Annotated in this window: 37 protein-coding genes and 5 tRNA genes; 6 read left to right on the forward strand and 36 right to left on the reverse strand. The window is 59.7% G+C overall.

The annotated features are described in order from the left end of the window. Positions 1 to 79 (forward strand): IS3 family transposase (locus tag I4W07_RS09280; RefSeq protein ID WP_196026061.1); only part of this gene is annotated, 79 nt, incomplete at its 5' end. 120 nt (positions 80 to 199) lie between these two features. Here the strand turns inward: I4W07_RS09280 and I4W07_RS07340 are convergent. From I4W07_RS07340 to I4W07_RS07395, 12 genes are all read right to left on the reverse strand, one after another. After that, complete coding sequence (locus tag I4W07_RS07340) at positions 200 to 823, reverse strand: cytidylate kinase-like family protein (RefSeq protein ID WP_196026140.1); 624 nt, start codon at positions 821 to 823, stop codon at positions 200 to 202. 48 nt (positions 824 to 871) lie between these two features. After that, positions 872 to 1510 carry an amino acid ABC transporter permease gene (locus I4W07_RS07345; protein WP_006235796.1) on the reverse strand — a complete coding sequence of 213 codons (639 nt, stop codon included), beginning with the start codon at positions 1508 to 1510 and terminating at the stop codon, positions 872 to 874. Between the two features lie 3 nt (positions 1511 to 1513). Continuing rightward, a complete protein-coding gene (locus tag I4W07_RS07350; protein WP_035136546.1) occupies positions 1514 to 2260 on the reverse strand; it encodes an amino acid ABC transporter permease in 747 nt (248 codons plus the stop codon). Positions 2261 to 2285: 25 nt separating this feature from the next. Further along, positions 2286 to 3161 carry a transporter substrate-binding domain-containing protein gene (locus I4W07_RS07355; RefSeq protein ID WP_196026142.1) on the reverse strand — a complete coding sequence of 292 codons (876 nt, stop codon included), beginning with the start codon at positions 3159 to 3161 and terminating at the stop codon, positions 2286 to 2288. 8 nt (positions 3162 to 3169) lie between these two features. Next, positions 3170 to 3901 (reverse strand): amino acid ABC transporter ATP-binding protein, encoded by a 732-nt coding sequence (locus I4W07_RS07360; RefSeq protein ID WP_022094215.1) that lies wholly within the window; start codon positions 3899 to 3901, stop codon positions 3170 to 3172. Positions 3902 to 4148: 247 nt separating this feature from the next. After that, positions 4149 to 4592: a GatB/YqeY domain-containing protein gene (locus tag I4W07_RS07365; protein ID WP_196026143.1), complete on the reverse strand. Its 444-nt coding sequence runs from the start codon at positions 4590 to 4592 to the stop codon at positions 4149 to 4151. Positions 4593 to 4646: 54 nt separating this feature from the next. Further along, the gene (locus tag I4W07_RS07370; protein WP_196026145.1) at positions 4647 to 5867 is read right to left on the reverse strand and encodes a peptidylprolyl isomerase; all 1221 of its coding nucleotides are present in this window, start codon (positions 5865 to 5867) and stop codon (positions 4647 to 4649) included. A 222-nt stretch (positions 5868 to 6089) separates the two neighbouring features. Further along, positions 6090 to 6557 (reverse strand): PTS sugar transporter subunit IIA, encoded by a 468-nt coding sequence (locus I4W07_RS07375; protein WP_195246382.1) that lies wholly within the window; start codon positions 6555 to 6557, stop codon positions 6090 to 6092. Between the two features lie 30 nt (positions 6558 to 6587). After that, positions 6588 to 8054 (reverse strand): ATP-binding protein, encoded by a 1467-nt coding sequence (locus I4W07_RS07380; protein WP_196026147.1) that lies wholly within the window; start codon positions 8052 to 8054, stop codon positions 6588 to 6590. Positions 8055 to 8329: 275 nt separating this feature from the next. Then, the gene (purN, locus tag I4W07_RS07385) at positions 8330 to 9028 is read right to left on the reverse strand and encodes a phosphoribosylglycinamide formyltransferase (protein ID WP_195544076.1); all 699 of its coding nucleotides are present in this window, start codon (positions 9026 to 9028) and stop codon (positions 8330 to 8332) included. Next, positions 9018 to 10121 carry a phosphoribosylformylglycinamidine cyclo-ligase gene (purM, locus tag I4W07_RS07390; RefSeq protein ID WP_117655823.1) on the reverse strand — a complete coding sequence of 368 codons (1104 nt, stop codon included), beginning with the start codon at positions 10119 to 10121 and terminating at the stop codon, positions 9018 to 9020. Before purM ends, purN begins: the two co-directional genes overlap by 11 nt. A 156-nt stretch (positions 10122 to 10277) precedes the next feature. After that, the gene (locus I4W07_RS07395) at positions 10278 to 11948 is read right to left on the reverse strand and encodes an amidophosphoribosyltransferase (RefSeq protein ID WP_148331751.1); all 1671 of its coding nucleotides are present in this window, start codon (positions 11946 to 11948) and stop codon (positions 10278 to 10280) included. Positions 11949 to 12244: 296 nt separating this feature from the next. Here I4W07_RS07395 and I4W07_RS07400 point away from each other — a divergent pair, with 296 nt between their 5' ends. After that, positions 12245 to 13474, forward strand: coding sequence for a putative ABC transporter permease (locus tag I4W07_RS07400; RefSeq protein WP_196026149.1), 1230 nt, complete (start codon positions 12245 to 12247; stop codon positions 13472 to 13474). Between the two features lie 106 nt (positions 13475 to 13580). On the opposite strand, the gene I4W07_RS07405 is transcribed toward I4W07_RS07400, so the two are convergent. From I4W07_RS07405 to rpsF, 16 genes are all read right to left on the reverse strand, one after another. Next, positions 13581 to 13997 carry a molybdenum cofactor biosynthesis protein MoaE gene (locus I4W07_RS07405; protein WP_196026151.1) on the reverse strand — a complete coding sequence of 139 codons (417 nt, stop codon included), beginning with the start codon at positions 13995 to 13997 and terminating at the stop codon, positions 13581 to 13583. 68 nt (positions 13998 to 14065) lie between these two features. Next, positions 14066 to 15064: a class B sortase gene (locus I4W07_RS07410; RefSeq protein WP_196026153.1), complete on the reverse strand. Its 999-nt coding sequence runs from the start codon at positions 15062 to 15064 to the stop codon at positions 14066 to 14068. A gap of 36 nt (positions 15065 to 15100) precedes the next feature. After that, entirely contained in the window at positions 15101 to 15565 is a 465-nt protein-coding gene (purE, locus tag I4W07_RS07415) for a 5-(carboxyamino)imidazole ribonucleotide mutase (RefSeq protein WP_006235810.1), read from the reverse strand. A 289-nt stretch (positions 15566 to 15854) separates the two neighbouring features. Further along, positions 15855 to 22232 carry a discoidin domain-containing protein gene (locus tag I4W07_RS07420; protein ID WP_195644883.1) on the reverse strand — a complete coding sequence of 2126 codons (6378 nt, stop codon included), beginning with the start codon at positions 22230 to 22232 and terminating at the stop codon, positions 15855 to 15857. A gap of 974 nt (positions 22233 to 23206) precedes the next feature. Continuing rightward, positions 23207 to 26521 (reverse strand): carbamoyl-phosphate synthase large subunit, encoded by a 3315-nt coding sequence (carB, locus tag I4W07_RS07425; protein ID WP_196026155.1) that lies wholly within the window; start codon positions 26519 to 26521, stop codon positions 23207 to 23209. Between the two features lies 1 nt (position 26522). Further along, positions 26523 to 27968 (reverse strand): glutamine-hydrolyzing carbamoyl-phosphate synthase small subunit, encoded by a 1446-nt coding sequence (carA, locus tag I4W07_RS07430; protein WP_196026157.1) that lies wholly within the window; start codon positions 27966 to 27968, stop codon positions 26523 to 26525. A 206-nt stretch (positions 27969 to 28174) separates the two neighbouring features. After that, positions 28175 to 29140 carry a hypothetical protein gene (locus tag I4W07_RS07435; protein WP_196026158.1) on the reverse strand — a complete coding sequence of 322 codons (966 nt, stop codon included), beginning with the start codon at positions 29138 to 29140 and terminating at the stop codon, positions 28175 to 28177. Positions 29141 to 29159: 19 nt separating this feature from the next. Further along, positions 29160 to 30932 carry an ABC transporter ATP-binding protein gene (locus I4W07_RS07440; protein ID WP_196026160.1) on the reverse strand — a complete coding sequence of 591 codons (1773 nt, stop codon included), beginning with the start codon at positions 30930 to 30932 and terminating at the stop codon, positions 29160 to 29162. Positions 30933 to 31116: 184 nt separating this feature from the next. After that, positions 31117 to 31812, reverse strand: coding sequence for an NUDIX domain-containing protein (locus I4W07_RS07445; protein ID WP_175406092.1), 696 nt, complete (start codon positions 31810 to 31812; stop codon positions 31117 to 31119). Positions 31813 to 31833: 21 nt separating this feature from the next. Continuing rightward, a complete protein-coding gene (gene purD, locus I4W07_RS07450; RefSeq protein ID WP_196026162.1) occupies positions 31834 to 33138 on the reverse strand; it encodes a phosphoribosylamine--glycine ligase in 1305 nt (434 codons plus the stop codon). Positions 33139 to 33256: 118 nt separating this feature from the next. Beyond that, positions 33257 to 34543: an adenylosuccinate synthase gene (locus I4W07_RS07455; protein WP_148345680.1), complete on the reverse strand. Its 1287-nt coding sequence runs from the start codon at positions 34541 to 34543 to the stop codon at positions 33257 to 33259. 93 nt (positions 34544 to 34636) lie between these two features. Continuing rightward, positions 34637 to 36034 (reverse strand): replicative DNA helicase, encoded by a 1398-nt coding sequence (gene dnaB / locus I4W07_RS07460; RefSeq protein WP_196026177.1) that lies wholly within the window; start codon positions 36032 to 36034, stop codon positions 34637 to 34639. Positions 36035 to 36252: 218 nt separating this feature from the next. Next, positions 36253 to 36792, reverse strand: coding sequence for a 50S ribosomal protein L9 (gene rplI / locus I4W07_RS07465; protein ID WP_022094073.1), 540 nt, complete (start codon positions 36790 to 36792; stop codon positions 36253 to 36255). 15 nt (positions 36793 to 36807) lie between these two features. Continuing rightward, on the reverse strand, positions 36808 to 37074 hold the full coding sequence (gene rpsR / locus I4W07_RS07470) for a 30S ribosomal protein S18 (RefSeq protein WP_006235829.1): 267 nt from the start codon (positions 37072 to 37074) through the stop codon (positions 36808 to 36810). A gap of 72 nt (positions 37075 to 37146) precedes the next feature. Then, the gene (locus tag I4W07_RS07475; protein ID WP_196026164.1) at positions 37147 to 37599 is read right to left on the reverse strand and encodes a single-stranded DNA-binding protein; all 453 of its coding nucleotides are present in this window, start codon (positions 37597 to 37599) and stop codon (positions 37147 to 37149) included. Between the two features lie 48 nt (positions 37600 to 37647). Continuing rightward, entirely contained in the window at positions 37648 to 37941 is a 294-nt protein-coding gene (rpsF, locus tag I4W07_RS07480; protein WP_006235831.1) for a 30S ribosomal protein S6, read from the reverse strand. Between the two features lie 504 nt (positions 37942 to 38445). Between rpsF and I4W07_RS07485 the strand changes: the two genes are divergently transcribed. Together I4W07_RS07485 and I4W07_RS07490 are read left to right on the forward strand one after the other, a co-directional pair. After that, positions 38446 to 38536, forward strand: a tRNA-Ser gene (locus I4W07_RS07485). 48 nt (positions 38537 to 38584) lie between these two features. After that, positions 38585 to 38675: transfer RNA gene (locus I4W07_RS07490), tRNA-Ser, on the forward strand. Positions 38676 to 38835: 160 nt separating this feature from the next. Here I4W07_RS07490 and I4W07_RS07495 read toward each other — a convergent pair. Continuing rightward, positions 38836 to 39843, reverse strand: a complete 1008-nt coding sequence (locus I4W07_RS07495) for a PDDEXK family nuclease (RefSeq protein WP_196026166.1) — start codon at positions 39841 to 39843, stop codon at positions 38836 to 38838. A 304-nt stretch (positions 39844 to 40147) separates the two neighbouring features. On the opposite strand from I4W07_RS07495, the gene I4W07_RS07500 reads away from it, so the two are divergent. Further along, a complete protein-coding gene (locus I4W07_RS07500; protein WP_230317549.1) occupies positions 40148 to 40837 on the forward strand; it encodes a trimeric intracellular cation channel family protein in 690 nt (229 codons plus the stop codon). Positions 40838 to 40944: 107 nt separating this feature from the next. Further along, the gene (locus I4W07_RS07505) at positions 40945 to 42090 is read left to right on the forward strand and encodes a bactofilin family protein (RefSeq protein WP_196026167.1); all 1146 of its coding nucleotides are present in this window, start codon (positions 40945 to 40947) and stop codon (positions 42088 to 42090) included. Positions 42091 to 42225: 135 nt separating this feature from the next. Here I4W07_RS07505 and typA read toward each other — a convergent pair whose 3' ends face one another. The 7 genes from typA to I4W07_RS07540 form a co-directional block, all read right to left on the reverse strand. Further along, positions 42226 to 44064: a translational GTPase TypA gene (gene typA, locus I4W07_RS07510; protein ID WP_196026169.1), complete on the reverse strand. Its 1839-nt coding sequence runs from the start codon at positions 44062 to 44064 to the stop codon at positions 42226 to 42228. A 117-nt stretch (positions 44065 to 44181) separates the two neighbouring features. Further along, positions 44182 to 44631 (reverse strand): hypothetical protein, encoded by a 450-nt coding sequence (locus tag I4W07_RS07515; RefSeq protein ID WP_196026172.1) that lies wholly within the window; start codon positions 44629 to 44631, stop codon positions 44182 to 44184. A gap of 30 nt (positions 44632 to 44661) precedes the next feature. Continuing rightward, positions 44662 to 45018 (reverse strand): hypothetical protein, encoded by a 357-nt coding sequence (locus I4W07_RS07520; protein WP_196026174.1) that lies wholly within the window; start codon positions 45016 to 45018, stop codon positions 44662 to 44664. Positions 45019 to 45048: 30 nt separating this feature from the next. Beyond that, the gene (locus I4W07_RS07525; RefSeq protein ID WP_196026176.1) at positions 45049 to 45549 is read right to left on the reverse strand and encodes a bifunctional nuclease family protein; all 501 of its coding nucleotides are present in this window, start codon (positions 45547 to 45549) and stop codon (positions 45049 to 45051) included. 160 nt (positions 45550 to 45709) lie between these two features. Next, a tRNA-Ile gene (locus I4W07_RS07530) sits at positions 45710 to 45786 on the reverse strand. A gap of 4 nt (positions 45787 to 45790) precedes the next feature. Next, positions 45791 to 45866, reverse strand: a tRNA-Ala gene (locus tag I4W07_RS07535). A gap of 67 nt (positions 45867 to 45933) precedes the next feature. After that, positions 45934 to 46010 (reverse strand) — tRNA-Ile (locus I4W07_RS07540).

The raw sequence follows: 46010 nt of genomic DNA on the forward strand, positions 1-46010 counted from the left end.
TTGGAACACGAGGAGGCGCCAGGTTAAACTGAAGGGACTGACCCCGGAGGAGTTCCGGAGCCAGTCCCTTGCGGCGTAGCTTTTATTTAAGCCGTCCAAGTTTTGGGGTGCAGTTCAACACGCCCGGCGGGGACTTTTTCTATGCCGACCGCCCGACCACCACAAAGGTGCCTGTCCCCTTTATGGTGGTTTTGGTCGGTTAGCCTTCGAGCTGTGCCACCTTGTAGCGGTAGGCAGCGGCGATAACGTCTTTACAACCCTCGCGTCCCAACTTGGCGCGGTTGACGACGATATCCTTGCCGCTCGTCATCTTCCACTTTCCGGCGCTATAGCGCTTATAGAACGCCTCGCGCGCCTTCTGCTGCTGCTTGACCAGCTTGGCGCCTTTCTTTTTATTAAGGCCACGCTTCTTGCGCACGATCTCGACGCGGTCCTCAAAGGGTGCGGTCACCAACACGGCAATGTGGTTGGGGTTGTTACGCAGCAGGTAATCGGACAGACGGCCTTCGATAATGCAGCTCTCAGTCTCGCCCAGATCCAAAATCACCTGGCTCATCTTTTGGAACAGCTTATCCGAGTACGAACGCGCATCGTAGCGGTCGGGCAGAAACGCCATGTTCTCCACGGCCAGGCGCTCGTCGTAGGCAGCCATCTTGTCGAGCGACTCGCCCACGCGCAGCGACGCACGCACCAGCAGCTCGTTATCGTACAGCGGAATCCCCAACTCGTCGGCAAGCATGCGACCAATCTCGTGGCCCTCGGCGCCAAAGTCGCGCGCGATGGTAATGACCACAGGATTCTTCTTGTTCTCCAGATCGCTCATCGCGATTCCTTTCTCTATGTGACAAAGGGGCTGTCCCTTTGCCACATTCTACGCTGCCACCATTCGCCTCTGATATGCGCGAACCAGCAACGAGATACCAAAGTTGAGCACAAAGTACATCGCAAATACCAGGCCGTAGAGCATAAGCACCTGCGACAGGTCGATCGCGTGGGCCATCACGACGTTTGCCGTGTACATGAGCTCGGCCACGTTAATACCCGAAAGATACGAACTGTCCTTGATGACGGTCGTGCACTGGCTAAACAGCGCCGGAATGATCGTCTTAAACGTCTGCGGCAGAATGATGTAGCGCATGGTGGCAAAGAAGCCGAAGCCTTGGCTCTGCGCCGCCTCAAACTGGCCACGCGGAATCGAGTTGAGGCCGCCGCGCACAATCTCGGCCATAACAGCGCTGGTAAACAGCGTAAAGGCGATGGTCGAAATCACAATGTCCAAACCCTGCACCGTAAAGTAGATAAACAGGATCCACAGCAGGTTCGGCGTGCAGCGGAACAGCTCGATATAGGCGCTCACCAAAATACGGAACGGGCGGGGCGCATAGCTCTTAACAAGCGCCAGCACCGTGCCAAAGATGAGCGAGAAAAAAATCGACAGCGCCGAGATCTCGATCGTCTTAACAAAGCCGCCCCAAATGTAGAGCAGGTTGGTCGCGTTGAAGATTTCCATGCGCTAGGCCTCCTCTACGTTGTCGAGCCCCAGCTCGGCCAGGCTCACGCCGCGCGGGCGCTCCTTGGAGCGGCGCTCGAGCCACTGCACCAGCATGGCGAGCGGAAAGCAGATGATGAAGTACATAAGGCAGCAGACGATGTATCCCTGCAGGTAACCGTACAGACTCACAAAGTTGTCGGAACGGTACATAAGGTCGCCGCCGGCCACAAGCGCCAGCACCGACGTGTTCTTGACCAGGTTGAGCGCCTGGTTACACAGCGGCGGCAGAATGATCTTGAATGTCTGAGGCAGCACGATGTACCAGTACGCCTGCGCACGGGTGAAGCCCTGGCTCTGGGCCGCCTCCATCTGACCGCGCGGAACCGCCTCGATACCGGTGCGGATGACCTCCGAAATGTAGGCCGCGTGATACAGGCCCACGCCCAAGAAGCCCAGCACGAACGGCGCGATGCGCACCGGCTGGTCGGCACCGGTTATGGCCTGCAAAAACTGCGGACCGGCCATGTACATAAAGAGCACCTGTACGGGCAACGGGGTGTTCTGGTAAAACTCCACGTACACGCGGCTTATGGCGCGCAGCACGCGCGAGCGAGTGGTAGAGAACACGCCCAGCAGCGTGCCCAGCACCAGCGACAGCAGCAGACCGGCAACGACCACCTGCAGCGTCACGCCAAAGCCCTCCCAGAAGGGCCCCATGTTTTGAAATGTCGTCGACCAGCGGTCGGCGTCAAACAATCCTTCGAGCATTTGATTCCTTCCTTGGACGATGCGCCTATACAAGACCCCAGGTCTTGACCTCTTGGTCGAGCCAGCCATCGGCCAGGCGATCGCAAATCACCTGATCGACCACGGCCGAAAGGTCGCAGCCCTTCTTGGTCGCCACGCCGTAGCCCTGCTCGCCAAACTTGACCTCGGGCTGCAGCAGCTCAACGGTCTCGTTCATGTAACCGGCCAGCGTGGAGCGGTCCATGGCAAAGACGTCGATATTGCCGGCGTCGAGCGAGCTCTTGATGATGGGGTAGCCGCTAAAGGCCCTAAACTCGGGCTTGCAGCTAAAGCCGTTGTCCTTGATCATCTGCTCGATCAGGCCCTGCGTGGTGGCACCTTGGCTCACGCCAATGACCTTGCCATCCAGATCCTCAATCGAGGTAAAGCCCGAACGCTTCTTGACCATGAGTCCCACGTAGTCGGTGCGATACGGCGTCGAGAAATCCCAGCTCTTCTTGCGCTCGTCGGTGATGGTGTAGGTCGCCGCGACCACGTCGAGTTGGCCGTTATCGATCAGCGGGCCGCGTGTCTTGGGCGTTACGTCGGTAAACTCGACAAGCTCCCGGGCGCGGGCCTCCTTGTAGCTCACGCCAAAGACGGCAGCGGCGATCTGGTAGCACAAATCGACTTCCATGCCCTCAAAGCGGCCCTTGGCGGTGTCGTAATAACCGTAGCCGGGAACGTCCTTCTTAACGCCGGCATTCAGATGGCCACGCGACTTGATGGCCGCAAGCTTGGACCCCTTGTCGGAGCCCTCGCCGCTGGTGGAGTTGCCGCAACCGATAAGCGCGGTCCCCGTCAGCGCGAGCATGCCGGCGCCCGCCAGCTGCAAAAAGTGACGGCGCGACACGGCCGCCCTCGTCATATCCGTCATGTCCATCACCGCGCCTAGTGCAGAATCTTGGACAGGAACTCGCGGCAGCGCGGGTTCTCGGGGTTATCGAAGAAGTGCTCGGGTGTGCCCTCCTCCAGGATACGGCCGTCCTCCATAAAGATGACGCGGTCGGCCACCTGGCGCGCAAAGCCCATCTCGTGCGTCACGCAGATCATGGTGATGTCCTCCTGCGCGAGCTCAATCATAACGTCCAGGACTTCCTGGACCATCTCGGGGTCGAGCGCCGAGGTCGGTTCGTCAAACAGGATGATGGGCTGCTTGGTGCACAGGGCACGGGCGATGGCGATGCGCTGCTGCTGACCTCCCGAGAGGTTCTGCGGATACTCGCCGGCCTTATGCGCCATGCCGACGCGCTTGAGCGCGGCGATGGCGATCTCGGTCGCCTCCTCTTTGCTCTTCTTTTGCAGCTTGATGGGCGCCAGCGTCAAGTTGCCCAGTACCGTCATGTTGGGATACAGGTTGAACTGCTGAAACACCATGGAACTATACTTGCGAGCCATTTCCAGGTGATTCTTTTTGGTGAGCGGCGTACCGTCGATGACGACCTCGCCCGATGTGGGCTCCTCAAGATAATCGACACAACGGATGAGCGTCGACTTACCCGAGCCGGAAGGCCCAATCATTACGAGCTTCTCGCCGCGCTTGACGGTGAGGTTGATATCTTTGAGCACATGCAGGTCGCCAAAGTACTTGTTGAGATGCTTAATCTCGATCATGTCTGCCATGAATGTCCCTTCCCTGCGTTTACATGAGTTGAACTATTGTACGGAAAGAACCACGTTTCCGCAGCCCACACTACATTCCCGTAAAGAACCCGCAACCTTCCACCTAGTCATTGGGGACAGACTTAAATGAGTACCTGCTCATTGGGCACTCATTTAAGCCCGTCCCCAATGATTGCCCAGCCCAGCAAAAAGGGGCGCGACCGCAATGGTCACGTCCCCTTAACATCAACTATGTACCGCTCGGCCCTTAAGCCAGCTTTGCTCCGACGATCTTTGCCGCGGCAGGCTTATCGAAGTTGCCGCCGGTGGCCTTGCCGAGTGCTCCCATGACCTGGCCCATCTGCTTCTTGGAAGTAGCGCCCAGCTCGGCGATGACCTGCTCGATCAGGGCCTCGAGCTCCTCGCCCGAAACCTGCGCGGGCAGCAGGCTCTCCAGAATCTCGACCTGCTCGGTCAGGTTGTCGGTACGCTCCTGGTCGGTGCCGGCCTTGATGGACATCTCCAGCGTCTCGCTCGTCTGCTTGATCAGACGCTTGATCATGCTGTTGACGTCTTCCTCGGTCACATCGCGGCGCTCATTGACCTCGATATTCTTCACCTCGGCCTTAACCTGGCGAATGATGGACAGGCGAACCTTGTCCTTGGCCTTCATGGCCGCAATCATTTCCTTCTGCAGCTCTTCGTTGGTCATCTGCGAATCCTCTCTAATAGCGTGGGCGGCACTCACGCGAGCACCGCCCCATGGTTACTCAGTCTTCGACGAATCGTCGGTCGAACTCTTGGTGACGCCCTTCAGACTCACGTTATAGGGTACGTCCTTGGGCATGGGGTTGACGGTGATGTCGGCATCCTTCTTGTACTGCTCCAGCCACTCGCTGTACGCGGTGCTGGCCGCTTGCGTCTTCACCACGTTGGAGACGTACTTTTTGATGTCCTTGGGCACCTGGTTGATGTCATCAACCTGATTATCGACATGGAAGTAGTCGGTGCACTTGATGATGTGGTAGCCATAGGTCGACTCGACGACTTCGCTCACGTCGCCCTTGTTGAGTCCCTCGAGCGCCGTCTGGTAGCTGTCGACGAAAGTGGTGAGCTTATCCCAGCCCACATCGCCCTTCTTCTCCTTGGAACCGGTGTCCTCGGAGTACTGCTCAACGGCGTCCTCAAAGCTCAGCTCACCGGAGTTGATCTTGTCCAGGCACTCCTGCGCCTTGGCCTTGGCGGCAGCCTTGTCCTCGTCGGAAGCGTCGGAATCAACCTTGATCAGGATGTTCGACGAGCGGCGGGCGTCGTTGTAGCTGGACAGATTTTCGTTGATGTAATCGACAATCTCGCTGTCCTTGGGCTTGCTCGTGGGCGCGACGGCATCCTTGAGTTTCTGTTGCGCCAGACTCTCCTTGAGCGAGTCCTTGTAGGTGTCCTCGGTATAGCCGTAGGTCTTGAGGGTCTTCTTAAAGGCCTTGGCTCCGCCCGCGCTCTTGCACGCGTCCTCCCAAGCCTTCTCGACCTCCTCGTCCGACACCGTCACGCCGTTCTCCTTCTGTGCCTGTTGAAGCAGAATCTGCTGCGTGTAGGAGTCGATGAGTTGCTTGCGGTACTTCTTGGGCGTGAGGTCGTTGTCAACCAGATACTGCGCCCAATCCTCATCCTTGGTGTAGCCGTAGGACGTGCGCATGCTCATGATCTGCTTGGTCACGGTGTCCTCGGTAAGGTTGGTGCCGTTGATAGTGGCAGCAACACCGCCGGTCAGCTTGTAGCCCGAGGTGTCCTCAGCCTGCGACATAAGGCCGGAGCACGCCATCGCCGAGACGGAAAGCAGCATCGCCAGCACGCCGATGACCACCAGAACGATCTTGACGGTCTTAGACACGTACGTCTTGCGCTGCTTCTTGCGAGAGCTGGAGGCAGCGCGGGCCTGCTGCTCGGGCGTCGGCGCGGCCTCGGAGTTCTTTTTCTTATTTGCCATAGTTGGCCTTTCGCATAACGAATCGAACAAACGCCATTGTGTCACAACGCAGCCCCCGCGGCACGCTTGGTGCATTGGGGACAGATTAATCTGCACCATTTTGGTGCAAAGGGGACAGATGTGGCACTTGGCAGTTGGACGTTCTTTATGTGCCGACACTTGGGAACTGTCCCTAACTGCCGGCAGAAAAGGAACGTCCCCAAGTGCCGACTCAGCCCCACCTTAGAAGTGGCGGCGGATGGCGTCGACCATGCCCTGGGGCGTGGTCTGGCCGAGCACGTCGGCTGCGGCATCGGCGCCCATAAAGATGTTCATGAGTGCCTGCAGGGCCTCGACCTGGCCGCCCGGCTCGGCGATGCCCAGATTGATGACGATCTGCGCCGGCACCGGAGCGCCCATGCCAGCCATAGCGTTAAATGTCACGGGCGCGGCGGGCTTCACCACCGCGATATAGGGCTTGGCCACAAACCCCGGATCGGTATGCGGAATGGCAATGTTTGCCGCCGGCATAGCGAGACCCGTGGGATAGGCATCCTCGCGCGTGCGGACGGCATCGAGCCAACCGGATGCAATGTAGCCATGTGGTGCAAGCTCGCCCTCAAGCCGCGCGAACACCTCATCCGGCGTCGCACACTCCCAATCAAAAAACACCAACTCAGGCGTAAACAGCGCTTCGTTATTACCAGACATAAGCCGCCTCCTTCTTTTCATTCCCTGTCTTTAGGCCCAATACGGAATATACCTTTTGTATTTGGAACCCGCGTCCTCGTCCTCTTCCTTTATCAATGCCTCTTCCAGGCACTCTTTGATTAGACGAGACATCGCCACCGTGTTTTTCTTTTCATCGGAAAGTCCAAAACGCTCTCGCAGCGACTGATTGCTCATCGACTCACCTTGGGCATACAAAAGACAGGCATGCCAGTACACGGCGTTTTTTCGCTCACTTTTTTTCATTCGAGTATACGGACAGTCGCAATAGAGCGTCACGAGCGTTCCCAGCCCGCCCTCACTCTTGATAACCGGTGAAGGCATGCCGGCTTTTTCGAGCGAATCTACGATTAAATCCCAGCCTGTACCGCCTTCTTCGCAAAGATCCATTTGGCGCATGAGGGACGCTATCATCGAATTTCGCGTTTTCGGCTGGGCGTTGAGCACTCGTTCTGCCGGAATAAGCGTTGTCCCGGGATTAGAGAACTCAATGCGATTGTCGTAAATCGCAACAAGAGGCCCCGCCGTATTGTCAGCAATGTCTTGATGAATCACGGCGTTTGATAGTAACTCGCGAATCGCCCTTTGAGGATAAGCCGTCTGAATACGTCGAAATGCGCCATCCAGTGCCTCAACAGCCGGAATCATCGACATGACCAGCTGTTCAGCCTGTGGAAGCGCCAAAGCGTAGCCCTTGTCGATTTCAGTATCCCCGACAATGTCAAAACTGCCTTTTCCCGCATATCGCACGATTCGCAGCATGCGTTTCCTGAGCTCCGGGTAGCGAGAGAGCTTTTTTCCCACCAGAAGCATTCCCAAGCGCGTCACACTATATCGGCCGTTATCTTGACGACGAATCAGCTCTTGTTCACAAAGAGCAAGCATCACTCCGTCCAAATCGACAGGTCTTCTCAATCTGCACAACTCAAAATACGCATCAACATCTAGTATTTCGGCGACCTCTCGAGATGTCAGATCTCTCTCAACTACAGCGAGCTCCGCGTTCCCTGACTGTAAGCGACGCCACAGCTCCGCCTCTCGTGCACTACCGGGAACCAGTTCTGCCGTCGAAGAGCCCTCTCGAATGTAGGCTGTCTTATCAAAATAGACCGGCTGAGCGCTCGCGGCGTGCACTTTCAACACCACAAAGTGCTTTGTCTCATGATCAATAACCGCAAACTCGTAATTCGCATTGTTTGAGAGCGCAAGCTTGAGCCACATCAAAAGCTCTTGGTTTCCCTTACCCTTTGCGTGATATGGGTTGAACTGGGTGCCCACAAGCTCATGCGTACCGTCGCTCACGCCCCAGATCTTATAGGCATATGCGCGGCCGCAGTAAGCGGCAGCATTGGCAAGCGCCGAGATGTCACGCCCCGTTCTAACGGGATCGCTATTGCCTTCTTTAAATTCAAGCCACTCGGTTTCATCAGGATAACCGACGAGTGAATAAATCAGCTCCATGCCATCTGCTTCACCCATTGAGCCAGCCTCCTTGCGCTCATTTTTGATAACAAAATGTTAAATAGATGATAAATAGAATTATGCGCAATTTAAAGCCGAATGCCAAGTTTTCTGGTCGTTTTCCCAGATAATCTCATGCCGGAAGCTCGGCATTCCACATGAGAGTCGACTACTGTAATTGACAGGCAAGAAGAGCAGCCTATTCAATTCCAGCTAAATCAAGCAGCATAAAGCGCAATAAAAACGGCGGTTAGGCTTCTTCGATATGCCTAACCGCCTTTACAAGCGGGTAATTATTTCACAGGATCCACGGCGACCTTGCCGCTCTCCAGCACGTGGACGCGGCCGTCGGCGAGCATTTGCACGACCTCGGGATACAGCACGTGCTCAATCGCGTGGATGTGCTCCTCGAGCGTGTCGACATCCCAACCTTCCTCGACAGCCAGCGCGCGCTGGGCGATGATGGGGCCGTTGTCGTAGATCTCGTTGGCAAAGTGCACGGTCACACCGGTTACCTTGACGCCGCGCGCAAAGGCATCGTCGATCGCATGCGCGCCGGTAAAGCTCGGCAGCAGTGCCGGATGCAAGTTGACCACGCGGTTGGGAAACGCCGCCAGCAGCGGCGTGTGCACCATGCGCATGTAACCGGCCATGACCACATATTCGCAGCCGCGCTCGAGCAGCTCGTGCGCGATGATCTCGTCGGCGGCGATGGGGTCGGCATAGACATCCTTGGACAGCGTGAGCGTCTGGATGCCCGCGCGCTCAGCGCGCTGCAAACCCTTAGCCGAAGGACGGCTCGACACCACAAGCTCAATCGAAGCGTTGAGCTTGCCGGCGGCGATCAGATCGATCAGCGCCTGCAGGTTGGTACCCGAACCGCTGATGAGCACACCGATCTTGAGCGGCTCGGCCGTATCGGTGCCGGTCGGACGGGTGTAGGGCACAAAGCCCAGGCTCGCGGCAGCAGCCATCTGCTCGTTAGCGCTCATCGGAGTACACGACCTTACCGGAGCCCTCGACGCACTCGCCCACGCGGAACGGCTTCTCGCCCAGCGCGACCAGGGCCTCGGTCACGGCAGCCTCGTCCTCGGGGGCGACGATCAGGCACAGGCCAACGCCCATGTTGAAGGTCTTGCATGCCTCGTTGGGCGCGAGCTCGGCCTGGCGCGACACGTAGGTGATGACGGGCGGAACGTCCCAACCCATCTCGGCGCCGTTGCGGGTGACCACGGCGTCGACGTCGTCGGCGAGCGCGCGGTTGAGGTTCTCGGTGATGCCGCCGCCGGTGATGTGGGCGATGGCGTGCACCGGAGCGCCACCGCGCAGCAGCTCCAGAATCGGCTTGACATAGATGCGCGTGGGGGCCAACAGGGCGTCTGCCAGCGATGCGCCGCCGAGTTCCTCGAGCGGGCGGCTCAGCTCCTCGGCCTTAGCGGCAGCCTCGGGCGTGCCCGGCTTAATACCGTCGACGCCAATGACCTTACGCACGAGCGAGTAGCCGTTGGAGTGCACGCCGGTGGAAGGCAGGCCCAGGATCACGTCCCCGGGGCGGACGTTCGCAGGGTCGAGCATCTTGGGACGGTCGACGACGCCCACGGTAAATCCGGCAAGGTCGTAGTCGGCAGGAGCCATGACGCCGGGGTGCTCGGCCATCTCGCCGCCCACGAGCGCGCAGCCCGCGAGCTTGCAGCCGTCGGCCACACCCTTGATGATCTTTGCCATGTGCTCGGCCTCGATGTGGCCGATGGCAACGTAGTCCAGGAAGAACAGCGGCTCGGCACCCGAAGCCAGAATGTCGTTGACGCACATAGCAACCAGGTCCTGGCCCACCGTCTCGTGACGGTCCATGATCTGGGCGAGCACGAGCTTGGTGCCCACGCCGTCGGTACCGCTAATCAGAATCGGGTCTTCCATATCCTTAAGCGCGGCAGCCGAGAACAGGCCACCAAAGCCACCGATGCCGCCGATGACCTCGGGACGGTTGGTGTCCTTAACCATCTGCTTAATAGCGTCAACGGCGCGGCCGCCCTCGGCGGTATCGACGCCGGCATCCTCATACGTCACATGCTTGCTGTCGCTCATCTGAGCCTTCCTCTCCCACTACCGTCCGCCGCCCGGGCGCCAAACGGTGCTCATAGTTGCGTTCATTTCGGCGCGTGCCATAACAGCACGCGCCGTCATATCAACAAAACAGCAGGTAAAACCTACCAAAATAAACCTGTCCCTTTTTGGCATGTTTTAGGCCTCGCCGTGTTCCTCTTCCCAGCTGCGATCGTCGTATTTCTCGACCACGGCGTCGTCATCAAAGTGCAGCGGCTTGTCCAGGTTGCGGGGCTTAAAGCCCTCCATGAACTTGTCGCGGCCAAAGCTCTCGGGAATCGCCACGGGGTAGCGGCCGGTAAAGCACGCATCGCAGTAACCGCCCTTGGGCATGACCTTAAGCAGGCCCTCGACCGAAAGGAAGGCCAGCGAATCGGCGCCGATATACTCGCAAATCTCGTCGACCGTCTTGTTGGCGCTGATAAGCTGCGACTGCACGTCGGTATCGATGCCGTAGAAGCACGGCCAGATGACCTCGGGCGAGTTGATGCGGATATGAATCTCCTTGGCGCCGGCGTTGCGCAGCATCTTGACGAGCTGCACCATGGTGGTGCCGCGCACGATGGAGTCGTCGATGACGACCAGGCGCTTGCCCTCGATGTTGTCACGCAGCGGGTTGAGCTTCATACGCACGCCCATGGCACGCAGCTCCTGCGTAGGCTCGATAAACGTACGGCCCACATAGCGGTTCTTGATGAGGCCCTCGCCAAAGGGAATGCCACTCTCGTGCGAATAGCCCTCCGCGGGCGGCAGGCCGGAGTCGGGCACGCCGATGACCAGGTCGGCCTCGACGGGCTCCTCATGTGCCAGCTGACGACCCATGTCATAACGGCAGGCGTAGACGCTCTTGCCGTTCATGATGGAATCGGGGCGAGCAAAGTAGACCTGCTCAAAAATGCAGTTAGCAGGCTCTTCGGCGGCAGGCACGCCCTGCTCGGACACAAGGCCCTCGGCGCTGATGCGCAAAATCTCACCGGGACGGACGTCGCGGACGTACTCGGCGCCCACGATATCGAGCGCGCAGGTCTCGGAGGCAACGACCCAGCCGCCGGCGCGCGTGACATGGGTGGTGGCGTCGACCGTCGCGGCGCCGTCCTGCGACGGTAGCTGCGAAACGGATGCGGCATCGGCCTGGTCCAGGCCCTCATCCACCAGCTTGCCCAGCACGAGCGGGCGAATGCCGTGCGGATCGCGGAATGCGTAGAGCGCCTGCTCGTTGATGAGCGTCATGGCGTAGCCGCCGCGCACGAGCTCCATGGTCTTGCGAATGCCCTCGCGCAGATGGCCAGTACGCTGAGTAAAGTAGCCGATGAGTTTGGTCGCGACCTCGGAATCCGAGTTGGAGAGGAACGGTACGCCCAGCTCGATCAGCTGGCGACGCAGCTCGTCGGTGTTGACGAGGGTGCCGTTGTGCGCGAGCGCGATAATGACGCTATTGATGGTAGAGAGGTGCGGCTGAGAGGCTTCCCAGCTCTTGGCGCCGGCGGTGCCGTAGCGCACATGACCCACGGCCAGCTGACCGGAGAGCGTCGACAAGTCGGCATTGGAGAACACGCGGTCGAGCAGGCCCAGATCCTTGCGGACCATAACCGTACCGCCGTCACCAACGGCGATTCCCGCCGATTCTTGGCCGCGATGCTGCAGTGCACGCAGGCCAAAGTACGTCAGTCGAGCCACGTCGCGATCGGGCGCCCAGACACCAAAAACGCCGCATTCCTCATGCAGCTGGTCAGAGTCCGGATCATACGTCGACATGGCGTTCACCTGTCCCGCGGCACGCTCGGCCGCGCGGATGGTTTCTTGAGACATGGCATCCCCTCAGAGCCTCGTATTTTGGCGTTACCCGCCTTATTATACGCACGGCGCGACGCGCTCCCCCGCGCATGAGCAGCGCTTTTTAAAAGCCCACCGAGCTTATTATCCGTTTTGCGACCAAACATTTTATTGGGTAGTCCACTCTCAGGGGCAACGGCCTCGAAGACTTCCCGTGCGCCGTGTCTCGCCCGCGCTAGGGACTACATTGTTGCAATTGGGACGTTCGTCCTGTCTTTTAGCTGGTCGTCGGCGTATCCTTGTAGACTACTACAAGACGAGAAAGGTAGCGTATGGATCGAAATCAACTCGACCCCAGTGTCCCCAGCACCACGGAGGCCAAGAAGATCCCCCTTATCATCAAGGTCTACGCAGTCCTGTGCACCCTATCTGGCGTGGGCACGCTCCCGTCAGTCGCCGTCTTTATGTGGCAGGTCATCACCGCACTCATTAACGGCAACGTCGCCGCTAAGCTCGGTGATAACACCCTGGTCGCGGTTGGCCTTATCGTCGCCGGCATTATGCTCTCGGTGGCAAGCGCGATCATCTTGATCGTCTTTGGCCTGGACCTCATCAAGGACCAGCGGCGCAATGCCGCCCGCCTGTCTTACGTCCTCATCGCATTTACCGTCGTGGAGCTTTTAGTTGACGTGATGCTCCAGGGCATCGGACCCTTCCTGCTGCGCCCCGCCGTCCAGCTTGTCATCCTCATTGCGCTGTCGGCCACCGTCGACCCCACGCTACGCCAGGAGCGCGAACTGCAGCGCCGTCTGCAAGAGATGCTCGACCGCGATGCCGCCGCCGAGGGGATGCTCGGCCGCGACGAAACCGGCGAGGGCTACATCAAGCTCAACTACTTCAACCTGTTCTGGGTATTCTTCGTCTGCAGCGTGTTAGGTCTCATTCTCGAGGAAGTCTGGCATATGGTCGTCGTCGATCCCGGCGTCTATCAGGACCGTGCCGGTATGCTATTTGGCCCCTTTAGCCCCATCTACGGATTTGGCGCGGTGCTCATGACCATGGCGCTCAACCGCTTCTATAAAAAGAATCCTCTGATCATTTTCCTGGTAAGTGCCCTGATCGGCGGCGCTTTCGAGGTGTTTGTAGGCTGGTTTATGCAGACCTCATTTGGCGTGGTGTCGTGGAGCTATTCACACATTAGGCTATTCGGCATGCCCGATCCCATCGCGGTATTGACCGGGGGACGCACATGCACGCCGTTTGCCTGCATGTGGGGCCTGGGTGGCCTCATCTGGATCAAGGTCTTGCTGCCGCGCCTGCTTAAGCTCATCAATATGATTCCATGGAAACGCCGCTACTCTGCTACCGTCATCCTGACCGCCGTCATGTTGATCGACGGCGTCATGACGTTGCAATCGCTCGACTATTGGTATCAGCGCGTCAACGGAACCGTTCGAAATATTCCCGTCGCACAGTTCTATGACAAGCATTTCGATAACGAATATATGGAGAACCGTTTTCAGAGTATGACCATGAGCCCCAAGGACGCCACACGCGTGTAGCAAACGCCAGAGCAAAATAGCTCCAACACATCAAAGCCCGCTGGCAGATCTACATGAACTGCCGGCGGGCTTTCGCTATAGACAGACTCGGATTGCCGACGAGGCCTTACGCCTCGCGCTCGACCTCGCTCACACACTCATTTTTGATGGTACCGACGAGTGCCTGCAGCGCATCGACCACATGCGGGCGAATGTCTCCGCCAATGAGCACGAGCATGATGTCGTCGCCCACGGCAAGCTCGCCGCTCGCCAACCACACGCGCACGTAGCCGATACCCGGCATCGCGCGCGTTGCCTCGATAGCGGCCTGCACCTTATCGGCATCGAAGCCAAACACCATGCCGCCCACCTTGTGGCCTGGCACCACACCATCTGTCTCGACCCCACGCACCTCGGCCTTGGGCGTCGCACGCACCACGCCGTTGTGTGTCAGGTACATCCCACAATCAGCCGCCGAAACATCGGCCTTGGCTTCGCGCAGCCAAGCATCAACCGAAGGCATCGATTTGCCACTTTCAAGCATCATTTCTCCTTTTTACCGTCGTCGAGTAGCTCATTTGGGACGGGGCTCTTTTAGCTACTCTCAACAATTTATTCCTCGACCGGCGTGAGCACCATGACTGCGCGCGTATTGCTAAATGACAGCGAACGGCAGGTCACAAGCGTTACGACCTTGGTTGCCGAAGCGGCACGATCGGTGGCATCGCTCGCCACGGCAGAGGCACCGTCGAGCATCTCGGACAAATAGTTCTTCAGTCCGTCATCGCCCTCAAAGTTGGGCGTGCGCGCCTTGGCATACGTGTCCTCGACCACCTTGGTCGCCAGCGGGCGCAACTTATACGTCGCATCGCGCGTGATGTAGTACACGTATTCCATGCTGTCGAACGTCGCCTGATCGGTCGTATCCGAAATCACGTTGAACATCGATCCGTCATTCATGTGATGACCGTAAATCGTGGTCTGCTGATCCACCATGCCCGGCGCGGTGTCGTCGCTATCCAAGAAGATGGCTCCCGAGGCATTGGCGGTGCCGTCGAACAGCGTGTTGAGGTACTTGGAGTTGTTGTTGGTCTGCACCACGGGGTAGTTGATGTTGGTGCCGGGTGCGTAAATCCAACCCACAACCTCGGGATTTGTCTGGGCAAGCGCATTGAAGTCGATAACCGGCACGCCGCTGGCGTCCTTGTCGCTCACATATTGCTTTTCGATTTTTTGATATGACTCGCTCGCCTGCTTGTAGCCAATCTGCGCGTTGATAAAGATGGCGGCCGCAGCAACGATCAGGCCAATGCCGATGATGATGAGCAGAATGGGAATGACGGAGCGGCGCTTTTTGCGCGGCGGCTCAGTATAGCTCGATGGCGCGGCATGCGCCGAAGAGCGAGGTGACTTCTTGGCCGTGCTGTATGACGAAGGGCGATATGCAGTAGGTGCATCCTGACGACGATGCTTCGCCGGCGTCACGGGACGCGGCGCGCGTGGCTGCTGAGGAGAGGATATCCGACCCTGCTGCGGCACGCGGGCTGCTCCCGACTTGGCTGGATCGGGAATCCGAGAAGCCGAAAAACGCTTTCCCTGATAGTCGGACATGGCTCTCCTTATGCTACAAATGGACTGGCAGAGCGCTTAGGCGTCAGCCATCTCCTGCTTCATCTTCTCGATAACCTTGCGGTACTCGGGGTCGCATGCGCCCAGAATCTGCGTGGCGTAAATGGCAGCGTTCTTGGCACCGTTGATGGCCACACAGGCAACGGGCACGCCCGAAGGCATCTGTACCATCGACAGCAGCGAGTCCATACCGCCCAGATCGCTCGTCTTCATAGGCACGCCGATGACCGGCAGCGGCGTAAACGCAGCCACGACACCGCCCAGGTGAGCAGCCTTGCCGGCGGCAGCGATAATTACCTTGATGCCGCGGTCGGCAGCAGTCGAGGCCCACTCATGGACCTTCGCCGGCGTGCGGTGCGCGCTTGCAATCACGAGCTCATAGGGCACGCCCAGCGCCTCGAGCTCGGCGGTGCAACCTTCCATAACGCCCAAATCGGACTTGGAGCCCATGATGATCCCGACAACCGGCTTCTGATCTGCCATAAACAAAGACCTCCTGTTGAGAGCGGTGACGCGGCGAATCCGCGACCCTTAACTACTGAGAGTAGTATAGCTGCTCCCGTCCCTGCGGTCTCTGTGGCGCTTCGCGGGCGGGCCAGGCTCTATCTGAACGACTTTGCGAAGCAACCGGAGTGAAGATAAAGCCTGGCCCGCCCGCGAAGCGCCCTGCGACCTACCGGATATTGCCATGACGTACGTTGGCTGAAATAATAAAGCAATGCCCGCCGTCCTTGACGGAGCGGCGGGCACGTTTGCTTAGTTGTCGCTGGGACTACTTAGCCTTGCTGCGACGATGGAAGAAAGCGCCGATCGCGGCGATGATGGCGCCAAGACCACCGACGGCCGCGACGGTCGCCGCCGTCTGGTCGCCGGTATTGGGGATCGCCGAACCGCTCTTCTTGCTGCCCTGGGCCTTGTCGCCTGCGGGCTTGCCCGCCTGGTTGCCGCCGTTTGAGCCATTGCCGGAACCCTGGTTGCCCGAGCCGCCCTGGTTGCCGGAATCGGCATCCTTGAGGCTCTCAATGGCCAGCTTGAGCTGGTCATAGGCCGCCTGGAGCTGGATGTCGGAAGCATTCTCATCACCCAAGACGTCCTCGGCGTAGGTAATGGCATCCGTCAGGGCCTTGACAGACTCGTCCGTCTTGCCCCTGGTGTCAGTCTCCTTCGCCTGCTTGACCAAGGCCTTGAGCTGCTTCTTGGTCGGGTTCTCGACCGGGGTCACCGGAGTCTTCTCAAGCGCGTCGCGAGCACTCTCGAGTGCCTTGAGTGCCTGGTCGACCTCGTCCTGCGTGGCGTTCTCGTCGTTCAGGATGGCGCGGGCGCTCGCCAAGGCGTTCTGGAACGCGGTCCAGGAAGCCTCGGTGTAGTCGCTGGCCTTAAGGTCGCCGGCTGCAACCTCGGCATCAACCTTTTCAATCGCGGCAGTGAGGTCGTCCTTCGCCACCGGATTAGGAACGGCCGTACCGTAGAACTTGAGCTCCGCCATGCTGCAGTAGGCGTCAACGCTGCCACCGCCGGCGTGGAGCACCTTGACGGTCACGTAGCGACCGCGCGCGGCACCAAAGCTCATCTGCTTCCAGTCGCCACGGTCGGTGAGCACGCGGCCGTCGTTGTCGAAGGTAAACGTACCCATCGACGTGGCGGTGCCCATCTCATAACCGTCGGCGGTGTCGGAAACCAGCACCTCGGCCTCAAAGATATCGCCGTTCGTGCCGCCGTCCTGGCGCGGCAGGAACGTGACGTCGGTGAGATCGTAGTCGCGGCCCAGGTCGACGGTCAGGTACTGGGGCATACCGGCCTTATAGGCCCAGTCGCTGTGCCAGAGCGTCTGCTCATCGCCGTCAAGAGCGTTGACGGCGTTGCTGCCCTCATAGTCGGCCTCGCTCGAGAAGCCGGTCACCTTGACGTTCTCGCGGTTCTCGGGCGTGTTGATGAGGCTCTTCTCATCGACGGGGCGCATCTTGAGGCCGTCGATTGCCTTCTCGATCTTGGCCGTGGCGTCTGCGACATCCTTCTTGCTATAGCTGCCCTGGCCGCCATCGAGGAGCTTCTGAGCCGCCTCGACCGCAGCGGTGAGGGCTGCATAGGAATCCTTGGTGTAGACGGACTCGCTGTAGCCCGCGGCCTTGGAAAGCGCTGCCATGAGCGCAGAGGTGTCGACACCAGCCTTGACCTCGACCTCATAGGATGCGGTCTTGGAGGGATCGAGCACCGACGCCACCGTGATCGTTGCCTTGCCGGCCTTGTTGGCGCGCAGGTAGTAGCTCACGCTATCGCCGGCCTGGACAGCGGAGACGCTCACCACAGAAGGATCGGAGCTCTCGACCGTCACATAGGGGTAGCCGGCGCTCTCGGGCGTGGCCTTGGCGTCGACGAGCGTCACATCGCCCTCGAAGAACTCGGTCTGGTTCTTGCCCAGTTCGACACCCTCGATGGCCTCGACACCCTGTGTGTAGTTGAAGTTGATCTCGCGCAGCGTGAGCATCTGGTCACCCGATGCCTCAAGCGGCGTGATCTCGACCTTGGTCGCCTTCTTGCCCTTGTTCTCGGCAGAGAGGCCAAAGGCGTAGCGAGCCTGATAGGAATCAAAGCTTCCTCCCGAGAACTCCTGGGTCGAGCCGTCCTCGAACGTCACGACGGACTTAATCTTCTGCACGGTGCCGTTGCCACCGTTGCGGTTAACGACCTCGACGCTATCGAGTTTCGACGGCGTCTTGAAGGCGAACGTCATCGTGGCGGGCAGCTTGACGTAGGTCGGCATCTTGCCGTCGATCCAGTTGGGCCCATAGTTCCACAGGAACTCGAAGTCGTTGCCGCCCTCATTGTTGTCGAACAGTCCGTCATAGCTCTTCTGCTGGATGAGCTTCTCGACGTTGGTGCCGTCGTCGGTGGGGAGCTCGTCGTTGGTCATCGTGATGTCAAAGGCGTCGCGGCCGTACTCGGACTTGGTGGGCTGCGGGACACCGGGCATCGTCACGGTGCCATCACTCACGAACTCGAGCGCGTCGCACGCCGGGCCGACGAGCCAAGACGTCGAGGGCAGCTCGACCTTGCCGGCCGTCTTAGCCTTGAGTTTAAAGCTCGCGACCACACCAGTACTGTTGAAGAGCTTGGCGTCGCCGCGGTTGGCGAAGGCCAGGTTGATGGTCTGGTGGCCATCCGTGAACTGCACTTTCTCGCGCGAGAGGTTCTCCATGCCCGCCGTCGACGCATCCTGCGCGATGCTCTCGGAGACATACTCGAACTGGTCGCTGTTGAAGTTGACGAGCGCACCGAGCGCGTTTATGTTCTCGGCGTCGGTGGCGTAGACGTCGACCGTGATCTCGTCGCCGGCCTCGACCTCCATCTTGCTCGGGATCACCGCGAGGGTGCCAGCAGCCTTGCCCTTTTGCTTGGTGCCGCCGTCGAGCGCCGCCATGGTGAAGGAGTAGTCGTACACGTCGTAGACGCCGTTGCCGTTGAGGTCGGCGAAGTGGGCGCGGATCTGGGAGTCGAACGTCGAGGTGTCGGGCTCGCGGTTCTCAAGACCCAGGTAATTCTTCATGTTGGAGTAGTCGCCGTCGGAGACCGTGGCCTTGTTGAGGTTGGAGCCCACAGCGAAGCCGTCCGTGCCGTCGGTCTTGTAGATGGCGATCTCGGAGGCGGAGAAGAAGTTGCCCACGGACGCGAGCGGCGTCATACGCACGTAGCGCGCGGCCACGGCGCCGTCGAACGCCACCGTCTTGCAAGCGGCGGAGCGCTCCCAGTCGACCTCCTGCGTCGTCCAATGCACGCCGTCGAGGCTCGTCTCGATGCGCATCTTGGTCACAGTGCCGTTACCGGCATCATCGCGCGGATAGTACTCGAGCTTGTCGAGCTTGTAAGCGCGACCGTAGTCAACGGTAAGCGCCTTGCCCAGATCGTTGCCACCGGAGTGGAAACCGCCGTCGCCCGACTGGAACTCATGGTCGAAGGCGAGTTCGGCCTTATGGCTACCGTAGAGCGAGCCCTCCCAAGTGATTTCCTCGGCCTCAGGCACGTTCCGCCACGGGTCGAGCGCAGAGTTCGCCTCAAGCACGTCGCTCCATGCGGAGTAGCCATCGGCGTTGCGCGAACGAATCTGGTAGGTATGCTTGCTGTTGTAGGCAAGATCGGTATGCGTGAATTCTGCCGCATCGCCCACGGCGAACACAGTGCCGTCTACCTTAAGGTCGTAGGAGGTAGCACCATCGACCTTCCCCCAGGTGAGCTTAATGCTCGTGGGGGTCGTGGCGTCCTCGGGGGCAGCAAGGTTCGCGGGTGCGGAGAGGTTCTCGTTGAAGCGGTCGGCCGCGAGCGTGGCATCGGCGTTCACGAAATCGCCCAGTTCGAGCGTCTGCGCTGCCGTGGCGACATCGGTCTTCGCGAACTTGACGTAGACCTTGGGATTCGTGGTGATCTTGGTGTTGTTGAAGCTCTCGCCCTGCTCTGCCTCGGTGCTGCCTGCGTCGCTACCGTAGTGGTTGAGGTTGGGGGTCTCGTTGTAGAAGTAGACCGCCTGGCCGGCCTCGGGGGTCGCGGCGTCAAAGGCCTCCTGCGAGTCGACCTCAACCACGTTGAGCGCGGATCCGCCGTTCTTGGCGGAGACGCTCGTGGGCTTGGCGGAGACGTTGGCCACAAAGGTCGTGGTGCGGTTGGAGTCGTAGCCGCTGTAGCCGCCCTGCGATGCCTCGGCGGTAAAGGTCGCCGTGCCGCCCACCACGCTCGACTTATAGACGGTGCTCACATGCTCACCGTAGGAAATATTGTCGATTGTGCCGTAGGAATCGTCCTCGGTCGTGTTGTTCTCGATGGAGGAGCCGTCATCCTCGTACTGCGTAAAGCTGCCCTCACCCTCGGTGGCGAAGAACTCGACGATACGCTGGCTGCGATTGGTGCCCTTGGTGTTGGTCTCGGTCACAGCCTCGGGGTTGTTGTTCTCGGCGTACATCGGCACGATGGCGTTGGCCTTAACAAAGAGTGGCAGCTTCCAAAGCGGAGCCTCGTAGTTGTTGAGGACCTGACCGCCGCGGTACTGCTTGCCCGAGAAGTAGTCAATCCAGATGGTGGGATTCTCGTCGGTACCGTAGTTGGGCAGGTAGATACCGTTGCGGACATCGTTGCCGTTCTCATCTGCCTGGGTATCCTGATACACCGGTGCCACCAGGAAGTTCTCACCGAACATGTACTGGTACTGCGTCGAGGTGCTTGCGGCGTACTCGGAGTTGTCGGAAAGCAGCATGGCGCGGATCATGGGAAGGCCGGTATCGCCGTTGCCCGTGTCGATGTTGGCCGCCGAGGCCGCGCTCGTGTAGATATAGGGCATGAGTTGTGCTTTGAGCTTGAGATAGAAGCGCGAGATGCCCGTGTATGGATCGCCGTGCGTCATGGGCGACTTGCGGTAGGTGCCCCAACCGTCCATGTCAAGCATAGAGGGCGTGAATGTCTTCCACTGGTAGTCGCGAGCGGAGATGATGGGATCGCCACCAAAGATGCCGTCCATATCGGAGCCGATGTTGGGGTTGCCCGAGAGGCTCTGGCCGATATACGTGGGGATATGGAAGCGAATGTACTCCCAGTTACCGCCGTACTGGTCGCCGGTCCAGATGCCGCCAAAGCGCTGCGTGCCGGCCCAGCCGTCAAGCGTGATGATGTTGGGGCGCTTGTTGGCGCCGGTGGTCACGGTGTCATAGGCCGTCTTGATGCCGTTGAGGCCAAAGGAGTAGCCGGAGCCGACCCAAGCGACGTCGGTCTTGAGCGTGGTGATGCCACCAGTCTTAACCTCAGAATCGAAATCGCGCAGCAGATGCCACGGGGTCTCGGAGTTGCTATCGGGCTCGAGGTTCGACTGGGTCCAGAGACCGGTGCTCACGCCCTTGGAGTTGGCATACTCGGTGAACTTCTTAAGATTGTCGACGTTGGCGCGCACGGCGTTGAGGCGCTCGGCAGAACTCGTTCCGTCGGAGTTGACGCCGCCGGTCTTGTAGTAACCGTTCTGGCCGTAGCCAGCACCGTAACCGTCGTTCGGCAGGAACCAGCCGAGCGGCATGTCGTTGTCCTCGTAGTCATCGATAACCTGCCGGGCGGAGAACTGGCGGTCGAAATCGGTCGCCTTCATGTTCTCGGTATCAACCGTAGGGCCCTCACCGTTGAGCGTCTCGGCCGCAAGCGTGCCGTCGAGCTTGTAGCCCGTCGACATGCCGGACTCGTATTTAACGTCGCCCTTCTCACTCGAGGACTTGCTGCCCTTGGTCTCCCACTTCTTTTGACCCGAGGTCGTTGACCAGCCATCACGGTTATAGGCATTAAGATGACCCAGGTAGAAACCGTACTCGGGCAGCAGCACCGGATTGCCGGTCACCTTGTAGTAGTCCTGCAGCATCTCGGTTGCCACGTTCGAGGCGCCCTCGTTGGTCGCCACGAAGTAATAGGCATCAAACTCATTCTCGCTGTGCAAAGTCGTGACCGTCGATGAGTCCGTGGAACCGAAGTCGTAGGAACCCTCTGCAAACGTGTTTCGGAGCACGCCGTAGCCGTCGCTCGTCCAATAGAACGGGTTGGGCGAGGCAACGCCGCCATCGGTCCAGTTGTTAGTGTTGGAGATGGCGATGGTCTGGTTGGTGTGCAGGAAGCGGCCGTTCTGGGTGCCGCCGCCAAAGAAGTTCTCGGACTTCTCCTTGGCGAGCGTCTGGACGGTACCCTTCTTATCAAGGTCGAGGGGCGCAGACTCAGAAACCACGCCACGGTCGCCTGACTTGATACTCATCTTGCCAGTCGCCTTGTCCAGGATCACGGTCGCCTTTCCGCCGGTGATCTCGATAGTGTCGCCCTTGTCGGCAACCGTCGCACTCGGCTTGCTGTAGGTGTCCGAGGTATCGGGCTGAGCCTGGATCTTAGCCGTGTGGGACTTACTGCGCGGCGTGGCGTACTCGGAAAACTCACCCTTGGGGTCGACGTTATAACGGAAAATACCGTCCTCGAGGAACGTAATACGGCCCTTGATGCCGTCAGCGAAATCGATGTCGACGACGTTCGAGGCAGACTGAGACACGGTCGCTGAGTCGACACCCTTGAGTGGCGTGGCAATCGCCTGCTGGGGATTGGCAAACACAAGCGTCGCTGCAGTGGCAACGAGGACCGCGCTTCCCTTCACCCACCGTTTCGTAAAAATGGAATTCCTACACACCTGGACTCCTTTCCTCCGACATGCGGAAGTGTCGCGGACGCACGCCCTGCAGCATGGCGCACGCATCAAACGGGAGGGGTGTTCGGTACATTCCGTGCAGTGGGCCCACCCGTTACCAAGTGGTCAACTGATAGTAACCAGATATCCACCTATTAGGTTGAGTCAGCATACAGGAGCAGTTGCGCAACCAAGTTCGGAATTCTCCTAGTGGTATTAAAATGAGCGTCAATGGCAAAGTGGGCTTAATAAGCCACACCAATTGGTTCTTCTCCCAAATATCAATTAAGCAAAAATGTACTGTTTATCTGGTATTACACAGACCATACCTTTCCCTCGGGAACTGGACTTCGCGAAGTTTCCCGAAGAAAAGGCTCAGCCGCCACCCTGCGACCTACCGGGGATTGCTATGACATACGTTGGCTGATTTGGTTTGAATAGAAAGGTTGACAGAGGGTGGTGGGCAGTTAGTTCAGATTTGTATTTTTTTGGCAGTGGCTTTTGCTTAATCATCTCGGTTTTTGAGTCACTGGGACCCAGCGATAAGCCTTTTCCGCCCTTAAGTAAGCATATCTGCCTCATTAGGAAAGCGAAAACAGTTCAATTGAGCCTAAATTAACCGACTTCTGCTCTTTGAGAAATACAAATCTGAACTAACTGTCCAAAGACATATCTCTCCCTTGGTAAAAGGCCTTCATATGATTGCAATTCACCTGAAGGCCCCATACAAAATGTGGGCTCTGTCGTCCGAATGAACGACAGAGCCCACACTCACTTTTTATTCATCCCCAGTCATCGCGCAAAGCCCCTTCGGCAGCACACGATGCAACCGAGTCACCGTAGGCCGGGGCGGGAGGGGCCGAGTTTCCTCCTGAACGACTCTGCTTGCAGCCGGAGCGAAAGGGGGAAATCTCGGCCCCTCCCGCCCCGGCCGGACAGGTCAACTACACCGTGTGCTGCGGCAGGTCCTGCAGGGCGATGACGTCCATGCCCATGTCGTTGGCGCTGCCGTGACCCTGCTGGTCCTCGCGCACCGCCTCGATGGCGCTCACGTAGGTGTTGGCGGCAGACATCGCCGTCACGCAGGTCACGCCGCGACGCACGGCCTCGGTACGTAGCATGTAGCCATCGCCACGCGAGCCCGGACCGTACGGCGTGTTGATGATTACCGCAATCTTGCCATCGGCGATGAGGTCGCCGATGTTGGGACGCTCGCCGTCGTGCGGGCCGCTGATCTTCTCCACGACTTCGCACGTCACGTTGCCGCCGCGCAGCACGCGCGCCGTACCCTCGGTGGAGCAGATATCAAAGCCCAGGTAGCGCAGGATACGGGCGACCGAAAGGATATGGCGCTTGTCGCGGTCGCACACGCTGATGAACACCTTGCCACAGCTCGGATCGGGCAGCTTGTAGTCGATCGCCAGCTGCGTCTTGGCATATGCCTCGGGATAGCTCTTGGCGATACCCATGACCTCGCCCGTCGACTTCATCTCGGGTCCCAGGATAACGTCGGCTCCCGGGAAACGGCCCCAGGGCATGACGGCTTCCTTCATGCAGAACCAATCGAGCTGACGCTCGTCGCTCGGCAGGCCCAGGCTGGCGATAGAATCGCCCGCCATGATACGCGCCGCGCACTTGGCCAGCGGCACGCCGGTGGCCTTGGAGATAAACGGCACGGTACGGCTGGCACGCGGGTTGGCCTCGATCACGTAGACGGTCTCGCCCTTGATGGCGTACTGTACGTTGACCAGGCCGCGCACGCCCAGCGCCATCGCGATGCGGCGCGTGGTCTCGCGGAGCTTCGCCTGCAGGCTCTCGCTAAAGCTGAACGGCGGGATGCAGGTCGCAGAGTCGCCGGAGTGAATACCGGCCTCCTCGATATGCTCCAGGATACCGCCGATGTAGACCTCCTCGCCGTCGCACAGGGCGTCGACGTCGGACTCGATCGCACCCTCCAGGAAGCGGTCCAGATACACCGGGTAGTCGGGGCTAATGCGCGCAGCCTCGGCCATGTAATCGCGCAGATGCTCGGCATCGTAGGCGATCATCATGCCGCGGCCGCCCAGCACGTAGCTCGGACGCACCAGCAGCGGGTAGCCGATGTGCGCGGCCACGGCCTCGGCCTCCTCAAACGACGTGGCCTGGCCCGCCGGCGGGTACATGATGCCCAGCTTGTCGAGCAGGGCGGCGAAGCGCTCGCGGTCCTCGGCAAAGTCGATGGCGTCGGGCTTGGTGCCCATAATGTTCACGCCACTCTCCTCGAGCATGCGCGCCAGCTTAAGCGGGGTCTGGCCGCCGAGCGTCACCACGACGCCGTCGGGACGCTCAACATCGATGACGTCCATAACGTCCTCGTAGGTGAGCGGCTCAAAGTACAGGCGGTCCGAGGTATCGTAGTCAGTCGAGACGGTCTCGGGGTTGCAGTTGACCATGATGGTCTCAAAGCCGCGGGCCGCCAGCGCGTAGCTCGCGTGCACGCAGCAGTAATCGAACTCGATACCCTGACCAATGCGGTTGGGGCCGGCGCCCAGGATCATCGCCTTGGGCTTGTCCGCCGGCGTGGTCTCGTCGGGAGCCACGCACTTCTTGGCATCCGGGCTCGTGCGGTAGATGTTCTCGTACGTCTTGTAGTGGTACTCCGTGGCGCTCGAGAACTCCGCAGCGCAGGTATCGACCGTCTTCATGCTGGGAACCACGCCCAGACCCTTGCGATAGGCGCGCACAAAGCGCTCGTCCGAGCCGGTCAGCGCGGCGATCTCGGCGTCGCTCGTGCCGTACTGCTTGAGCAAGCGCATCGCGTCGGCGTCGATATCCTCCACACGCAGGCCGCGGATGCTCTCCTGAACCTGCACCATGTCGTTGATACGGTTGAGGTACCACGGATCGATACCGCAAATAGCGTGGATACGCGCGATGTCCCAGCCGCGGCGCAGGGCTTCGACCACAAAGAAAATGCGGTGCTCGGTCGGGGTGGCCACAGCCTGGGCGAGCTCGTCGTCGCTCAGCTTGTCGGCACCCTCCTTGCCACCGGCGCAAATGCCCTGATGGCCGTCCTCCAGCGAGCGCATGGCCTTGCCGAAGGCCTCCTCAAAGGTGCGGCCGATCGCCATGATCTCGCCTACGGCCTTCATGCGCGTGGTGAGCGTGGGGTCGGTACCCTTGAACTTCTCAAAGGCAAAGCGCGGCACCTTAACGACGCAGTAGTCGATCGTGGGCTCAAAGCAGGCGGGCGTGGCCTTGGTGATGTCGTTGACGATTTCGTCGAGCGTATAGCCCACAGCCAGGCGCGCGGCGGCCTTAGCGATGGGAAAACCCGTGGCCTTGGAGGCCAGCGCGGACGAACGGCTCACGCGCGGGTTCATCTCGATGACGATCAAGCGACCGGTGTTGGGGTTCACGGCAAACTGCACGTTGGAGCCACCGGTCTCGACGCCGATCTTCTCCAGAATGGCGAGCGAGGCCACGCGCATGCGCTGATACTCAAGGTCGGAGAGCGTCTGCGCCGGCGCCACGGTGATGGAGTCGCCGGTATGCACGCCCATGGGGTCGAGATTCTCGATGGAGCACACGATGATGCCGTTGCCGGCGTGGTCACGCATGACCTCCATCTCATACTCTTTCCAGCCCTCGATGGATTCCTCGACCAGCACCTCGTGGGCGGGCGAAAGCTCCAAGCCCTGGCTCACGATGGAGACGAGCTCCTCGTGGGTGTGAGCGATGCCGCCGCCGGCGCCGCCGAGGGTAAAGCTCGGGCGCAGTACGCAGGGATAGCCCACGCGCTCGGCGATAGCCTCGGCGTCGGCCACGCTGTAGGCATAGCCCGAGCGCGCGACCTCCAGGCCAATCTCGGCCATGGCCTCGTTAAAGAGCTTGCGGTCCTCGCCGCGCTCGATAGCGGCCAGGTCGCAGCCAATCATCTCGACGCCATACTTGTCGAGCGTGCCGTCTTTCGCCAGCTCGACGGCGGCGTTCAGACCGGTCTGGCCGCCCAGCGTGGGCAGCAGCGCGTCCGGGCGCTCTTTCTTGATTACGCGCTCGATAAACTCAGCGGTGATGGGCTCGACATAGGTTCGGTCGGCAAGACCCGGGTCGGTCATGATGGTCGCCGGGTTGGAGTTGACCAGGATGACCTCAAAGCCATCCTCCTTGAGCACCTTGCAGGCCTGGGCGCCGGAGTAGTCAAACTCACAGGCCTGGCCAATGACAATGGGGCCCGAGCCAATGACGAGGATACGCTTGATGTCAGTACGTTTCGGCATGTTAGTTCTCCTCGGTCTCGGTCGCAGCGGAACCATTGTCGGCAAAGTTCCAGCCCTGCAGGCGGTCCTTCGCGGTGTCGATGTCCAGGTAGTTCTCCTCGCCGTCCATGAGTAGCGTAAAGGCAGTAAAGAGATAGTGGGCATCGGTGGGTCCGGGCGAGGCCTCGGGGTGGTACTGCACCGAGAAGCACGGCGCGTCGAGCAGCTGGATGCCCTCGGCGGTGCCGTCGTTGAGGTTCACATGCGTCAGGCGAATGCGGCCGAAGCGCTCGTTCATCACGACTGGCGCGATGCCGCGGCGCACCCAGACGCGCAGATCCCCATCGGCCGCATGCTCGGTCTCGCCGCCGGAAAGCTCGGGGACAAGCTTGCCCAAGCTGGGGAACAGCAGACCAAAGCCATGGTTTTGCGCGGTAATCTCCACGCGACGGCTTACCAGGTTCATGACCGGCTGGTTGCCACCGCGGTGACCGAACTTAAGCTTTTCCATCTGAGCGCCGCAGGCCAGGCTGATCATCTGGTGACCAAGACAAATACCAAAGACCGGCACCTTGCCGATCAGCTGCTGCACCTGCTCGTAGGTCTCCACCACGGCGTCGGGGTCGCCGGGACCATTGGACAAAAAGACACCGTCGGGATTCATGTCGAGCACCTCACTCGCGGGCGTATCCCACGGCACGACGGTAAGGTCGCAGCCGGCGCGGACCAGACCCTCCAGAATGCCGCGCTTCACACCGCAGTCGTAGGCGACCACTTTGTGACGGGCAGGAGCGGCAGCCGTAAGCGCAAAGTCATGCGTGGCAGGCAGGTCGGCGGCCACAAACTCGTGAGGTACGGGGCAACTTACGGTCTTGACCAGGTTCTCGCCTACCAGCGTGGGCGCAGCGGCCAGACGCTCGGCAAGCTCGTCGACGTCGAAGATCTCGGTCGAAATAATGCCCATCTTGGAACCATTGTCGCGCAGGTGGCGCACCAGGGCGCGAGTGTCGACACCCTCGATAGCGACGATGCCGTGAGCGCGCAGGTACTCCGGCACGCTGACGGCCGAGCGCCAGTTAGAAGGCGTGGCGCACATGTCGCGAACGATCATGCCGCGCATGGCCGGAGCGCTCGCAGGGCGCACGGCGTCGCCGGGGAAGGCCGACTGGACGTCGGTCTCGTCGATACCGTAGTTGCCGATCTGCGGATAGGTCATGGTTACGATTTGGCCGGCATAACTCGGGTCGGTCATGACCTCAAAGTAGCCCTCGAGCGAGGTGTTGAAGCAAACTTCGCCGGTCGCGGTGCCCTCGGCGCCGCATGCACGTCCATAAAAAATGGTCCCATCCTCAAGATACAGGATGCAGGGACCGCAGGTGCCCTTGCTGGTTTTGGCCAGCATACGCTGGCAAAGCTCGCTGGGCGCGAAGGTGCGGGCGGCAGCGCCCGCGGTATGGTTGTTCGCCATAATTCTCCTTCCCGGTCTCACAGGACCGGCTTAAAGGTGTGTAGTTAGGCCTCGCGGTATTGTAACCGCAAGCATGCCTCATGGCGTTAATTTCATCGAAATGTTTACGAAATGATAATTATGACTTTCTATGCATAATGTTTTTTAATCCCCGTCCCAGAAAAATCATCCCGCGGGGCTTGTGGCTCACGCGGGATGATGGCGTCTTATTTTTTCTTGTCCTGCTCCAGCAGTTCGGACGGTGTGCGATCGGGCTTGCCGCCGCGGAAAATCTCGCGGCCATGCAGACGATGTTCCAGGTCACGTTCGTCCTTTTCCTCGTCAATCTTGGTCTGGCTCACCACCGGGTCCTCAATCAACGACGACACCGAGTTCACCTGCTTCTGAATGCGCTCGGCGATGGTGTCATCCATACTCACGATGCGCATCTTCCAGTCGATACTCGTGGCGTTGGATGAGCTCTTGGTCCACACGAACGTCAAAATGGCGCTCTGGTGGCCGCGCGCGGGGAACATGCCAAAGAAGGAATCGTGCTGAATGTTGCTATCCTCGTCGATATAGGCGTGAACGTTATACACCACGCGGTCGATCTTATCGTTGAGCAACGCGTTGGTCGCAAGCGCCGCGGCCTGAATCTGCCCGTTGGACAGCAGCTCGAGCTCGTTGGCAGACGATGTGTCCAACACCGTCACCTCGACCGTGCCCGTGCGTTCATCGGCTTCATCGACGGTAAAGTCGAGCGGGAACTGCGTAAAGCCGTTGCCCCATTCAAGTCCACCCTTGAGCGCGGTCGAAACGGTATCGACCGAAACGCTCTCGGACAGGTTGGCGGTATTCAGACGGCGCATCACGCCGTAGCCGATCTGCATGCCCACGATCAGCACCAAAATACCGATGACCACGGCCATCGCGGTCTTCGTAATGGTATGGCTCACCTGCGAGCCCGAAGGATCGTCCTCGGACAGCGGGTCGATATGTTTTGCCTGGCTCGCGCGGTCCTCGCTGCGCAGCTGCGCTAGCGCCGCTTTGTCACCGCGCTTGGCCGCGACCTCCTTCTCACGCATGCGCTCAGTTCGCTTTTTGGCAAGCGTCGGATCCAAGACGCCGGATGCATCGATTTCGGAGAATAACTCCGTCACTTCTTCCGGAGTCAAAGGGTTCTTGTCAGCCATAAACTTCCTGTCATATCAATCAGTCGAGCTCGTGCGCACGCGCACCTTCGAACTGCATTCGATAGTAACGGGCATAGGTGCCGCCACGGGCGAGAAGCTCCTCGTGCGTGCCACGCTCCACAACGCGACCATGCTCAACGGTCGCAATCTCATCGGCATGCTTAATGGTAGAAAGGCGGTGGGCGATGATAATCGTGGTGCGGCCGCGTGCCAGCTCTTCGAGCGACGCCTGCACCGCCTCCTCGCTCTCGTTATCCAAAGCACTCGTCGCCTCGTCCAAAATCAGGATCTTGGGGTTCTTGAGAAACACGCGCGCGATGGCAACGCGCTGCTTCTGTCCGCCCGAAAGACGGCTGCCGCGCTCGCCCACGACCGTGTCATAGCCCTGTGGAAGCGACTCGATAAAGGCATCGATGTTGGCGCGACGGGCCGCCTCGGCGATCTCTTCCGCCGTAGCGCCCGGCTTGCCGTAGGCGATGTTCTCGCCAATCGTACCGTCAAACAGATAGACATCCTGCTGCACCAGGCCGATGGCGCGACGCAGGCTCTGCTGCGTCACATCACGCACGTCCTGGCCGTCGATGCTAATGGATCCGGCAGCCACGTCATAAAAGCGCGGCAACAGCGAACAGGTCGTGGACTTGCCACCGCCCGAAGGGCCAACCAAAGCGATGGTCTGCCCGGGCTTGATGGACAGATCCATATGGTCGATAACGGGACGCTCGTCGGCATCGCCCTCGCCCAGCTCAACGTCCTCGTAGTTAAAGCACACGTCGTGATACTCCACGGCGCCGGCAGTCACCTGCAGATCCGTGGCGCCCGGCTTGTCCTGGATATCCGGCGCGGTCGAGAGCACCTCGTCCATACGCTTAAAGCCGGCGATAGCCTTCTGATACGTTTCGGCCGAATTGACGAGCGTCTCAAGCGGCGTGCAGAACAGCGAAATATAGAGTGCAAAGGTCGCCATATCGACCGCCTGCAGCTGTCCCTGGGCGACCAGCCAGCCGCCCAGCAGCACCACGATCACATAGAGCACACCCGAGAGCAGGCCATACGTCGCGGTATAGACGCCCATGGCGTGATACATGTTCTCCTTGGACGAAAGATAGCGATTGTTTGAGGCGCGGAACTTGAAGCGTTCGGTCTCCTCATTGGCAAAGCTCTTGACCACACGCATGCCCGCCAGCGAATCCTGCAGCTGCGCATTGATGCCGCTGATTTTTTTGCGGTTGTCGCTAAAGACCTCGCGCATGCGCATGTTCTGCCAAAACATGATGACCGCAAACGCCGCCGTCACCACGGCCATGGCGAGCGCCAGCACCGGGGCAATGGTAAAGAGGATCACAAATGAGCCGATGATCTCGATGCCGCAGATGATGATCCACTCGGGCACGTGGTGCGCCGCCTCGCAGATATCGAACAGGTCGTTGACCACGCGGCTCATCATGTCGCCCGAGCTGTTGCGGTCGAAGTATGCAAAGCTAAAGCGCTCATACTGGTCGAACAGGTCCTCGCGCATTTTGGACTCCATACGCGCGCCCATCACGTGACCCCAATAGCTCACAAAATAGCGGCAGGCGCAGCGGACGGCATACATCAGCACCAAGCCCACCGCGATCATGCCGAGCGCCTGCATAATGGCAGCCTGACCCTGAGTAAATAGCCCACCGGTCAAATTGCGCAGAATAATGGGGAACGCCAGGTCAATGGCGGCAAGCACCAGAGCACAAACAGTATCAGCAACAAAAAGCCCCATCTGGGGCTTGTAATAAGACAAAAACCTCTTCAGCATAATCACCTTACGCGGTTTTACCAAACCGCGTTTCGTCTCGACGCTGCAAGTGCTCCATTTGGACAATCTGGCCTTCAATCGTCGGTCGCGTATATCCATACGCTTCCCTCCTCTTTTAGGCCACCTTGTCTCAAATGGAGCACTTTCGCTGACTTACACAAACCTGCGGGATCATCCCCGCTCGTTAAAGCTCGGCCCCGCCTAGTCGGTGCGCGATGCTGTCGCAGGCAAGCGCGCCTACGACGGTCTTGGCGTCTTCGATCTTGCCGTCGAGCACGGCGTCGATCAGCTCGTGCAGCGGCACCAGGTCCACGTTGACAAACTCGTCATCATCGGGGTTGGGCGCATCAAACTCGAGCTTGGTAGCCAAGTAGATGTGGATGATCTCATCGCAAAAACCGCAGGACGTGACAATCGACGTCAAAAAGCGAATACGACCAGCCTTAAAGCCCGTCTCCTCATGCAGTTCGCGCTTGGCGCAATCGAGCGGGTCCTCGCCCGGGTCGAGCTTGCCGGCAGGAATCTCGACCGTCACGCGGTCGATGGCGGTGCGGTACTGACGCACCAGTACGATCTTGCCGCTCTCGGTCAGTGCCACAACGGCCGCCGCACCCGGATGGCGAACGATATCGCGGGCGCTGCGGTGACCGTTGGGCAGCTCAACCTCAAGACGGTGGACGTCGAGAATCTTGCCCTTCCAGGCGCACTCCTCCGAAAGAATCTTCTCGTGCAGCTCGGCATCGTGCGGGTCGTCGTCGCCCAGCACCAGTGCCGGCTCGTCAGCGACCTCGCCACCAGGCTCGCCCTCGGCGTGCCCATACATGCGGCTGTCCTCTTCGACGATCTGCGCGTCCACGAGCTCTTCGTTCTTCTCGTCCATCCGTCTCATTCCTCTCGGATTTTAGGCATCCCAGGCGTCGCGGCCGCGCAGCGCGCGCAGGCCGATGTCGTGACGCAGGGTCTTGCCCTCAAAATCAATCTTCTCGCAGGCCTCGTAGGCAAGGTTGCGAGCGTTCTCGAACGTGTCGCCCAGAGCGGTCACGGCAAGCACGCGGCCACCATTGGTCACGAGCTGGCCGTCCACCACGGCGGTGCCCGCGTGGTACACGGTCACGTTCTCCATGGCCTCGGCATCGGCGATACCGGTGATGACCTTGCCCTTCTCGTAGCTGCCGGGATAGCCCGCGCTCGTCAGGACAACGGCCACGGCCCACTCGTCACGCCAGTCGAGCTCAATCTGATCGAGCTCGCAGTTGGCACAAGCCAGCATGACCTCGACCAGGTCGTTCTTAAGGCGCGGCAGCACGACCTGCGTCTCGGGGTCGCCAAAGCGGGCATTGAACTCCAGCACCTTGGGGCCGGCAGGCGTGAGCATAAAGCCGCCGTACAGGCAGCCGCGGTAGTCGATACCCTCGACAGCGAGCTCGGCCACGGTCTGCTCCATGACCTTCACCATCGTGGCGTGCTCCTCGTCAGTCACGATGGGCACCGGGCTGTAGACGCCCATGCCACCGGTGTTGGGGCCCTTGTCGCCCTCGAGCGCGCGCTTGTGGTCCTGCGAGGTGGCCATGGGGCGAACGGTCTTGCCGTCGGTAAAGGCCAGCAGCGAGCACTCGGGGCCAACGAGCATCTCCTCGATAACCACGGTGTTGCCGGCATCGCCAAAGGTGCCGCCAAAACACTCGCGCACGGCCTCCTCGGCCTGCGCAAGCTCGGTTGCCACGATAACGCCCTTGCCCGCGGCAAGGCCGTCGGCCTTGACGACCAGCGGGGCGCCCTGCTCGCGCACGTAGGCAAGAGCCGAAGCCTCGTCGGTAAACGAGCCGTAGGCCGCCGTAGGGATACCGGCGCGCTCCATGAGCTGCTTGGAGAACAGCTTGGAGCCCTCCATCTGGGCGCCCTCGGCACCCGGGCCAAAGCAGGGAATACCCGCCGCGCGCACGGCGTCGGCCACGCCCGCCACGAGCGGAGCCTCGGGGCCAATTACCACGAGTCCGCATCCGTGGCTCTGCGCAAACGCCGCCACGGCCGCAGGATCGCAGTCGTCGAGAACAACGTTCTCGCCGCAGCTCGCGGTGCCGCCGTTACCCGGCGCAATGTAGAGCTTGCCGGCGCGCGGTGATGCTGCGAGCTTAGCTGCCAAAGCATGCTCACGGCCGCCGCTGCCCAACAACAGGATGTCGATGGTTTGAGTGTCCGCCTTCAAGGGTGCCTCCTCTATGGATGAACGGCTCGCTCCGCGCGAGCCCTTTGCAAGCAAATATACCCCTCGGCCGCCCGTCCGGGCTGCAAAGGGGTATATCGCAATAACCAAATAGTCCCGATTACTTCCAGAATCGGTTGATGATCTGCTCGCGACCGGCGCCAACGCCAATGAACGTCACGCGGGTGTGTGCCAGATCCTCGATAAACGCCACGTAGTCCTGAGCCTCTTGCGGCAGCTCGTCAAAGCTGCGGCAACCGGTGATATCGCACTTCCAGCCGGGGAGCTCCTCGTAGATGGGCTTGGCATGCTCAAAGCGCACCTGATGCTCGGGCACGCTCGTGTAGCGCTCGCCATCGACGTCGTAGGCCACGCACACCTTAATGGTGTCGAAAGCCGAAAGCACGTCGAGCTTGGTCATGGCGATATCGGTGAGGCCGTTGACGCGCGAGGCGTAGTTGGCGATGGGGCCGTCGAACCAGCCGCAGCGACGACGGCGACCGGTGGTCACGCCGTACTCGTAGCCCTCCTCGGTCAGCGTGTGACCGGCCTCGGACTCATAGGAAAGCTCGGTGGGCATGGGGCCCGAACCGACGCGGGTGATATAGGCCTTCATGACGCCCAGCACGCGGTCGACGTTCTTCATACCGACGCCGGAGCCGGTGATGGCGCCGCCGGCGGTGCAGTTGGAAGACGTCACGTACGGATAGGTACCGTGGTCGATGTCGAGCAGCGTCGCCTGGGCGCCCTCAAACAGCAGGTCCTTGCCCTCATCGATCATGTTGTTGAGCAGCAGGCTCGTCTCGGTGATGTAGGGACGCAGGCGCTCGGCCATCGGCAGGTACTCGTCGCAAATCTGGTCCACGGTGTAGGTGGGCAGGTTGTAGATGAGCTCGAGCTCGGGGTTCACGCGGGCGAGAGCGGTCTCCAGCTTGTCGCGGAACAGTGCCTCGTCCAGCATGTCCTGCATGCGCAGGCCAATGCGGGCCATCTTGTCCTGATAGCACGGACCGATGCCGCGCTTGGTGGTACCGATGTTCTTCTTGCCGAGTTTCTGCTCAAAGGCGCCATCCAGATCGATGTGGTACGGCATGATGACATGCGCGTTGCCGCTAATCTTGAGGTTCTTGGTGGTGATGCCGTCGGCCTCGAACATGTCAATCTCCTCAAGGACAACCTTGGGGTTGACGACGCAGCCGTTACCGATCACCGACACGTGGTCGGAATACATGATGCCGGAGGGCACCTGGTGCAGGCCGTACTTCTTGCCGTTGACGACGATGGTGTGACCGGCGTTGTTGCCTCCCGAGTAGCGCACGACGGCATCGAAGTCGCCGGCGACCAGGTCGCAAATCTTACCTTTGCCCTCATCGCCCCACTGGGCACCGACCAAAACGGTTGACGGCATGTTTACTCCTTACATTCATGGACTGTCTACGCGCCACGCCGGCACGCAGAAGCACAAAACATTCCCAGTATACCCGTGCAACGGGCGCCTGTCCTACTCCTCGGCATGTGCCCCATCAAGCTCATAGAACTTGGTGGATGCCGGCAGGAACATCAGGTCGACGTCGCCGATCGGGCCCGAACGGTTCTTGGCCACGACGATACGCGTAACGCCCTCGTCGGGTCGATCGTCGCGCGAGGCTTCGGCCTCGTCGGCGGAGCGGTCCAAGAACATAACGATATCGGCGTCCTGCTCGATGGAGCCCGATTCACGAAGGTCGGAAAGCTGCGGGCGCTTGCCGGTACGGGATTCGACCTGACGCGAAAGCTGCGACAGCGCGATGAGCGGGATCTTGAGCTCCTTGGCCATGATCTTCAGACCACGCGACATCTCCGAAACCTCGACGGTACGGCTCTCGGAGCGGCGTCCCGGCGGAGGACTCACCAGCTGCAGGTAGTCCAGGATGATGATTGCCTTCTCCTTGTTATGGAGCATGCGGCGGCTCTTGGCGCGAATCTCGGTCACTGTGGTGCCGGGCGTATCGTCAATCAGAATATCGAGCTTGGACAAGGTCTGCGTGGCCTCGTTGATATTGGCCCACTGCTCGGGGCTAATGCGGCCCATGCGGAAGTCACTGATCGAGATCATGGCGTAGGCGCAAATCAGACGCTGGGCAATTTCCTTGCCCGACATCTCCAGCGAGAAGAAGCCGACGGTATAACCAGCAGCGGCAGCGTTGAGCGCCAGATTCAGGGCGAACGATGTCTTACCTACAGCAGGACGGGCACCGATAATGATGAGCTGGCCCTCGCGGAAGCCCATGAGCATACGGTCGAGTGACGGAAAGCCGGTGGGCACGCCCGCAGCCTGGCCACCGGCCTGGCACACTTCCTCGGCCTCGTTATAGGCCTCGACCATAAACTCGGTCAACGTCTTGTAGCTCGACTTGACCTCGCGTGCCGTAACCTTGAGCAGCTTGCTCTCGGCTAGCTCCACGACCTCTTTGGTGTCGGTGGGGGCGTTATATGCCAGCGCGTTGATCTCGTTGGTGGCGCCGATCAGCTCACGCAGCATCGAATCGCGGCGAACGATGGCGGCATGGTGCTGCCAGTTGACGAGCGACAGGGTCTGACCCATCAGCTCCAAAATGTACGCCTCGCCGCCCACGGTATCGAGCTTGTTGATGCTTCGCAGGTAATCGATTAGCGAGATGGAGTCGATGGGGATGCGGCTGTTGTACATATCGACCATCGCGGTATAGATGGTCTTATGAATGGGCCGGTAGAAGTCATCGGGCTGCAGCTCGACCTGGGCTTCTTCGACCACCTCGGGCGATAGCAGCATAGCGGCCAGTACATTGGCCTCTGCATCTTGGTTTTGGGGAAGACCCAACTTTGAGCCGCGGTCCTCAACCGTCAGCCCGGTCTCCCTATCGTCATATGCCATGAGCATCCTCATTCATATCGCTTGCGAGCATCCATAGTATCAGCCACGGTCCCAAAACGCGCCGTGTGCGGCCAATCATCACCGAACCAAACGGATGAACGGTCCTGTATATAGGACTTCGACGCAACGTTCACCATGACACTCACTCAGCGCAAAAAACAAAAGGGCGCCCTGGTTTCCCAGAGCGCCCTTCTTAGAACAAGATTGTTGCGTTGCAGCAAATGCTACTCGGCAGCAGCCTCAGTCTCGACCTCGGCGGTCTCGGCCTCGGCGACCTCAGCGGCCTCCTCGACCTCAGCCTCGGCAGCGAGCTCCTCGGCGGTAACGCCGACGAGAACGACAACCTCGGCCTTGATCTCGCGGTACAGCGAGATGGCAACGGTGTGGGCACCGGCAACCTTGATGGGCTTACCGAGCTCGACGCGCTTGCGGTCGATGTCCATACCGAGCTGAGCCTTGATGGCGTCAGCGATCATAGCGGCGGTAACGGAGCCAAAGAGGATGCCCTCGTCGCCGACCTTGACGTCAACGGTGACCGTCTTGCCCTCGAAGGCAGCCTTGGTCTCGTTGGCGGTAGCCAGACGGACGGCCTCGCGCTTGGCGATGTTGTTGCGACGCTCGTCAAGCTGCTTGAGGTTGCCCTTGGTGGCGGCAACAGCGAGCTTCTTGGGGAACAGGAAGTTCTCAGCGTAACCCTGAGCGACCTCTACGACGTCACCCTCGCCGCCCTTGCCCTTGATCTCATCGAGAAGAATAACCTTCATGATGCGTCTCCCTTCTTAGCCGCGGTCGCGGTTGCCACGAGAGGAAACCACGGGGACGGTGTACGGCAGGAGAGCCATCTCGCGGGCGCGCTTGATGGCGTTGGCGATGTCATGCTGATGCTGCGTGCAAGCGCCAGTGACGCGACGGGGCTTGATCTTGCCACGGTCGGTCATGTACTTACGGAGAAGCTGAGTGTCCTTATAGTCGATGAACTCAGTGTTCTCCTTGCAGAACTGGCAGTACTTACGACGCGGCTGACGTGCAGAAAAATCATTAGCCATGTCAAAATACCTTTCATTTGGCAACTTCGGCGAACCGAAGCCGCCTCTCACTCAAAAATAGGTGAACAACCCTTAGAACGGGATGTCCTCATCGTAGACGTCGACCGCGGGCGGCGTAGCCACCGGCGCGGCAGGACGTGCTGCGGGCGCGGGAGCTGCGGGGGCGTAACCGCCCTGATCGTAGCCACTCTGGCCACCACGGGAGCTCATAAACTCGATCTCATCGACGATGACCTCAAGCTTGCTCCGGCGCTGGCCGTCGCGCTCCCAAGAGCTGTAGCGCAGCTTGCCCTCGATCGCGACCTTGTTTCCCTTTGCCAGGAAACGGCTCACGGCCTCGGCGCGCGTGCCGAACATAGTGCAGTCGACAAAGTTGGGATAGTCCTCCCACTCGCCAGTCTGCGGGTTGCGGCGACGATCGTTCACGGCGACGCCAAAAGACAGAACCTGGGTTCCGCCGGCGGTGGCGCGCAGCTCGGGATCACGCGTGAGGTTACCGGTGATGTTCACTCGATTGATGCTCATAACTCACTACTTCCTCTTGGGGCACAAGCCCAGTCCAAAACGACAGTCTTACTCCTGGTCGTCGCGACGGACGATCATGTGGCGGACCACAGCGTCGGTGATGCGCAGGACGCGATCAAGCTCGGCGATCTGGGTAGGATCTGCGTGGAAGTTGATGAGGGTGTAGTCACCATCGGTGAGGTCGTTGATCTCGTAGGCGAGCTTGCGCTTGCCCCACTCGTCAACGGAGTCGACCTTGCCAGCGCCCTCAGCGATCGTGGTATCGATACGCTTCATAACAGCGAGACGAGTCTCGGGGTCGAGCGACGGGTCAACAAAGAACAGCAGTTCATAAGCCTTCATATTGTCACCTCCTCTGGGCAAATGTGGCTTCAGGTCGTGAAGGTGCGCCTGAAGCAGGAAAAGACTTGGTAATAATATCTTTCAACCTCCTAGGCTGCAAGAATATGCAGCTACAACCTCATGACCTCCACATATGCCCATACTCGCACGACGTTTCATGCGCATTCCAACCAAATGCTGACCAAAAGCTTGACGGATCTGTGGACAAGATACGGTGCCGTGAGGACAAGCTGAGCCAAGTCGCAGGTCAACGGGCGCATGGTTGTGGTCACAAAACGCATACCAGTGGCCCACAGCACCACCCAAAGATTTTTAAATTCATTGCCAAATCGCTTATAAATACCCCTTTTGAACAATTGAGTTGATCAACTACGCTGGTCGGAAGCCGTTTTTTGGCATCTCAAACCCCGCTGCAACGCCAAACGCGGCCAAGCGTTTTAAAAAATGCCAACTTTTCTGTTTGCACTTTGCGATTCCTCGTGTATACTGACTTTCGCATTTAACGGAGAGTTGTCCGAGTGGCCGAAGGAGCACGATTGGAAATCGTGTAGGCGTCAAAAGCGTCTCCAGGGTTCAAATCCCTGACTCTCCGCCAGTTAATTCCAAAGCAGGCCTTCGAGCCTGCTTTGTTTTTACCCCACGCGGAGGGGTGGCAGAGTGGTTGAATGCGGCGGTCTCGAAAACCGTTTGGCCTGTATAAGGTCACGAGGGTTCGAATCCCTCCTCCTCCGCCATTTTGGTTGAGAAAGCTCCCGGGAATGGGAGCTTTTTTGTTATCGAAATACGTCTCGATCCCACGCTTCCCCAAACATGTACGTCAGCCTCAAAAAACGACATTTTTCGACATCTTTGGAGGCTGACGTACACGTTTGGATTGAGCTCACGGGAGCGGCGCTATTCGGAAGGTGCCTCCTCGTCTCGTATGCTTTTCCAGTTGCGGATAAGTGCCTTGCGTAGTTCGTTTTGTTTTCTCTGGTACCCGGTGTCGGTACAGCGAGGCATGCCGAGTGCTTCGCGAATGTTGTTCATGGCGCGGTGAAAGGCGAGCTGGCTGCCGAACTGAGCCGAAGTGAGCGTAACGATTCGATATCCCATTTGGGAGAGAACGGCCTCTCGCTCCGCATCTGCTCCCTTGCGCTCGAGCTCATCGTGAAAACCGCCCTTATATTCGATACCGAGCGCCCTGCGCTTATAGGTCACGAGCGCATCGATTTTGAGCGTTCGAGCTTTGGCGCAATGCCAGAGACGTTGAGGGATCTCGAGCGGTTTGTTGAGTTCGACACCTCGGATGCCAACGCCGCCTTCGCTTGTTGGGAGCGAGAGGGCGATTGCCGAAGCGGTCTCCATAGGCGAGGCCGAGCGATCGTAGATGTGCCTGAGCGCGAGCCGTGCACGTGTGGCACCGGGTTTGCCGGGGTGCCGATCGAGCAGTTCGGTTATTTCATCCTTGGAGGTGGTGGCTGGTTGCTCGGTATAAGGGTCGGCGGGATTGAGCCTCATGCGATAATCGCCGCAAACTTCATAGCCATATTCGAGATATTCGATCCTATCCATCCACTCGGCAGCGAGCACGAAGGCGAAGGCTTCGTCGGTGATGAAGATTCCGGGCGTCAACTCGTTAATATGCTCGTAGGGAAGATTTTGTCCAAGAATGTGGCAAACGACGCCTTTGGTACGAATTCGCTCAAATTCGAATACAACCGCGATATCGATAGTCTTAAGCATATCGGACGGAATGCCGCAGTCGGTAAGGGCCTGTCGTATGCGCGCAACACGTTGCTGGGTGGAGATGCCTTGTGCGCCTATCTGGTAGTCGTGCCGCGCAAGAGACTGAACCAAATTCTGGGGTGCATGATGGACAAGCCATGCGGTTTTATGCGAAATGAGAACAGGGGTATCCATTGAGGGCCTCTCGCTCTGAGCCGGTATCCAACTCTTATGTCCGTTGAAGTGGGGAAATATACCGGATGTGAGTAAATCAACTCACTCATGCTGTGAGCTCAATCCAAACATGTACGTCAGCCTCCAAAGATGTCGGAAAATGTCGTTTTTGGAGGCTGACGTACATGTTTTGGACCCTTGGCATTCCAGTAACGCCACGCCCGCATCCAGTCCCGACCGTTTGCCGAGCAATAGGGTCGCAATCGGCGCCGAACATGTACTATGTACGGGCATTGTCTAAACCCGTAACTCAAAGGACCCCATCTTGCCCGTCGTCGCCGCTATGACCATTAGCTCGCATGCATCGGATGCCATGGTCGCTATTCCGTTTTGGCTCGAGATGTTCGCTGTTGTCGCTGCATCGATCTCGGGTGTGCTGGTTGCGCGCGAGCACAAGCTCGACCTGGTGGGCGCGGTCGCGCTCGCGGTGGTCTGCGGTCTGGGCGGCGGTCTTTTGCGCGATATGACGCTGCAGGTGGGCAACGTCTACATCCTCAACCAGCCGATGGCACTCCCGCTTTCCATTGCCACGGCAGCCATCATCTATATTTTCCCGGCAATCGTCGACAAACCCGAAAAACTCATTCCCCTGCTCGACATCATCTCGGTCGGTATCTACGCCGCCACTGGAGCAGACAAGGCGCTGGTCTACGGCTTTGCGCCGGCGGTGTGCATCATGATGGGCTTTTTTACCGCGGTGGGCGGAGGCATGCTGCGCGACGGTTTTATGGGCGTGGTTCCGGGCATTTTCCAACGCACTAACTTTTATGCCATCGCGGCCATCGCCGGATCGGCAAGCTATGTAAGCCTCGTTATGAGTGGCTTGGTCAGCAATGTCGTCGCGTTGGTCGTATGCGTTGTCGTGACCATGGGTCTGCGCTGGCTCTCACTGCGCTTTGACATCAAAAGCCCCACTGAGGAAGACATCGCACGCTTTTTGCACCGCAAAAAGTAGGTGGCGCGGGCTCATCCTTCGAAATGCAACCGAGAGGTTCTTTTAGAGCGTCCTCGCGTTGGGTACCCTGTTAGGTATATGCCGAACACCTAACAAAAGGATCAACTATGGCTTTCAATCAAACCGCGGCGGCGCCGTCACACAAGATGCGTCGCTGCCTGCTTATGGCATTCGCGCTCATCGCGCTCGCGCTCACTGCACTTCCCACGGCGTCGTTCGCCGGCACGGACACCGCAGGCAACGTACTTGCGACCGACAATGATGCCAATTCGTCCGGCGTCGAAGGTGACCTGTACTGGGCAGGTCAGGCCCTCAACTTGGACGATGCGTCCATCGGCCGCGACATAATTGCAGCAGGCGAGAGCCTCTCCATCCGCGACTGCACGGTGGGCGGCGCCATTCGTCTTGCGGCGCGCACCATCGACATTGCCAAGACTACGGTTGATGGCAGCGTGACCGTTGCCGGCCAGCATGTCGTACTCAATTCCGACAGCACCGCCAACTGTTTCTATGCGATAGGCGAGACGGTTGCCCTGCGCGGCTCTACCAAGTCGGCAGCGCTTGCGGGCGATACGGTGACTATCGATGGCACCGTCGAGGGCGATGTTGAGGTTTGGGCCGACAAGCTCGTCCTGGGCAAAAACGCCCACATCACCGGCACCGTGAACGCGCACGTCTCCGAGGACCCCGAGCGCGCCGCGGGAGCCGAGGTCGGCGCGCTCAAGATCGACCGCACCGAGAACGAGGATACTTCCACCGTTAACGATGTCATCGGCGGCATCGTCGCCGCGGCACTCTCGACCTGCTTTGTCGCCCTGCTGCTCGAGCTCGTCTTTCCGCGCGCGACCGCCGGCGCCGCTGGCATGCTCCACCAGCGCCCCACGCCCCTGTGGGTGAGCGGTCTCCTGGGCACGATTGCTATCGCCCCCGCCGTCCTACTGTTGATTATCTCTATCGCTGGTCTGTCGCTTGCCGGAACCCTCTTGTGCGGCGTTATCGGCATCGCATTGGTGTCGAGTGCCTTTGCGGGGTGCGCGATCGCCCGCATGATCGGACACAGCCAAAACCGCTACGCCATGGCGGCCGTAGGTGGCATCGCCGCGGGCGCGCTTACGGCAATCCCCCTCATAGGTGATTTCATCAGCGGCGTGGCCTTCGTCTTTACACTCGGCTACATCATCCAAATCATCTGGCGCAACGCCCACCTCAAACCGCAGCAGCCGGCTAACACGCCAGGACTCCCCACCGCCTAGCCATCGACCCCCCCGCAAAGGGGACAGGCACCTTTGCGGGGGGGGGTGCAGACCAACTCAATCCCTGTGCACCAAAAAGGGCGCCGACCATTGCGGTCGACGCCCTTTCTTGTTGGCGGTTATAAGCCCCAGCGCTTATTTGTTGACCTGGCCGGCGCGGACGGCAGCCTTCTTGCGGTCGGTGGCGTTGAGCAGACGCTTGCGCAGGCGGATGTTCTTGGGAGTGATCTCGACCAGCTCGTCATCGGCGATGTACTCCAGCGCCTCCTCCAGCGAGAAGGTGCGGGGCGGCACCAGCTGGACGGAGATATCGGAGGTCGAGGAACGCTGGTTGCCCAGGTTCTTGGTACGGGCGATGTTGACGACCATGTCGCCGGCCTTGCTGCGCTCGCCCACGATCATGCCCTCGTAGCACTCGGTGCCCGGCTCAACGAACAGCTGGCCGCGCTCCTGCAGCGTACCCAGAGCGTAGGCAACGGCCTTCTCGGTGGTCATGGAGATCATGGCGCCGTTCTGACGGTTACCGATCTCGCCGGCGTAGGGGCCATACTCCAGGAAGGTGTGGTAGAACACGCCCTCGCCGTGAGTGACGTTCATGATGCGGTTCTTAAGGCCCATGATGCCGCGGGTCGGGATCTTGAACTCAAGATGGGTCACGATGCCCGAGGTGTCCATGCTCGTCATGATGCCACCGGAGGTACCGAAGACCTCGACGACCTTGCCCGAGTACTCGTCCGGGCACTCGACGACGGCCTGCTCGACAGGCTCCAGCTTGTTACCGTTCTCGTCCTTCTTAAACAGAACGCGGGGACGACCGACCTGGAACTCAAAGCCCTCGCGGCGCATGGACTCCATCAGGACGGACAGGTGCAGAATGCCGCGGCCAGAGACCTCGACGCCGCTCTTGTCCTCGAGCTCCTCGATCTTCATGGTCACGTTGTTCTCGGCCTCGTTGAACAGGCGCTCCTTAAGCTGACGGGCGCCCACGATGTCGCCGTCACGGCCGACGAGCGGGGAGGTCGAAGCCTCAAAGACGATGGACAGGGTCGGCGGGTCGATCTCGATGGGCTCGAGCTCGACGGGGTTCTCGGGGTCGGTGTAGACATCGCCGATATCGGTGCGGTCAATACCCACGACGGCGGCGATATCGCCGGCGCCGACTTCCTGGCACTCGGTGCGGCCCAGGTAGTCGAAGGTAAAGAGCTGCTTGACGGTAGCGGTGGCGCTGGAGCCGTCGTTCTTCACGACCAGAATCTGATCGCCCTGGTGAATGGCGCCGGAGTACACGCGACCGATACCGATGCGGCCAACGAAGTTGGAGTGGTCGATGGTCACGCACTGCATGGCCAGCGGGGCATTCTCGTCAACCTCGGGCGCGGGCATGTCGTCGATGATCATATCGAGCAGCGGATACATGTCCATGTTGCCGTCGTTGGGGTCAAGGCGGGCAAAGCCATTCATGGCGCTGGCATAGACCACGTGCTCCATGGCGAACTCAAGCTGGTCGTCGGTGGCGCCCAGGTCGGCCATAAGGTCCAGGCAGTCGTTGTAGGCCTTCTCGGGGTTGGCACCTGGACGATCGATCTTGTTGATGACGATCATGATCTTGAGGCCGGTGTCGATAGCGTGACGCAGCACGAAGCGGGTCTGGGGCATGGGACCCTCAAAGGCATCGACCAGCAGCAGGGCGCCGTCGGCCATACGCAGCACGCGCTCGACCTCGCCGCCAAAGTCGGCGTGGCCCGGGGTGTCGATGACGTTGATCTTGACGTCCTTGTACTCGATAGAGATGTTCTTGGCGAGAATCGTGATGCCGCGCTCGCGCTCCTGGTCGTTAGAGTCCAGGACGCGGTCCTCGACTTGCTGGTTGGCACGGAAGGCGTCCGTGGCACGCAGGAGCTTATCGACCATCGTCGTCTTGCCGTGGTCGACGTGGGCGATGATGGCGATGTTCCTCAGATTGTCTACGCGCATGTAGTTCCCCTATCTTCTATCCATATACAAACGGCACACGTATGCGGCCCGCCCAGCAACACAACGCTCAGCGGGAATATTGAGCCTTTTACCGAAAACTCGTTTATTTTAGCGATTTTAGATGAGAGGGGTTTCCTCACCTGCAGGTTCAGGGTCGCTCCACATAAAACCATCGCCGGCGCCCATGCCCTCATACAGCACATATGCCGAAAAGCCGCTCTCGAGCGTCGTCTCAAAGAAGCTCACGAGCAGAGCGTCGTGATAGCCACCGTCAATCTCGACACAGCCGGTGTAGCCGATGGCATAGCGGGCGATGCGGCCCAGGCCCTCGTCCTTAAGACCCATCTTGTGCTCGGAGATAAAGTTGGTGGCGGCCTCGAGACACGCCTCCTCGCCATCCTCGTCGAGCGCGGCCAGATAGCGGTTGGAAGCAGCGTCCTCGATCGCCACAACTACGCCCGGATTCTCGCCGGCGGCAAGGTCGTCCAAGAACGCGCCAATCAGGTCACACACCATGGCGTCGAGCTCGGCGGAGACGTTACCGGCATCCTGCGTATCCTGTGCCATCTCTAGACCTTCCCATCGAATCCGGCGTCGTTACAGTTCTTGTGCCTCGGCAGCGATCTTGGCGGCAGCGTCGCGGGCGCGCATCATATCCATCGCGCGCTTGTCGAGTACCTTGATCTGGTTGGTCAGCATGACTGCATCGACCACACCCCAGATTACCAAGCCTGTTGAAATCGAAAACCCAAGCGCACCAACTGTACCACGAAGACGAGAACAGATTACCGCGACAAGGGCGGAGATGATAACCATCTTGATATAGGAGCCGCGGCGCTCGCGAAGCGTGCGGGCCTGCGTCACATAGGCGATGCGAGCCGCCTCGGATGCCTCCGAGCGCATCTGGGCCTCACGCGCGATGGCGGCCGCTTCAGCTGATACGCGGGTACCCATCAGCGACCTCTCCGCTCGCGTGCCAGACATTTAGAAATCATCGGGGGAGAGCGTATGGACGAACTCGTCGAACTTCTCGAACTCCTGCTCGTCGTCAACTTCCTCGGCATGGGCAGAAACGGTACCCAGACGATTCATGATGTCGTCCTCCACGAACATGGGGGCATTGCTGCGCACGGCAAGGGCAATGGCGTCACTGGGGCGGGCGTCAATCTTGCGCTCGTCACCATCGACCAGCACGACAATCGTCGCATAGAACACCGGCGGCTCGGCACGAACGATCTCGATGCGCTCGAGCTTGGCGCCCAGGGCATCGACGGTGTCAAGCAGCAGGTCATGCGTTATCGGGCGCTCGGCGCGACCGCTATCGATACCACGGCTAATGGCCGCAGCCTCAAACGAGCCGGTCTGAATGGAAAGCGAACGCAGGGGTGCCGGCGAATCCGACTTGCCGCAGCGCTCACGAAGCACGATAAGCGATGGCACGGGACCGGCGGCCATGACGATGGTCTCTATGTCGACACGAACCATGGAACACCTCCGGTACGTAGCGGTTAACACACGGCAGGGTCGCCGCATTGAATAGCTATACTACCCAATCTTTCGCCCAGCACACAAAACCAAAATGAGATTTATCGCAGACAAGAAAAAAGCCCCGAGGCAATTGCCCCGAGGCTCTTCACGGTTTTGATGGTGGACCTGACAAGATTCGAACTTGTGACCTCCCGGTTATCAGCCGGACGCTCTAACCAACTGAGCTACAGGTCCATCATGGTGGAGGTTAGGGGGATCGAACCCCTGACCTCAGGCTTGCAAAGCCCGCGCTCTCCCAGCTGAGCTAAACCCCCACGGAGACAGTAATAAACACCCCAGCGGCGACTCGGCTCTCGCTGGGGTGTTTATTGCGAAAGAAAGTGGTGGACCTGACAAGATTCGAACTTGTGACCTCCCGGTTATCAGCCGGACGCTCTAACCAACTGAGCTACAGGTCC

Origin of the sequence: Collinsella aerofaciens (genome assembly GCF_015670745.1) — a bacterium.
GTDB lineage: Bacteria > Actinomycetota > Coriobacteriia > Coriobacteriales > Coriobacteriaceae > Collinsella > Collinsella aerofaciens_T.

What these genes read in the sequence shown, in the direction of transcription:
- I4W07_RS07340 (WP_196026140.1), bottom strand. Translation starts at nt 823, where the DNA reads ATGAGCGATCTGGAGAACAAGAAGAATCCTGTGGTCATTACCATCGCG.
- I4W07_RS07345 (WP_006235796.1), bottom strand. Translation starts at nt 1,510, where the DNA reads ATGGAAATCTTCAACGCGACCAACCTGCTCTACATTTGGGGCGGCTTT.
- I4W07_RS07350 (WP_035136546.1), bottom strand. Translation starts at nt 2,260, where the DNA reads ATGCTCGAAGGATTGTTTGACGCCGACCGCTGGTCGACGACATTTCAA.
- I4W07_RS07355 (WP_196026142.1), bottom strand. Translation starts at nt 3,161, where the DNA reads ATGGACATGACGGATATGACGAGGGCGGCCGTGTCGCGCCGTCACTTT.
- I4W07_RS07360 (WP_022094215.1), bottom strand. Translation starts at nt 3,901, where the DNA reads ATGGCAGACATGATCGAGATTAAGCATCTCAACAAGTACTTTGGCGAC.
- I4W07_RS07365 (WP_196026143.1), bottom strand. Translation starts at nt 4,592, where the DNA reads ATGACCAACGAAGAGCTGCAGAAGGAAATGATTGCGGCCATGAAGGCC.
- I4W07_RS07370 (WP_196026145.1), bottom strand. Translation starts at nt 5,867, where the DNA reads ATGGCAAATAAGAAAAAGAACTCCGAGGCCGCGCCGACGCCCGAGCAG.
- I4W07_RS07375 (WP_195246382.1), bottom strand. Translation starts at nt 6,557, where the DNA reads ATGTCTGGTAATAACGAAGCGCTGTTTACGCCTGAGTTGGTGTTTTTT.
- I4W07_RS07380 (WP_196026147.1), bottom strand. Translation starts at nt 8,054, where the DNA reads ATGGGTGAAGCAGATGGCATGGAGCTGATTTATTCACTCGTCGGTTAT.
- purN (WP_195544076.1), bottom strand. Translation starts at nt 9,028, where the DNA reads ATGAGCGCTAACGAGCAGATGGCTGCTGCCGCGAGCCTGGGCTTTGTG.
- purM (WP_117655823.1), bottom strand. Translation starts at nt 10,121, where the DNA reads ATGAGCGACAGCAAGCATGTGACGTATGAGGATGCCGGCGTCGATACC.
- I4W07_RS07395 (WP_148331751.1), bottom strand. Translation starts at nt 11,948, where the DNA reads ATGTCTCAAGAAACCATCCGCGCGGCCGAGCGTGCCGCGGGACAGGTG.
- I4W07_RS07400 (WP_196026149.1), top strand. Translation starts at nt 12,245, where the DNA reads ATGGATCGAAATCAACTCGACCCCAGTGTCCCCAGCACCACGGAGGCC.
- I4W07_RS07405 (WP_196026151.1), bottom strand. Translation starts at nt 13,997, where the DNA reads ATGCTTGAAAGTGGCAAATCGATGCCTTCGGTTGATGCTTGGCTGCGC.
- I4W07_RS07410 (WP_196026153.1), bottom strand. Translation starts at nt 15,064, where the DNA reads ATGTCCGACTATCAGGGAAAGCGTTTTTCGGCTTCTCGGATTCCCGAT.
- purE (WP_006235810.1), bottom strand. Translation starts at nt 15,565, where the DNA reads ATGGCAGATCAGAAGCCGGTTGTCGGGATCATCATGGGCTCCAAGTCC.
- carB (WP_196026155.1), bottom strand. Translation starts at nt 26,521, where the DNA reads ATGCCGAAACGTACTGACATCAAGCGTATCCTCGTCATTGGCTCGGGC.
- carA (WP_196026157.1), bottom strand. Translation starts at nt 27,968, where the DNA reads ATGGCGAACAACCATACCGCGGGCGCTGCCGCCCGCACCTTCGCGCCC.
- I4W07_RS07435 (WP_196026158.1), bottom strand. Translation starts at nt 29,140, where the DNA reads ATGGCTGACAAGAACCCTTTGACTCCGGAAGAAGTGACGGAGTTATTC.
- I4W07_RS07440 (WP_196026160.1), bottom strand. Translation starts at nt 30,932, where the DNA reads ATGCTGAAGAGGTTTTTGTCTTATTACAAGCCCCAGATGGGGCTTTTT.
- I4W07_RS07445 (WP_175406092.1), bottom strand. Translation starts at nt 31,812, where the DNA reads ATGGACGAGAAGAACGAAGAGCTCGTGGACGCGCAGATCGTCGAAGAG.
- I4W07_RS07455 (WP_148345680.1), bottom strand. Translation starts at nt 34,543, where the DNA reads ATGCCGTCAACCGTTTTGGTCGGTGCCCAGTGGGGCGATGAGGGCAAA.
- dnaB (WP_196026177.1), bottom strand. Translation starts at nt 36,034, where the DNA reads ATGCTCATGGCATATGACGATAGGGAGACCGGGCTGACGGTTGAGGAC.
- rplI (WP_022094073.1), bottom strand. Translation starts at nt 36,792, where the DNA reads ATGAAGGTTATTCTTCTCGATGAGATCAAGGGCAAGGGCGGCGAGGGT.
- rpsR (WP_006235829.1), bottom strand. Translation starts at nt 37,074, where the DNA reads ATGGCTAATGATTTTTCTGCACGTCAGCCGCGTCGTAAGTACTGCCAG.
- I4W07_RS07475 (WP_196026164.1), bottom strand. Translation starts at nt 37,599, where the DNA reads ATGAGCATCAATCGAGTGAACATCACCGGTAACCTCACGCGTGATCCC.
- rpsF (WP_006235831.1), bottom strand. Translation starts at nt 37,941, where the DNA reads ATGAAGGCTTATGAACTGCTGTTCTTTGTTGACCCGTCGCTCGACCCC.
- I4W07_RS07495 (WP_196026166.1), bottom strand. Translation starts at nt 39,843, where the DNA reads ATGGATACCCCTGTTCTCATTTCGCATAAAACCGCATGGCTTGTCCAT.
- I4W07_RS07505 (WP_196026167.1), top strand. Translation starts at nt 40,945, where the DNA reads ATGGCTTTCAATCAAACCGCGGCGGCGCCGTCACACAAGATGCGTCGC.
- typA (WP_196026169.1), bottom strand. Translation starts at nt 44,064, where the DNA reads ATGCGCGTAGACAATCTGAGGAACATCGCCATCATCGCCCACGTCGAC.
- I4W07_RS07515 (WP_196026172.1), bottom strand. Translation starts at nt 44,631, where the DNA reads ATGGCACAGGATACGCAGGATGCCGGTAACGTCTCCGCCGAGCTCGAC.
- I4W07_RS07520 (WP_196026174.1), bottom strand. Translation starts at nt 45,018, where the DNA reads ATGGGTACCCGCGTATCAGCTGAAGCGGCCGCCATCGCGCGTGAGGCC.
- I4W07_RS07525 (WP_196026176.1), bottom strand. Translation starts at nt 45,549, where the DNA reads ATGGTTCGTGTCGACATAGAGACCATCGTCATGGCCGCCGGTCCCGTG.